This is a genomic window from Streptomyces sp. NPDC111802 (assembly GCF_055634335.1).
In genome coordinates, this window is sequence record NZ_JBVKCZ010000058.1 from 1 (window position 1) to 41,163 (window position 41,163).

A 41,163-nucleotide genomic window follows, 5' to 3' on the forward strand; every position below is an offset into this window, starting at 1 on the left:
ACACCAGCATGGTCCCCACCCATGACCACACCAACGAGCGAACTGGCCAGCAGTCACGGCAAGCACCGTTGCAGTACTAGGGCCTGTTCTGAGTTCCCCGTCGTCCGCGCGGAGCGTGCGCGGGCGGGGAGCTCAGAACAGGCCTGGGGCCGCGCTCAGTCCTCGTCGCGCGTCGGGACCACGACGAGGAAGGCGTCCGACTTCAGGTCCATCACGACGGTCGCCGGCTCACCCTGGGCGCGACACTCGGCCGCGTACTCCTCGGCCGGCCATGATCCGCGCGGAGCTCCCGCAGGAAACCGCTCCAACACCTTCGCGCCCATAGCGGCAGACACCTCCAGAATCGGACTTCGGCTCGCCCGTCGACTACTCGTCTCCTACACTTCGCCTGCCCGCCATCGGCGCGTACATGTTCACGACTTCGTGTTTTCCTCCGGGCGAATCCGTGGACCAGCCGGTTGGTCTCGCCGTCCATGCGCCGCAGCCGCGCCGCACCGCGCAGGAGTACAGGTCGGTCGGCGTCTCGTCCGCGCCGCACACCGCGTTCGTCGTACCCACGCGATCACCCCATGGACCCGTCGTTTCCTCCCGGGAGAGTGGCCGCCTCGCGCACCGCATCCGAAACGCACCCGGGCGGGGAAGTGATCATCAGGGGGTTCCGACACGTGAGGATCGAACCAGATGGAGCAGGACGAGGTGCGTGAGGAACTGCGGTGCCTGGTGACCGGCGCCACGGGATACATCGGCGGGCGCCTGGTGCCCGAGCTGCTGGAGGCGGGGCACCGGGTGCGCTGCCTGGCCCGCTCCCCCGACCGGCTGCGCGACCATTCCTGGGCGGAGGAGGCCGAGGTGGTGCGTGGCGACGTCACCGACGCCGCGTCCGTCCGCCGGGCCCTCGACGGCATCGACGTGGCGTACTACCTGGTGCACGCCCTGGGCTCCGGGAAGGACTTCGAGGAGACCGACCGCAGAGCGGCGCGGACCTTCGCCGATCAGGCGCGGTCCGCGGGGGTGCGCCGGATCGTCTACCTCGGCGGCCTCACCCCCACAGGTGTGCCCGAGCAGGCGCTCTCCCCGCATCTGCGCTCACGCGCCGAGGTCGGCCGGATCCTGCTCGGCTCCGGGGTGCCGACCACCGTCCTGCGGGCGGCCGTCATCATCGGCTCGGGCTCGGCCTCCTTCGAGATGCTGCGCTATCTGACCGAACGGCTGCCCGTGATGGTCACCCCCGGCTGGGTGCACACCCGCATCCAGCCCGTGGCGGTCCGGGACGTGCTGCGCGCCCTCGTCGGCAGCGCCCGTATGCCCGAGGACGTCAACCGGACCTTCGACGTCGGCGGTCCGGACGTGCTGACGTACCGGGAGATGATGGTCCGCTACGCGGCGGTCGCCGGGCTCCCCCGACGGGTCATCCTCGCCGTGCCGGTCCTCACGCCCGGCCTCTCCAGCCTCTGGGTGGGCCTGGTGACACCGGTGCCCTCCTCCATCGCACGGCCGCTCACCGAGTCGCTGCGCCACGAGGTGGTGTGCGGCGAGCACGACATCGCGGGCTACGTGCCCTACCCGCCGGGGCATCCGATCGGCTTCGACGAGGCGGTACGGCTGGCCCTGCGGCGAGTGCGGGAGGCGCGGGTGACGACCCGCTGGTCGTCGGCCTCCGTGCCCGGCGCCCCGAGCGACCCCTTGCCGACCGACCCCGACTGGGCGGGCGGAAGCCTCTACAGCGATCACCGGGAGCGTCGGGTGTACGCCTCGCCGGAGGCGCTGTGGCGGGTGATCGAGGGGATCGGCGGGGAGAACGGCTGGTACTCCTTCCCGCTGGCGTGGGCGGTGCGCGGCCGGCTCGACCGGCTGGTGGGCGGGGTGGGGCTGCGCCGGGGCCGCCGCGACGCAGCCCGGCTGCGGGTCGGCGACTCACTGGACTTCTGGCGGGTCGAGGCGATCGAGCCGGGCCGGCTGCTGCGGCTGCGCGCGGAGATGCGACTGCCGGGGCTGGCCTGGCTGGAGATGCGCGTCCTCACCGACGACGACGGCGGCACCCGGTACCGCCAGCGCGCCCTCTTCCATCCGCACGGTCTGCTCGGCCAGGCCTACTGGTGGAGCGTGTCCCCCTTCCACGCGGTCGTGTTCGGCGGCATGGCCCGCAACATCGCCCTGGCCGCGGCGAGTACGGCCGCCCCCGCACCGGACCGCGACCCCGTTCCCTGACCTTCCCGCCCGCCCGCACCGAGACGCCCCCCGACTTCACGGAGTACACGACATGAGCATCTCGGTCGTCCTGTTCACCTCCGATCTGCGCCTGCACGACCACCCACCGCTGCGAGCGGCCCTCGACGGCACGGAGCGCACGGTCCCGCTGTTCGTGCGGGACCGTGCGGTGGACGACGCCGGGTTCGCCGTACCCAACCGGCTGGCCTTCCTCGCCGACTGCCTGCACGACCTGGACGCCGGTCTGCGCGAGCGGGGCGGCCGGCTGATCGTGCGTGAGGGCGGCCTGGTCGACCAGGTGTGCAAGGTGGTCGTCGAGGCCGACGCCGGCGAGGTGCACATGGCGTCCGACGTCAGCGCCCACGCACAACGGCGCGAGGAACGGCTGCGTCGCGCCCTGGAGGCGGAAGGCGTCCGGCTGCACGTGCACGACGCCGTGACCACCGCCGTCGCTCCCGGCGCGGTGACCCCGACCGGCTCGGACCACTTCGCCGTCTTCACGCCGTATTTCCGCCGCTGGTCCGACGAGCCGCTGCGGGACGCGCTCGCCGCGCCGCGCACGGTGCGGGTCCCGGACGGCGTCGGGTCCGAGCCGCTGCCCTCCCGCGACGAGCTTTCGGGACTGTCGCAGGGGCTGGCCGGCGGAGGCGAGCAGGAGGGCCGTAAACGGCTCACCGCCTGGCTGCGCGGCCGGATGTCCTCCTACGAGGAGCGCCATGACGACCTCGCCGGCGACGCCACCTCCCGTCTCTCACCGCACCTGCACTTCGGCACCCTCTCCCCGGTCGAGCTCGTCCACCGCGCGCGCCGGGCCGGTGGGCCGGGTGCCGAGGCCTTCGTACGGCAGCTCGCCTGGCGCGACTTCCACCGGCAGGTCCTCGCCTCCCGCCCGGACGCGGCAACCGCCGACTACCGCCCCCGGCACGACCGTTGGCGGTCCGAACGGGAGGCGAGGGACGACATCTCGGCCTGGAAGGAGGGCCGCACGGGCTATCCGGTCGTCGACGCCGCGATGCGCCAGCTGCGGCACGAGGGCTGGATGCACAACCGCGGACGCCTGCTGACGGCGAGCTTCCTGGCCAAGACCCTGTACGTCGACTGGCGGGTCGGCGCACGGCACTTCCTGGACCTGCTGGTCGACGGCGACATCGCCAACAACCAGCTCAACTGGCAGTGGGTGGCCGGGACCGGCACCGACACCCGGCCCAACCGTGTACTGAACCCGGTCACCCAGGCCAAGCGCTACGACCCCGACGGCGCCTATGTCCGGCGCTGGGTGCCGGAGTTGGCGGGGGTCGAGGGACGCGCGGTGCACGAACCGTGGCGGCTGCCGGACGACGCCCGAGCCGCGCTCGGCTACCCGGACCCGATCGTCGACCTGTCCGACGGACTGGCCCGCTTCAAGCAGGCCCGCGGACGGTGAGGACCGACCAGTCGGCCGGGGCGGCCCAGCATCACTCCCCCACACCTCCCACCTCTACACATAAGGAAAAAATAAGCGCAGAATGGGCGCAGGCGGCGCTTACCGCACACCGCACCAGCAGCGGTCAGGCCTGCGAGTCAAAGGAGACGAGTCATGGCCAACGTCTCGCCCACCAGAGGTGACATAACCAGCCACCCCGATGTATCCGAAATGCGGGACCGCTACGCCCGCATGCTCGGCGGTCGTGATGTGACGCTCTTGGACGGACCGGTGTTCCTGCTCGGTCTGTACTGCGCCGTATCCCCCTGGATACTCCACTACACGACGAGCCAGCCCCCGCTCGTGACCCACAACCTGATCGTGGGGATCGCGATCGGCCTGCTGGCCCTCGGCTTCACCCGAGCTCCGGAACGCATGTACGGCCTGAGCTGGGCCTTCTGCGCGATGGGCGTGTGGATGATCATCGCGCCCTGGGTGGTCGGGGACAGCCCGGACGCCGGTGTCGTCGTGAACAACATCATCATCGGCGCGCTGGCCGTGATCCTGGGGCTGATGTGCGCCGGCACGGCGGCCAAGAGCACCTCGAGGCCGTAGCGCCCACGGGAGAGGCAGACAGACACGACGGCCGGTCCGCACCTGCGGACCGGCCTTCCCCCGTCCACCGGCGGGTGACACCGTTCAGCGGGTCGGCATCAGCCACGGCTCCTGCGGCAGCACATGACCGGTCTCCAGGAGCGACTTGAGGTTGGACAGCACGGCCGGCCAGCCGGACGACACGTCGGCACGCGCACTCTCGTCCGGCAGGTCCTCGTGGGTCACGGTGAGCCGGACGATCTCCGCGTGCTGCTGGATGTCGAAGGTGACGCGGGAGTACTTGTCCTCCTGCCCCTCCTCCTCCTCCGGCGCCGCCCAGGTGGTGACCAGACGGGTCGGGCGCTCGCTCTCCACGACGGTGCCTACCACGTCGGCGACGCCCGAGCCGTCCGTACGGACGTGTTCCCAGCGGGAACCGGGCCGCCAGTCCGACACGTTGCTGTGGCCCCAGTAGGCGGCGGTGAGGTCGGCGTCGGTGAGTGCGTCCCAGACCTTCTCGGGCGTGCTCTCGATGTAGGTCACGTAGACGAATGTGGGCTTGTCGGTCATGGCTTCCTCGGCTCGTCGTTTCACGGCCCCGAGCACGCGCAGGCGCGGGCGCTCGAACTTGTCGATCCACCGCTCCTGGATCTCGTGGAGCGGGACCGGATTGAGGTAGTGCAGCTTCTCCCGCCCCCGCCGCACCGTGCTGACCAGGTTGGCGGCCTCCAGGACGGCCAGATGCTGGGTCACGGACTGGCGCGTCATGTCGATCCGCGCACACAGCTCCCCCAGCGTCTGCCCGTTGTCCTCGTGCAGCCGGTCCAGGAGCCGTCTGCGGGTCTCGTCGGCCAGCGCCTTGAAGACCTTGTCCATCGCGGGGTCACTGTCTGATCGCACACTCCACGTTATGCAGGCAATCACCTGCATGTCAATCGAGGAACCTGGAGGCCTTTATCCCTTTCGACCGATACAAGCCGAAAGACTGTTACATGACGTATGGGGCTCCTTGATGGACGGTCCGTAGCGTCGAATGCGTCGGAACGAACCCCACCCAAGGAAGCGACTCACTGATGCGTTCCCCCCGCACCCCCCGCACCCTCCGCACCGCCCTCGTGGCCGCCGGCGTCACCACCGCGCTGGGCGTCTCGGCCGCCGGCGCCTTCGCCGCCCACGCGCCCACGACCACGAGCGTCCCGCCCGCGGCCCACCACTCCAAGGCCGAGCGCGTGTACGTCACCACGGTCAAGCTCGCGGACAAGGTCAGCCGGGCGAAGGTCTACAAGACCGGGGAGAACCGCTACGAGGCGGAGATCTGGGCCAAGGGCGCGAGGTACGGGACCCTCTACACCCAGGGCATGCCCACGCACGCCCAGCACAACGGGCTGCAAGTCACCCTCCGACCGAACGGCAAGGTCACGTCCTGGGTCGAGCGGGCCGAGCCGAAGCCCGAGCGGGTCCTGATCGGCACGGCGACGCTGGCGGACGGGTCGACGACGGCCAAGATCTACCGGCTCACCGACGACCGCTACGAGGCCGACGTCTTCGCCGACGGCACCCGGCTCGACACCCTCGCCGCCGACGGCCGCACCGCGTACGGCGAGAACAACGGACTGCAGGTCGCCCTCCACCCGGACGGCCGGTTGATGTCCTGGCTCGACGAAACGCCCTGACGACGAGGGCACTTCGCGCGCTCACTCCCCGTCAAAACCACTCGCCAAGTGCGCCCACGCCCGGGCACGCTGCCCGTATGGATCAGGTGGAGGTACTGCTCATCGGGGGACGGGCCGGGGTCGGGAAGACCACGGTCGGCTGGGAGGTCTCCGCTCGGCTGCGAGGCGCGCGGGTCGCGCACGCGGTGATCGACGGCGACTTCATGGGAGCCGTCCATCCGGCGCCGCCGGGCGACGCGCACCGGGCCGGCATCACCGCGCGGAACCTGGCCGCCGTGTGGGCGAATTACGCCGAGCTCGGATACCGGCGGCTGGTCTACACGAACACCGTGAGCGTGCTCGAAGAGGCCACGCCCATGTTCCGCCGGGCCATGGGCGACGACGTACGGTTCCTACGGGTTCTGCTGACCGCCACCGACGAGACGGCCGAACAGCGGCTGACCGGGCGGGAACCCGGCTCCGAGTTGGAGCACGAGGTCAGGGCAAGTGCGCGCAAGTCACGGCTCCTGGACGAGCGAGCGCCCGCGGACGTGCTGCGCGTGGCAACCGACGGCCGCGCGGTGACCGACATCGCCGCGGAGGTCGTGGCCGCCACCGGGTGGGTCGTGGACGGGGCCGCGATGGCCACCGGCCCGGCGTGGACGGCCGGTTGAAGCGGAACGGACTGTCCTTGCCTCCACGGGGAACTTGGACTACTGCGGGGACAGGAGGAAGAGGGGCGAAATGGAGATCTCGGGCATCATCAGTGCCATCGTGATCGGCATCATCATTGGTGTGCTGGGACGACTCGTGGTTCCGGGTCGTCAGCGCATCGGGATCCTGTGGACGATCCTCGTCGGCATCGTGGCCGCGCTGATCGGCTCGGCGATCGCGGCCGGCCTCGACGTGGCCGACACCGACGGTGTCGACTGGATCGAGTGGCTCATCCAGATCGGCCTCGCCGCACTCGGCGTCGCCGCACTGGACCGGACGAAGGCGCGCCGCTGACACCGCGGCAGGCAACACGGGACGACAGCGCGCCGGTCATATGACTTCCGCGGCGGCCCGCATCGCGGCGAGGCCGTCGCGGACCGTCGCGTGAGCGGGGGTCCAGCCGAGTTCCCGTTCCGCCTTCGCCGTGGACACGCGCAGCGTCGTCGACATCATCGTGTGCGCGTAGGACATGGGCCGCATCAGCCACAGCGGTACAGTCATCGGCTTCGGCAGCCCGAACTCCTTTGCCACGCAACGGACATGGGAGCCGAACCCCGTCGGAGCCCGGTCGGCGATGTTGTACGCCTGGCCGGGCCGCCCCCGTTCGACGGCGGCGAGGACCGACCGTGCCGCGTCGGAGAGTTCGATCCAGGGCAGGACGCGTCCGTGGTCGGCGGGGACGGGCAGTTGCCGCCTGCGCAGCATGGGCAGCAGGGCGTCGGTGCCGCCGGGGCCGTAGAACAGACCGAAGCGGAGCGCGACGCCCTCCAGTCCCGCTGCCCCGAAGGCGAGTTGTTCCTTGGTCCGCATCGCCGCGATGTGCCTTTCCAGTTCTGGGGAGCGGCCGTGTGGCCCGAAGGAGTCCTCCTCGGTGATCACATGATCGCCGTGGTCGCCGTAGCCGTATCCGAAGACCATCGACTCCACCACGAGGCGCCGGGCGCCGACAGCGTGCGCGGCCTCGACGAGATGGGCGGTGCCGTCGGTGCGCAGCGCGTCGGTGGCGTGCATGTCGCGGTGGCGCATGGGCGGCCTGCGCAGTGCGGTCGCGGCGTGGATCACCGTGTCGAAGTGATGGCCGTCGAGGGCGCGCAGCAGGGTGTCGCGGTCCATCAGATCGGCCTGGATGTCGTTGCGCGGGCCGCGGCCGAGGCCGGTGACCTGGTGGCCCGCCTCGGTCAGGGCGCGGGTGATGTGCCGGCCGAGGACACCGCCGGCTCCCGCGAGGAGGATCGTCCGGCCCCGGCCGTTGCCGTCACTGTGGTTCGTCGTCATGAACCTGCGACGAATCGGCCGGGCACGGATGTGACATCCGGGCGGAGGTGAGTCCCGTCAGCGGCCCGCGAGCAGCTGCTCGTACCAGGAGACGGTGGCGTCGACGGTGTCCTCGAGCGGGGTGGGGCTGACGTCGAAGGCCTGCTCGAAGGCGGAGGAGTCCATGATCTGGGGCTCGGTGTGCTGGTAGAACATCTCGGCGTACTCATCCACGAACTGCTCGTCGAACGGTCCGTAGGGCCGCAACTCGGGTAGGACCACGACGTTCAGCGGCTTCCCCACGCGCTTCTCGATCATCCCGTGGATCTCGCGGGTGCTGACGGCCGGCGCGGTCGGCAGATGCCAGACCCGGCCGTCACCCTCCGGACGCTCGCCGAGGGTGGCGAGACCCGCGGCCACGTCCTCGATGTTGGTGTAGCTGTGCGGCAGGTCGATGTCGCCGAGGCCCAGCACGTCCCCGCCGGTGAGCGCGCCCGGGAAGACGGCCCCGCCGAGCGAGGAGTTCAGCACGCCGGGTCCGACGAAGTCGGCGGAGCGGGCGAGGACCACCCGGGCCCGGCCCGCGCGGTGTGCCGCGAGGTACTTCTCGTCCAGCTCGGCACGCATCCGCCCCTTCCGGCTGGTCGCGTTCCACGGGGAATCCTCGGTCATCACCGCTCCCCCGGTCTCGCCGTACGGATAGAGCGTGTCCAGTACGACGAGCCGCGCCCCGGAGGCCTCCACCGCGGCCAGGATCGCCTCCTGAATGCGGGGCATCGCCTCGACCTGGAGGTGATAGGCGACGTTGACCGCGTGGTGGACGACGGCGGCTCCGGCTATGGCGGCCCGCGCCCCCTCCACCGTGCTCACATCGGCGCCGAACCGCTCCACTCCGTCCAGGGCGGAGCCGTCGCCCTTGCGGTCGACGAGACGCACGGGGTGGCCGCGGCGGACGAGCTCCCGGGCCAGGGCGGTTCCCGCGGGACCCGAGCCGAGTACGGCGTGCAGGGAGCGGGTGTGGTCGGCGGTGGCGTTCATGGCGACTCCTTCTCGGTTACTTGCTCTCGCTTGTGTTAGATACCGTAACTTCAGTGCTGCTCCATAGCAAGAGCGGGAGACCCAGACTTTCGTTAAGGTGTGTCGCAAAGCGAGGAGGAGCCGTCGTGACCAGCAGTGCGCAGACCCCGAGAGCGCGGTATCGCGAGCAGACCCGCGCGGAGATCAAGGAGATCGCGCTCCGGCAACTGGCCGAGGGCGGTACGGACGGAGTGGCCCTCACCCGGATCGCCAAGGAGGTCGGGCTCTCGGGTCCGGCCCTCTACCGCTACTTCGACTCCCGTGACGCACTGCTGACGGAGCTCATCCGGGACGCCTACGCCGACCTGGCGGCGGCCGTCACGGCGGCGGCCGGCGCCCTGCCGCCGGACACATCACCGCGAGCGCGACTGCGTTCCCTCGCGGCGGCCTGCCGGGACTGGGCCGTGGAGCAGCCGCACCGCTATCTGCTCATCGAGGGCACACCGGTGCCCGGCTACACCGCGCCTGCGGACACGGTCGACAGCGCACGGGCGGTACTCGAACCGTTCCTGCCGGCGTTCGAGGCGGCCGAGCCGTCGGCGGCGGTGCTGCCGGTGGTGGAGCAGATGACGGCCTGGGCGCAGCGGGACGCGGCGGTGTCGCAATGGGTGCGCGGACAGGTATCCGTGAGGGCGGAGGGCGCCGCGCTGGCCGGTTCCGTGTTCGCCTGGTCGCATATGCACGGGGCGATCGGACTGGAGGTGTCGGGCCAGTTCGAAGGCATGGGCCATGACGGGGGCACCCTGCTCACCGCCCAGATCGACTCGCTGGCGGACGCGTTCGGGCTCGATTGACCGGCGCGCCGGGCGCTTCGGCGTCTAGGGCGTGTACACGTACGGCGTCGTCGTGGTCAGCGGTTCGAAGCCGAGCCGTTCCAGAATGGGGCGGCTCGTGCTCATGGCGTCGACCTGGAGATACCGGTAGCCCCGCGCCACGGCGGCACGGCCGCGATGGGCGACCAGCGCGCGGTAGATGCCCCGGCCCCGCCAGCCCTCGACGGTGCCGCCGCCCCACAGTCCGGCGAAGCGCGTCCCCGGCACGAGTTCCATCCGGGTGGCACTCACCGGGGTGTCCCCGGCCAGGGCGACCACCGCGACCACCGTGTCCGAGTCGGCCGCGAGCTGGCCGAGCAGCTGGTGGCGGAGCCGGGAGCTGTCGGCGCCGAAGGCCCTCTCGTGCACCTGGGCGACGAGGTCGACGCCGGCCCGGTCGGTCACGGGCAGGACGCGGATGCCGTCCGGCGGCTCGGCGTCCAGGTCCAGGTCGGCGGCCTCGCCGATCATCAGGGTCTCCTCGGGCTGGGGCGTGAAGCCCGCGTCCCTGAGCCGCTGCCCGAGGTCCACCGGGAGGTCGTGGCCGTAGAGCTTCCACTCGAAGTCGAGCCCGAGCCCGGAGTAGTGGGTGATCTGTTCGGCTATCGCCGCGTCGGCGCTCGCCTCGTCCAGGTCGGACCACACGACGCCGTTCCAGCCGTGCGCGGACGACACCTGGCGCACGACGCGGCCCGCCCGCTCGACCTGGGCGTCGGGGCCGTCAGGCCGCGCGCCCTCCCGCATGTCCCGGTCGAAGAGGGCGAGCACCCCGGCATGATCCATGGGCTCACTCCAGCACCGCGCCGCTGCCTGCACAAGCCCTTTTCGGCCCACCCGGCCCTCGGGCCGCGCGTCGGCGAAGATGGGGGCGCAGGGAGTTTCGCGCCGCGAGGAAGGCCGTACGCCATGGTCGTGAAGGACACCGAACTGCCGCATCTGCGCCGCTGTGTCGCGCTCGCGGCCGAGGCGCTGGAGGCCGGGGACGAGCCGTTCGGTTCGGTGCTGGTGGGCGCGGACGGCGAGGTGCTCGCCGAGGACCACAACCGGGTGGCCTCGGGCGACCGCACCCGGCACCCCGAGTTCGAGCTGGCACGCTGGTCAGCCGCCCATATGCCGCCCGAGGAGCGGGCCGCCGCGACCGTGTACACCTCCGGCGAGCACTGCCCGATGTGTGCGGCCGCGCACGCCTGGGTGGGCCTAGGACGCATCGTGTACGTCGCTTCGTCGGAGCAACTCGTCGGGTGGCTGGGCGAGTTGGGGGTGCCCGCCGCGCCGGTACGGGCGCTGCCGATCCAGGACGTCGCGCCGGACGTGACCGTGGAGGGCCCGGTGCCCGAGCTGACGGAGGACATCCGGGCGCTGCACTTCCGGTTCCACCGGCGCACGGACTGACGGGCGGCGTTCCGGCGCCGTACCCGGGTACCGGCAAGCCCTGCTAGCCGAGTTCCAGCGTGGTGACGCCGAAGACGCGGTCATGGGCGTACGGCCGTACCGGACCGGTGTACATGCGGGCCGTCTCGAAGGAGGGGGTGAAGCCGGCCTCCTCGGCGAGGGTGACACCGGCCGGGTTGTTCTCGGGCACGTCGATGGCGATCTCGCGGCCGGCCGCGTCCGCGGTCAGGGCGGCGAATACGGCTCGCGCGTCCTCGGCGGTGTCCGCGAAGAGCGGGCCGATGCGCGGGCAGTCCTGGCCGGGGCGGATCACACCGTAACCGGTGACACGGTCGCCGGCGCGACGGACGACGGCGTGGTGCCCGGGGGCGGTCAGCCAGTGCGCGAGGAAGCGGGGGCGGTCGGCCGGCGTGCAGGCGCCGTCGTACGCGGTGATGTCCTCGATGTCCTCGGGCCGCAGCGCGCGGACGTCCGCCGGGGCCTCGACCGCGGGTGCCGTGCCGGTGTACCGGAAGGTGCGGTGGGCGAGTTCGAAGCCGGAGCGGGCGTAGTTGTCCTGCTGGGCGACGACTCCGTCGAGCCCCACCGTGCGGTTCTCCGCGTGCGCCAGCGCGGTCTTCCAGATGGCGAATCCATGGCCGCGGCCGCGTGCGTCCGGGCGGACCAGGTACCAGCCCAGGAACGCGTAGTCGGAGCCGTAGTTGACGACGGAGATCGCCGAGACGGGCTCGCCGTCGATCCGGCCGATGAAGAAACCTTCGGGGTCCTGCGCGAAGAAGGCCGCACTGTCCGCGAGGCCCGGGTTCCAGCCCTCGTCGACGGCCCATCCGCGGACGACCGGCCAGTCGTCGATGCCGGCCTGCGTGATGACGAGGTCCTCGGGGGCCAGAGAGGCCATGGATGCGCTCCGTTCCGTGGGGTGCCGTACGCGCGCGGTGATCGAACGCGCCCGCAGCATCCTCGCGGATCGCCCCGGCGGGCGTCACGGCGTGATCAAGCCGATGACGTGCTCTGCGGGTGAGCTGCCGGACGGATGTTCACAGGTCGCCGTGCGACGTCGACGACGCCGTACGACAAAGGCCCCACCGCTTGTCTGCCCGGTGGGGCCTGCCGTACCGCTTGCGCGACTGGTCAGCGCATCGCCTTCGGGCGGAAGCGGCGGTACAGGATGGCCCCGCCCAGGACGAGGGCCGTGGCGCCCGCGACGGCGGGTACCGTCTGGTCCGCTCCGGTCTGGGCGAGGGCGGCCCCGGGCCCGTGCGGTGCATGCGCGAGCGGCGCCGGTCGCGGATGATGCGCCCGCGGCGCCGTCGGCTTCGGCGCGGGCCGCGTGGTGCGGGGAGGCTGCTTGGCCGGGCCGTTCACCGACTCGTTGCCGATCGTCGCGTTGCCGACGCCGACCACGTTCACGCTGTTGCCGCTGACGTTCACCGGCAGGTGCACCGGGAGCTCCACCACATTGCCGGTCCCGACGCCCGGTGAATCCTTTCCGCTCCCCTTGGCCGATGCCCCGCCGTGCGAGGCGGTGTCCGTCTTGGCCCCGCCGTCCTCGTTGGTGCACTTGTTGCCCACGGCCGGGTTCAGCAGCCCCACCACGTTCACGGTGTTCCCGCACACATTCACCGGGACGTGCAGCGGGACCTGAATGGTGTTGCCGGCCAGCAGCCCGGGCGAGTCGGCCGCGGCACCGTCCGCCGCGGCGGAGGCGTCTGCCGCGAAAGCGGCGGACACCGGCACCGTCACAGCCATCGCGCCCGAGGCGGCGAAGGCGATCACACCGTTTCGGGTAACCCGTCTCATAGGTTCCCTGCCTTCCAGACTTGGTCGCGGGCACTCACCCGCACCGGATAAAACGCAGACGAACCATTAGAGTTATGGCTTATCGGCCTTTCACCCCATCGAGTGGCACGCTTGTCGAACTAGTGGCAAAAACGCCCGATAGGAATGCAAGGGGCGCAAGCTACGGCAGCCCGGACGATCTCGCTCGCCGGGAGGCGTGCCCTCCAGGGCCCGCTTATCGTGATCGGGACGCCGATTCCCGGTCCGCGAGGGGCGCCCTGGAGGCATCGATGCTGGCCAAGCTGTCAACGCGGCTCACGCTGCGGCGCTGCGCGGTCACCGGCGCGATGGGCCTTGCCCTGCTCGGCACGGGCCTGTCGACGGCCACGGACGACCCCGAGCCCGACCTGACCCGCTTCTACGAGCAGAAGGTCGCCTGGGCCAAGTGTCCGGGCGAGGGGCTGCCGAAGGATCTCCAGTGCGGCAAGGTCACCGTCCCCCTCGACTACGGGCACCCCCGCAAGGGCACCCTCGACCTCGCACTCGCCCGCTACCGGGCCACGGGCGAGAAGCGGGGCTCGGTGCTGCTCAACTTCGGCGGGCCGGGCGGCCCCGGCGTCCCCGAATTCATGGCCGGCGGCAAGGACTTCATGGAGCTGACGGACAACTACGACATCGTGACCTTCGATCCACGCGGCGTCGGCAGGTCCTCCCCCGTCAGCTGCGGGGACGGCGAGGAGAACATCGAGATGCCGGACGACGGCAACGAGATCAGCCGCGATCCGCAGTCCGTCCTCGGGCAGTTGAAGAAGGCGGCCGAGGCGTGCGCCCGCCACTCCGGCCCCGTGCTTCCCCACATAGGCACGGTCAACGCCTCGCGCGACATGGACGTGATGCGCGAGTCTCTCGGCGACGACAAGCTCAACTACCTGGGCTTCTCGTACGGAACGCGGCTGGGCGCGGTGTACGCCGCCCAGTTCCCCGACAAGGTCGGCCGATTGGTCCTCGACGGCGTGGACACGCTGACCGAGCCGCTGACCGAGCAGGGTGTCGCGGGCGCCCAGGGGCAGCAGAAGGCGCTGGACGAGTTCATCACCTGGTGCGTGAAGGACATCGCCTGTCCGTTCGGGCAGGACGCGCGCGAGGCGCGCAAGCAGGTGGTGCAGCTCGTCGACTCGCTGGACGAAGACCCGGTCCCGACGGCCTTCGGCGAGCCGTTCACCGGCCAGGACCTGGTCGGCGCCATCGGACAGGCGCTCTACAGCGAGGAGTTGTGGCCCTCCCTGGAGCGGGCCCTGGCCTCGCTGGTGGAGGACGGCGACACACACGCCATCGAGACCTTCGCGGCCGGCGGTGCCGCCCCTTCGCGCCGGGGGAAGACCGACGACCCCGACGGCGGTCTCGTCGACGAGCAGGACGTCCCCTTCGACAACATGCCCGCGGCAATGATGGCGATCAACTGCGCCGACGACCCCGACCGCCCCACCGGAAAGCAGATCGTGAACGACCTCGACCGGCTGCGCGCCGAGTACGACCGGGCCTCGCCCGTCTTCGGGCCGTACCGGCTCAGCGGGGTGCTGATGTGCTACGGCCGCCCCAAGGGCACGGACTTCATACGCGACGAGGTCAAGGACGTGGAGACGCCGAAGATGCTCCTCGTGGGCACCCGGGGCGACCCGGCGACGCCGTACCGCTGGACCGTGGAGACGGCTCGGCGCCTCGGCTCCTCGGCGGTGGTCCTGGACAACAAGGGCGGCGGCCACACCGGCTACGCCTCCTCCAAGTGCGTGCACAGCAAGGTCGACGCCTTCCTGCTGTACGGCACGCTGCCGGCCGACGGCAGTTCCTGCGGGCCGGAGGACGACGAACAGTAGAGCAGGGCAGGGGTGCGGCGATTGCCCCTAATGCCCGATCGGTGAATCGGCCCTATCGTGCTGTTATGGAGCACGCACTCAGTCCCACGACCCTCACCGAGCTGCGGCGCCCGCGCCCCTATCCGGCCGTGTCCGTGCTGACGCCGACGCATCGCCGAGAGCCCTATCGGGCCCAGGACCAGGTCCGGCTGCGCAATGTCGTGGCCGAGGCCAAGAAGCAGCTGGAGGCCGATCCCTCGGTCACCCGCGAGCGACGGGCGGACGTCGAGCGGCAGCTCGACCAGGCCCTCGCCGAGGTCGATCTCACCTACGCCGAGGACGGCTTGGTGATCTTCGCAGCCCCCGGTGAGCACCAGGTGTGGTCGCTCGCCCGCTCCGTGCCCGAGCGCGTGGTGCTCTCGGACACCTTCCTCACCCGCAACCTGGTCTCCGCGCAGGCCGCCGAGCGGCCCTACTGGGTGCTGTCGGTCTCCGCCGACCGCGTCACCCTGTGGAACGGCAGCCTGGACCGGATCACCGAGGCCCGCATGGGCGGCTTCCCGCTGACCCGGCGGGTCGAGAACTTCGACGCCGAGCGCCAGGAGCGGATCGGCGACACGCCGAGCACATTCCGCGACGAGGGCACCCGCCACTTCCTCAAGGACGCCGACTCCGCCCTGAGCGCGATCCTCCGGCGCAATCCGCGGCCGCTGTACGTCACCGGCGAGCAGGCGGCGCTGTCGCTGCTCGACGAGATCGGGGGCGTCGGCAAGCACGCCGTGCACATCCCGCACGGCGGGCTCGCGCACGGCACCCGCGAGGCGGTGTGGCAGGCGATCGAGCCGCGGATCACCGCCGAGAACCGCACGCACGCGGACGCCGTGTCGCGAGAACTCGAATCCGCCCGTGGCCGCAAGGCGTTCGCGGCCGGTGTGGACGAGGTCTGGCGCAGCGCCCGTGAGGGCCGGATCCGGCTGCTGGCGGTCGAGGAGAACTACCGGGCGACGGTGCGCGGCGAGGGCGGCGAGCATCTGATCCCGGCCGGGAGCGACGAACTGGACGCCCGCGAGGACATCGTGGACGAGATCGTCGAGCAGTGCCTGGAGACCGGCGCCGAGGTCCGCTTCGTGCCGGACGGCACACTGAGCGACGCCCGTGGGATCGCGGGAGTGCTGCGGTTCTGACGGGCGGCGAGGAGGCACAGCGGCGGACGGACCCCGCCGGCCTCCTCACACCCCGTCGAAGAGCGCGCTCAGACCACGCTCCACGACTGCCTCCAGATCCTCCTCACCGGCCGCGACGATGGCGTACGTGCGCAGCAGGAAGCGATGGAGGGCGGCGGTGTCGAACTGGAGCAGGGCCATGCCGTACGGCGAGTGCAGCTCCACGACCGTCCGCTCCTCGCCGCACGGCCAGATGTGCACGTCGCCGTCCCCCGCCGGGCCGCGCAGCCCGACCTCCAGCAGACCGCGCGCGAAGGTCCAGGTGGCACCCTGACCGTCGAGAGAGACCTCGCCCGGGAAGTCGAGGTACACCGCCAGCGGGTTCGTGGACGTATACCGCAGCTTCGCGGGAACGGGGACCTCGCGCTCCTCGCCGGTGATCAGACGGGCGCGGGCGGGCTGCTCGAGGGCGATGTCCATGGGCGGTCTCCCCTGCGGGTCGGCGGGCGGACTTATTTGCCGCTCTGCCTTTACGACCCCACAGACGCCGTTTGCATTACACCGAAGGACACATCAATTTTGTGAGCTGCGTCACGCCCACCGAGTGCAACCGACCGACGAACGGCAATTACGTCCTCACACCTCGAACATCCGGCCGTCGAACACGCGAATGAAGGCCGTGTGATCGCCTTAAAAGTCCGCCAAATTCCGTACGTCACCTACGACTTGACCGCATCGACGACGTACGCCAATCGCATGGCACAAGCCCTCCGGGAAGACTCTGGCATATGCCGGACGCACCACCGAATCGGGTGTTGCCAAATCCCTTACAGGGCGTCGCGGGCTGTGCGACAGTCGTAACCGGTCCTTCCGTCAGCCTTGGTCGTACCGTCCCGCATCGGAGTGCGTCATGCCACCCCATCTCTCTGCGGACCGCCCCGCCGCTCAGCCGCCAGGGCGCGGCTCGGTCGACGCGCTCATATCGCAGGCACGGCGGCTCAAGGGCGACGTCGACGCCGTACGGCGGGACACTCCGAGCGACGCATCCGACCCGCAGGAACGATGGCAGCGGGCGCTCTACGACCTCGCGCTGCACCAGCTCGACGACCTCGACACACATCTCGGGCAGCTGCGGGAGGGCCCGCCCCTCGTCTCCCCGGCTCCCGCGGCCGCGCCGCCCGCTCCCCGGTGTGGCTCCCTGCTGAGCCGGGTGGGCAGTGCGGAGTGGAACCTGCTGACGGACGAGGCCAGTTGGTCCGGTGAGCTCTACCAGATCCTGGGCCGCGACCCCGCCACCGCGCCGCTCACCCTCGACGAACTGCCATCCCTGGTGCACGACGAGGACCGGCCGAAGCTGACCGCGATGGTCACCGACTGCCTGATCGACGCCAAACCCATCGACGGGGAGTTCAGGATCGTCCGGCCGGACGGCGAGGCGCGGACCGTGCACATGATGGGCGAACCAGTGCTCGACTCTGGCGGCAGCACCGCCTCGATGTGGGCTGTGCTGCGGGACGTCAGCGAACTGCGCCGATGCCGGAGCGAGGTGAGCGAGACCCGTGACTCGCTCCAGCGCCACCAGCACCAGGCCCAGACCGAGCACCGGATCGCGGTCGAGTTGCAGGAGGCCGTACTGCCGCCGTGGCGCGGCTCCCTGCGACTCCCGCACCAGGGCCCCGTGACGCTTGACCTCGCTGCCCACCAGCTGCCGTCGTCGACGCGCGGGCTGATCGGCGGCGACTGGTACGACGCGCTCGAACTGGCCGACGGACAGACCCTGTTGAGCGTCGGCGACCTGACCGGTCACGGCGTCGCCGTCGCGTCCGGCATGGCGACCCTGCTGGGCGCCGTACGGGGCATGGCGATGGCCGGCACCCAGCCAGGGCAACTGATGTCCTGGCTCAACCAGTTGCTGGACGCCCCCGTCCAGCCGGCCCTGGGCAGCGCCGTCTGCTGCCGCTATCGGCCCGACACCCGCACCCTGACCTGGGCACAGGCCGGACACCCCGCCCCGCTGCTGTTCCGCGACGGGACGGGGCGCAGGCTGAACGCGCCGCACGGTGTCCTGCTCGGTGCCACCTCGGGCGCCGTCTACGCACAGGCCGAGGAGGCCCTTGAGGTGGGCGACCTGCTCGTGCTGCACACCGACGGACTGGTGCAGGAGCGCAGCGCGGCGGACTCCGTGAATGTGTTGTCGGACCTGGGCCCACGCCTCGGTGAGGCGGGCACGGCACAGGACTGCGTACGGTTGATCGTGGACGAGTTCGGTGACAGGGAGCGCGAGGACGACGCCTGTGTGCTCGTGGCCAGGGTGATGTCCTAGAGCTTCATGCCTGTGAGCTTCATGCCTGTGCGCTGTCGCCGCCCGGCTTCCTCGCCTTGGGCAGCGCCAACCGGATCTCCTCCCGCAGTTCGTTGATCTTCGGGTAGCCGGAGTACTCGGCGGTGAGCCGGTACATCTGCCGGAGCCGGTCCCAGGTGCGGCCGGACGAGTTGGAGCCCATCGACATCAGGGCCAGCCGTGCGTAGCGGTCGGCCTGTTCGGGGTCGTCCGCGATGAAGCAGGCGGACGCCATGGACAGATGGTCGAAGATCTTCGAGCGCTCTCGGCCGTCGTTGCGCAGAGCCAGGGCCTTCTCCGCGTAGTGCTGGGCGTGCGCGGCCGCGGTCGGGTCGAACTCGGCCAGCGTGCGGTAGGCCAGGGCCTGCATGCCGTACAGATCCTCGTCCTTGAAGGTCTGCATCCAGCTCGGTGGCGGCACATCGCCCCGGTCGGAGACGAAGAGGTCCTCCGCCCGGCCGAGGGTGCGGCGCATGGCCTGCCCCTTGCCCATCGACGCCTGGGCCCAGGCCTCGATGGTGTGGAACATGGCCCTGGTGCGCGGCAGCACCTCGTCGCCCGAGCCGGACTGGGCGAGTTTCATCAGGTCGAGTGCGTCGTCGGGCCGACCGAGGTGCACCATCTGGCGAGCCGCTCGGGAGAGCGCCTCGCCGGCGCGGGGCCGGTCGCCGCCCTCCCGGGCCGCGTGGGCGGCGATGACGAAGTACTTCTGGGCCGTGGGCTCCAGGCCGACGTCGTGCGACATCCAGCCCGCGAGGACGGCGAGGTTGGCGGCGACGCCCCACAGGCGCCGCTGCAGATGTTCGGGGTGATGGTAGGCGAGCATGCCGCCCACCTCGTTGAGTTGTCCCACCACTGCCTTGCGCTGCAGCCCGCCGCCGCGGGCCGCGTCCCAGGCCCGGAACACCTCGACCGAGCGCTCCAGTTCCTCGATCTCCTGTGATCCGATGGGGGCGGCCTCGTAACGGTCGAACCCAGCGGGGTCGGCGTGCAAGGGGTCGTCGAACTGAGGGGCGTCGGCCCTGAGGGCCGGGTCGGAGCGCAGCCAGTCGTGCATGGCGCTGCTGAGTGCGGATCCCGCGGCGAGCGCGGCACCCGCGCCCACCAAGCCGCGTCGGTTGAGCATGAGGTCCATTCCCGTGAATTCGGTGAGGACCGCAGCAGTCCGCTCGGGCGCCCACGGCACACCGTCGGGATGCTCCACACTCCCGCCGTCCTGCCGTTTCCCCGCACGCCCGTGCCGGACCAGACCGAGGTCCTCGATGGTCACGACACGGCCGAGACGCTCGGTGAACAGGGCCGCCAGCACCCGGGGTACGGGATCGCGCGGGATCTCTCCCATGTCGATCCACCTCCGCACCCGTGAGGTGTCGGTCGCCAGCTGTAGGTGGCCCATGGCCGCCGCCTGCCGGTTGACCAGCCTCGCGAGTTCGCCCTTGGACCAGCCGGCCAGGCCGAACAGGTCCGCCAGGCGGGTGTTGGGTTCTCCGCTCACATCAAGCCCCCAGGTTCTCGGCTGAGTTGACAGTAGCCCGGTGAGAGTTGCCCCGGGACTATTCGCCAGGGTTCGCCAGGGTGCGCCAGATGGTGTGCCACTGGGCATCGGGTGTCAGGTAGGAACGCGCCACCCCGACCCGGTCGCCCTCCAGCTACGGCTGCAGCATTCCCCAGGGTGCACCCGGGCGGCCGGATCGGGCAGCGCTTTGACGTCGTAGGCACACGAAGGGATCTGTCTCTCCCATGTACACAGCATCGTCCTCCGTGTCCGCCCCACCCCGGTCGCTGCGAGCCCGCCCGGCGGGCGGCGGCCCCTACCTCGCCCCCGCGCGGCCGGCGGCAGTCCCCGTGCTCGGCGCGGGCCGGCCGCTGCGTACCGCGGGGCTCGGCACCCAACCGCTCAGCGGGAGACTCGACTTGTCCGGCCCCCAGGGCGCCCAGCTGCGTACCGCGATCGCGTCGGTGCACCGGATCTGCCCGGAGTTCGCCCCGGTCCAGGTACTGCGCAGCAGCGGGCGGTCCGTGCTCCTGGTCGGCACGACCGGGCGCAGCACGGCCGTCGCCAAGTGTTTACTGGACCACTCGCCGTCCTGGGCCGAGCGGATCCGGCACGAGATAGCGGCATACCGCTCGTTCGTCCGGCACCGCCCTCCAGTGCGCGTGCCGAGACTGATCGCGGCGGATCCGGACAACTGCACCCTCGTCATCGAGCGGATGCCGGGCCGGGTGGCGGCCCTTCAGCGGCACCCCATGGAGGCGCCGCCGCGAGCGGACATCAGGGCGGCACTCGGCGCCATCTGCCGGCTCAACGCATGGCGGCCGCCGGCGGGCACGTTCGACGCCCCGCTGGAGTACGCCGCCCGGATCTCCCGGTACCACGAGCTGGGGCTGCTCACCGACCGGGACATGGGCGATCTGCAGAAGCTGCTGCACGGCATCGCGGCGACCGCGGGCCGCCATGGCATGGGCCAGTTCTGCCACGGCGACGCTCTGCTGTCGAACATCCTGCTCTCACCGGCCGGTCCAGTGCTGGTGGACTGGGAGCACGCGGGCTGGTACCTGCCGGGCTACGACCTGGCGACGCTGTGGTCGGTGCTCGGGGACGCACCGGTGGCCCGGCGGCAGATCAGCCAGATCGCCCAGTCGGCGGGCCCCGCCTCGCGGGACGCCTTCCTGGTGAACCTGATGCTCGTGCTGACCCGCGAGATCCGTACCTACGAGACGGCCGTGCAGCGTTCGATGCACGACGCGACCCCGGCGGCACCGGGAATGGCCCACCCGGGTGCTGCGCCGTCCGGCGAGGAACAGCGGCTGTTGCTGAGGCGGCTGCACGACGACTGCCAGTTGGCCCGGCGGGCCGTTCGTGCGGCGGTCGGCACTCGCTGACGGGGACGGTGGTCCGCGGTACGCCAAGTGGCGTACCGCGGGCTTTCGTGTGCGCGGCCCATGCGAGTGGGTCGCCGAACTGCGCATTGGGATACGCCATTGACGCCCCGCAGACCGGACGGGCACCACCACGAAACTCCCGGGAATCCCGCGTGACAAGGGAATTCGTCAGCCCCTTGGCATGATTGACGGATCGTCGGACAGCCGGTACCACAGACCCACGCCCGGCCCCGCACGGCCCATCGCGCCCGACCGTCCCAGGAGGCTGCATTGCGTGGATCCGTCACCGCCATGGCCGCTGCGACACTGCTGTTGCCGTTGCTCGGCGCGGCCCCGTCCGATACCCGCAGCACGGAGAGCGGCCTGCAGTCGGCCTTCACCTCCGCCGCCGCCGAGTACCACGTGCCGCAGAGCGTCCTGCTCGGCGTCTCCTACCTCCAGTCCCGCTGGGACACGCACGGCGGGGCGCCCAGTGTGACCGGCGGCTACGGCCCGATGCACCTCACCGACGCCCGCACCGCGCTCGCCGGGGCCACCCCGCACCACAGCGACGGCTCGGAGGACGCGCGGGGCGACAGCGCCCGCGCGGCGCTGCTTCCGAAGACGAAGCTGCCGAAGCCCACGCGGCTCCCGGCCCGCCTCAGGACGCTGCCGAAGGCGGCCGAACTGACCGGGCTGAGCCCCCAGCAGTTGCGTACGGACCCGGCCGCCAACGTGGCAGGGGGCGCCGCGCTGCTCGCCGCCGCCCAGAAGGAACTGGGCGAGCCCCTGAGTTCCGACCCGGCGCAGTGGTACGGCGCGGTGGCCCGCTTCTCGGGCGCCGACGACACCGCCACGGCGACGGCGTACGCGAACGACGTCTACGCCGTGCTGCGCACCGGCCAGGAGCGCGAGACGGACGGTGGCCAGCTGGTGGCCCTGGCCGCCCAGCCGGGCCTGACCCCCGACACCCGGCAGCTGCGGCGGACGGGGTTGCGCACGCTCGACGCGGCGGAGACCGAGTGCCCGCCCACGGTGTCCTGCGAGTGGGTCCCGGCGCCGTACGAGGAGTTCGGGGAGGGTGACTACGGCAATCACGACCTGGGCGAGCGTCCTACCGGCCAGGGCATCGACTACATCGTCATCCATGACACGGAAGGCGCCTGGGACGGGGTTCTCACCATGGTGCAGGACCCGACCTATGTGTCGTGGCAATACACCCTGCGCTCCACGGACGGCCACATCGCCCAGCATGTGAAGGCCAAGGATGTGGCGTGGCACGCGGGCAACTGGTACGTCAACGCCAAGTCGGTCGGTCTGGAGCACGAGGGCTTCCTGGCGCGGCCGGACGCCTGGTACACGGAGGCGATGTACCGGTCCTCGGCACGCCTGGTGACGTATCTCGCGAAGAAGTACGACATCCCGCTGGACCGGCAGCACATCCTGGGCCACGACAATGTGCCGGGTCCGACCGCGTCGACGGTCCGCGGTATGCACACCGACCCGGGCCCGTACTGGGACTGGCGGCACTACTTCGAGCTGCTCGGGCGCCCCTTCGAGCCCTCGGCGGGCCCCGACGGCGGCATGGTGACGATCCGCCCCGACTACGCGACCAACCGGCCCGAGTACACGGGCTGTGTCTCGGCGGGCGAGCCCTGCGCGGACCACGGTTCGAGCGCGGTGCGGCTGTACTCCGGGCCCGGCGAGTCGTATCCGCTGATCAAGGACGTCGGTCTGGGCACGACACCGTCCAAGGGCGTCAACGACCTGTCCTCGCGGGTCTCGACCGGGCAGCAGTACGCGGTCGCGGGCCAGGAGGGCGACTGGACGGCGATCTGGTACCTGGGACAGAAGGCGTGGTTCAAGAACACCAAGCAGAACCCGGCCGCGGTGAACTCGGCCGGCCAGGTGGTGACGCCGAAGGACGGCGTGCAGAGCGTCCCGGTGTACGGCCGCGCCTATCCCGAGGCCTCCGCCTATCCGGCGGACATTCCCGCACAGACCGTGTCGCCACTGCCGTACACCTTGCCGGCCGGCCAGCGCTATGTGGTGGGCGACCAGGTGCCGGGCGAGTACTACTACGCGGTGACCTTCGACGAGGGGTCGCACCGGGTGGTGGCCGGCAAGGACCTCTACTACGAGATCCAGTTCGGCCACCGGGTGGGGTTCGTGCGGGCGGCGGACGTGCAGGTGATGCCCTCGGGGCCCGAGGCCACAGTGAGCCCGCCTGTCCCTCCGGCCGCTGCCTTCAGGTCGCCCTCCGGGTGATCCCGTACGGCTCGGCTCATACGGCATGACCCCTGACGCTGGAGATCCGATGACTCTGCGACAAGGATCATGACAAGACGAGAAGGTGGCTGAGCAGCCGGGGCCGTGCGGGGACGATTCAGCCCTGTTGGAAGAGTTCCGCCGGGAGCGGCTTCAGGAGGGCGTACAGATCGTCGGTGATGGGGCGGTCCCAGGCGGCGATGGTGACCAGGACGTTGTCGCTGCGGTCGAACTGCACGCAGGAGATCCGGCTCTCGGAGAGCTTCAGGCGGCGCACGATCAGGAGGTTGTCGCCCTGCATGACGGGCACGTCCTCGCTGCCGACGACGGTGACCTCCTCGTCGTTCTCCAGGGCCAGCAGCAGCTGCGCCACCTCGAAGGGGATCTCGCCCTCCTCGACCTCACGGGCCGGGGAGCCCTCGGGCAGATTGCCGATGATCATCGCCGGGCCGCGGCCGCCGAAGAGGTCGTAGCGCAGGAAGACACCCTGGCAGCTGCCGTCGGGGGCGGGCAGCAGCCCGGCGCCCAGATTTCCGGGCCAGTCACCCGGGTCCATGGCCAGTACGTCGAAGTCGGGCCCGGCGGGCGTGGCGCTGCGGCGGCGGAGGAACGACATGTCGCCATGGTACGTGGCCGGGCCTGTCACGTGACGTGAGGGCAGGCGTTCGACGACTGCTCCCTCGCGCTTCGGCTGGGGCTCCGGTGACCCGCGGCGGGTCACCGGGCGCCGCGAGTTTCCGCCGACAGCACGCCGCCGGCGTCGGGCCCGCGCCTGGTTCGGCGTCGGCTGACCGGGCGCGGGGGCGACCGAGCCGGCGGTGGCCGTCGGCTCGGCTCCGTTCGCCTCGTCAGGTCAGGTCAGGTCGAACTCGCCTTCCCGCGCACCCGACACGAACGCACCCCACTCGGCGGGTGTGAAGATCAGGGAAGGGCTCTCCGGGCTGCCGCTGTTGCGCATCGCGATGAATCCCTCGACAAAGGCGATCTGGACATCGCCCAGGCCGCGGCTGCTCGAGTGCCAATCGGCGTTGCTGAGGTCCAGCTCCGGCTTGTCCCAGCCCGCGAGCCGCGGCTGCTGCTGGATGGTGCTCTCGGCCACGTCCGTGCTCCTCCCGATTTCGTAGTCCGCGGCCAGCCTAGCGATCGGTTCCGGGTGCCAACAGGCCACGTGAGGGGGACCTTTGCCAAGGCCCCTCCAACGCCGTCCGGGAGCGCTCTCAGGCGTCCGGGGGCTCGGAGCCCACGAGCCACATCGAGAAGAACTGCGATCCGCCGCCGTAGGCGTGTCCGAGCGCCTTGCGGGCGCCCTCCACCTGGTGTTCCCCGGCCTGTCCGCGCACCTGGAGAGCCGCTTCGGCGAAGCGGATCATGCCGGAGGCCCCGATGGGGTTGGTGGACAGGACGCCGCCCGACATGTTGACGGGCAGGTCGCCGTCCAGTTCGGTCACCCCGGACTCGGTGAGCTTCCAGCCCTCGCCCTCGGCGGCGAAGCCGAGGTTCTCCAGCCACATGGGCTCGTACCAGGAGAACGGCACGTACATCTCGACGGCGTCGATGTCGCGGCGCGGATCGGCGATGCCCGCCTGCCGGTACACATCGGCCGCGCAGTCCTTGCCGGCCTGCGGCGACACGAAGTCCTTGCCCGCGAACATGGTCGGCTCGCTGCGCATGGCGCCGCCGAGCATCCAGGCGGGCGGGCGGGGCGCACGGGCGGCTCCGGCGCGGTCGGTGAGGATCATCGCGCAGGCGCCGTCGGAGGAGGGGCAGGTCTCCGAGTAGCGGATGGGGTCCCACAGCATGGGCGAGGACTGGACCTTCTCCAGGGTGATGTCGTGCTCGTGGAGGTGTGCGTAGGGGTTCTTCAGGGCGTTGCGGCGGTCCTTGTACGCCACCAGCGAGCCGACCGTGTCGGGCGCGCCGCTGCGTCGCATGTACGCGCGCACGTGCGGGGCGAAGAAGCCGCCCGCCCCCGCCAGCAGTGGCTGCTGGAAGGGGATCGGCAGGGACAGACCCCACATGGCGTTCGACTCGGACTGTTTCTCGAAGGCGAGCGTCAGCACGGTGCCGTGCACGCGGGCCGCGACCAGGTTGGCGGCGACGAGGGCCGTGGAGCCGCCGACCGACCCGGCCGTGTGCACCCGGAGCATGGGCTTGCCCACCGCGCCGAGGGCGTCGGCGAGATACAGCTCCGGCATCATCACGCCCTCGAAGAAGTCGGGCGCCTTGCCGATGACCACGGCGTCGATGTCCGCCCAGGTCAGCTCGCCGTCGTCGAGGGCGGCGCGGGCGGCCTCCCGGACGAGCCCGGCGATCGACACGTCCCGGCGCGCCGCGACGTGCTTGGTCTGACCGATGCCTACGACGGCCACGGGCTCCTTGCTCATCGCGGATCCCCTTCGAGTACGGCGACCAGGTTCTGTTGCAGACAGGGACCGGACGTGGCGTGTGCGAGCGCCCGGTCGGACTCGCCCCGGTGGATGCGGGCGGCGGCCTCTCCGACGCGGATGAGCCCGGCGGCCATGACGGGGTTGGCGGCGAGTGCGCCGCCCGACGGGTTCACGCGCACGCCGTCATCCAGCTTGAGCGCCTTGCGCAGGACGACCTCCTGCGAGCTGAAGGGCGCGTGCAACTCGGCCGTGTCGACGGGCCGTTCGAAGGCGCCGGCCTGCTCGGCGGCCAGGCGGGTCGAGGGCGAGTCGGTCAGGTCGCGGACGCCGAGACCGTGTGCCTCGATGCGGTGGTCGATGCCGCGGATCCAGGCGGGTCGTTCGCACAGCTCGCGGGCCTGTTCCCCCGCCGCGAGGATCACCGCGACGGCCCCGTCGCCGATGGGCGGGCAGTCGCCGGTACGCAGCGGTCGTACGACGTAGTCCCCGTGCGGCACCGAACCCCGCAGCTGGGCGTGGGAGTTGGCGGTGGCGTCCGATCGGCTGCGGGCGGCGACCGCGGCGAGCGCGGGTTCGTCCGTGTCGCCGGCGTCGATGAGGGCCTGGGCCTGGAGGGCGGCCAGGGCGACGGCGTCGGGCCAGAGGGGGGCGACGTAGTAGGGGTCGAGCTGGCGGGTGAGGACGTCGCGCAGGGGGCCGGGTGAGGACTTGCCGTAGGAGTAGACGAGTGCGGTGTCGGCGTCCCCGGTCAGCAGCTTGGTCCACGCCTCGTACAGGGCCCACGCGCCGTCCATCTCGACGTGCGACTCGGAGATCGGCGGCCAGGCGCCGACGCCGTCGAGGGCGAGGGTGAAGGAGAAGGCGCGGCCGGCGAGGTAGTCGCTGGAGCCGGAGCAGGTGAAGCCGATGTCGGCGGTCTTCAGGGCGGTCTGCGCGAGCACCTCGTGCAGAACCGGCATGAGCATCTCCACCTCGGAGAGCTCCGCGCTGGTGCGCCGGTGGTCGGTCTGTGCGAAGGCGACTACGGCGATCTCGCGGTTCACAGCAGCTCCCGGTAGGTGTCGTAGTCCGCGTCGGGCTCGCCCGTGGGCCGGTAGTGGTCGGGGTAGCGGGCGCCTTCCGTCCAGACCGGTTCGACGCGCAGGCCCATGCGCACCTGGTCGTAGGGGATGCCGCCGATCCGGCCGTGCAGGGCGAGGTCGGCGCCGTCGAGGGCGATGTGGGCGTAGACGTACGGCACCTCGATGTCGAGGTTCTTGGCCTTGATGTTGACGATGCAGAAGGTGGTGACTGTGCCGCCGGGACCTACCTCGACCTGTTCCCGTGTGGCCAGCCCACATGTGGGGCACGCACCCCTCGGCGGGACGTACACCTTGCGGCAGGACGGGCAGCGTTCGCCGACGTTGCGCTGTTCGGCGAGCGCGTTGATGTAGGCGGTCTGGGCGCGGCCGGGTGAGTAGGTGTAGTCGAGGCGGGCGGCGGCGACGATACCGGTGACCGGTTCCTCGAACTCGCCGGTGTGTTCCGCGGGTGCGGCCGACCCGCTGCCGTCCGGGTCGCCGTCGTACGGCTCGAAGCAGGCGATGTCCGTGATGGCGCCGGTGCGTTCCTCGGCCCAGCGCACGCGGACGCGCATGCCGGTGTGCACGGCGTCGGGCCCGGGGGCGTCGAGGGCGTGCAGGAGGGCGGTGTCGGCGCCGTCGAGTCGGACCAGGACCCAGGCGAAGGGCGTGTCGAGGGGCTGGTCGCGGCGGGGGGCGTGGTTCCAGGCCCAGGTGGTGACCGTGCCGGTGGGGGCGACCTCGACCAGCTCGCGGAGCTCCTCGGCGGTGACGGGGTCGTACTCGACGGGTGGGACGAGCGTACGCCCGTCACCGGTGCGCACCCCGAGCACGACGCGTTCGCGCAGTCCGGTGAGGAAGGCGCTCTGGACGGGGCCGAGGGAGCGAGTGAAGGGGAACTCGACGACGAGCGGCGCTTTGAGGACTTCGGGCATCCCGCTGATCTCCTTTGGAGGTTGGGCACACGGGCCGGCCACGGCGGTCAGGCTCGCTTGTAGACGGGCGGGCGCTTCTCCGTGAAGGCGCGGGCGCCCTCTTTGGCGTCCGCGGTGTCGAAGATCGGCCAGCCGCGCTTGAGTTCGGCGGCGAGGCCGTCGGTCTCGGTCATCTCGGCGGTGTCGTAGACGGACGCCTTCACGGCCTCGACGGCCAGCGGGCCACAGGCGTTGATCTGTTCGGCGATCTCCAGCGCCTTGGCCAGTGCCGTGCCGTCGGGGACCACGTGCCCGATCAGGCCCACGTCGGCGGCCTCGCGGGCGCTGTACGGGCGGCCGGTGAGCAGCATCTCCAGGGCGTGGGTGCGCGGAATCTGGCGCTGGAGGCGGACCGTTGAGCCTCCGATGGGGAACAGGCCCCGCTTGACCTCGAAGAGGCCGAAGGTGGCCGACTCGCCCGCGACGCGGATGTCGGTGCCCTGGAGCATCTCGGTGCCGCCCGCGACGCAGTACCCCTCGACAGCGGCGATCACCGGCTTGCGGGGCCGGTGGTGGCGCAGCATCGCCTTCCAGTGCAGGTCCGGGTCGGCCTTGAGCCGGTCGCGGTACTGCTCCCCCGCCATGCCCTGGCCGGCCAGTGCCTTGAGGTCCATGCCCGCGCAGAACGAACCGCCCGCGCCGGTGAACACGATCGAGCGCACCGTGTCGTCGGCGTCAGCCTCGAGCCAGCCGTCGTACAGGCCGACGAGCATCGGCAACGAGAGCGCGTTCTTGGCCTCCGGCCTGTTGAGCGTGAGCACCAGTGTGGCGCCCTCGCGCCGCACCGTGAGGTGTTCGGTCCCACCCATGGCCCATCTCCCCTCTGAAAGAACGAGAACAGGTTGCAGGAGGCACCGGGGCACTTCAAGGGTTTTCTGACAGGCAGTCAGATTTCTTGTGCGCGGACCCTTCCCAGTTGTGCCGCCCTTTGCTCTGATGACCGGCAGCCGGTGGAGCGCGAGGGCAGGAGGAACGGTGGAGTACAACCTTGCCGACCTGTTCGAGTCGGTCGTCGACGCGGTTCCCGACCGCGAGGCGCTCGTGTACGTCGACCATCCGGGTACGGGGGCGGAGCGCCGACTGACGTACGCCGAGCTGGACGCGGCGGCCAACCGGATCGGGCACCATCTGCTCGACAGCGGGATACGCCCCGGCGAGCATCTCGGGCTGCACCTCTACAACGGCGTCGAATACCTGCAGACGGTGCTGGGCTGCCTCAAGGCGCGGATCGTCCCGGTCAACGTCAATTACCGGTACGTCGAAGAGGAGTTGGTGTACCTGTACCGGGACGCCGATCTGGTGGCCCTGGTCTTCGAGGCGGAGTTCACGCAGCGGGTGGCGGCGGCGCTGCCACGGGTGGACGGGCTGCGGCACTTGGTGCGGGTGGGCGGTGTGGCACCGGGTGCGGCCGACGCGCCGGTCGTGCCGGCCGTGTCCTTCGCGGACGCCGAGGCCGCCGGGTCGCCCGAGCGGGGGTTCCCGGCGCGGTCGGGGGAGGACCAGTTCATCATCTACACCGGCGGCACCACCGGGATGCCCAAGGGTGTGATGTGGCGTCAGGAGGACCTGTTCTTCTCGGGGCTGGGCGGCGGCGCGCCGACCGGTGAGCCGGTGCACAAGCCGGAGGAGCTCGCCGAGCGCGTGGCGGCGGGCGGCGCCGGGATCACCTTCTTCCCCACCGCTCCCCTGATGCACGGAACATCCACGCTGACCGCGTTCATCGGCTTCAACTTCGGCCAACGCGTCGTGATCCACCGCAAGTTCGCACCCGAGGAAGTCCTGCGGACGATCGAGAAGGAGAAGGTCACCAGCGTGTCATTGGTGGGCGACGCGATGCTGCGGCCGCTGGTCGACACGCTGAACGGCCCCATGAAGGGCACGGACTGCTCGTCGATGTTCAGCGTGTCGTCGTCCGGGGCGATCATGTCGGACACCGTGCGCCGGCAGTTCCAGGAACTCGTCCCGAACGTGATGCTGCTGAACAACTTCGGCTCCTCGGAATCCGGCTTCAACGGTACGGCGACCGAGGACTCCGGCCCCGAGCGCGGCTTCCGCATCCGCGTCAACTCCCGTACACAGGTGGTCGATCCGGCCACCCACGAGCAGGTCGCGGTGGGCGAGGTGGGCCGGGTCGCCCAGTGCGGCCATGTGCCGCTCGGCTACTACAACGACCCGGGGAAGACCGCCGAGACCTTCTTCGAGCGGGACGGCAAGCGGTGGGTGCTGCTCGGCGACATGGCCACGGTCGACGAGGAGGGTGTCGTCACCGTGCTGGGACGCGGCTCGCAGTGCATCAACACCGGGGGCGAGAAGGTGTACCCCGAGGAGGTCGAGCAGGCGCTCAAGTCCCACCCCGATGTCTACGACGCACTCGTGGCCGGGGTACCGGACACGAAGTGGGGGCATCACGTGGCGGCGGTGGTGCAGCTGCGCGCCGGTGCGGTACGCCCGTCGCTGGCGGACATCCAGACGCACTGCCGCTCCCACCTGGCGGGCTACAAGATCCCTCGCCAGCTGGTGATCACGGACTCGATCCGCCGCTCGCCCAGCGGCAAGGCCGACTACCGGTGGGCACGCGAAGTCGCGGTGGCTGCGGACGGGTGAATCCCCGGCAGTTCTGGTTGAACACGAGGTGACGTACGGTCGTACTGATGGTGGCAGGCCAGGTCATCGGCCGCTGTTTGCCATGCCATCGCACGACCGCACGGAAGGACCGCCGGGTGTCGCTCTTCACTCGCTCTCGTCAGCCCCAGGACACCGCTGAGAGCGGGGAGGAAACCGAGGAGAGCGGCGCCGCGAAACCCTCCTCCGACGGCCCGTCCCCCGGCAGGTTCGGCTGGTTCCGCAGGTTCAGCAGGTCCGGCTCGTACGGCTGGTTCGACTGGCGGCGCCGCTACCCCCGTACCGCACGCGGGGTCACCGTGGGCACGACCGTCCTGGCCGGCGCGCTGCTGCTCTTCGCGCTTCTCGTGCCGAACCGGCTCGAACGGCTCGGCCCGGAGGCCTTCTTCCGCCTCCCGGCCGAGGGAATCCTGCTCGCCGGCCTGCTGCTGGCGGTGCCACCGCGCTCCCGGCGGCTGCTGGCGGTGGCCTCGGGCGCGCTTCTCGGACTGCTCACCGTGCTGAAGTTCGTCGACATGGGCTTCTACTCGGTGCTGGCCCGCCCCTTCGACCTGGTCCTGGACTGGATACTGCTGGACGACGCGGCGGAGTTCGTCCGGGAGTCCTTCGGCCGTACCGGACAGGTGCTCGCCATCGCCGGGGTCATCGTGCTGTTCCTCGCGGTGCTCGTCCTGATGACGCTGGCGATGGTCCGCGTGACGAACCTGATGGTCGGCCATCGCCAGGTCGCCACCCGTACGACGCTGATCCTCGGCACCGCATGGATCACGTCCATGACCCTGGGCATCCAGGTCGCCGGCGTACCGCTGGCCACCAAGGGCAACGCCGAGTTCGTCGACAACCGGGTCGAGCAGGTGCGGGCGGGCCTGAAGGACGGGCGGATCTTCGAGAAGCAGGCGGCCGTCGACGCCTTCGCGAAGACACCGCCGGACCAGCTGCTGACGGGGTTGCGCGGCAAGGACGTGCTGTTCACCTTCATCGAGAGCTACGGGCGGGTCGCGATCGACGACCCCGCGATGGCGCCGCAGATCGACGCGGCGCTCAAGGAGGGGACGAGTTCGCTCAAGGCGGCCGGTTTCGAGTCGCGCAGCGCCTGGCTGAAGTCACCGGTGACGGGTGCGGGCAGCTGGCTCGCCCACTCCACCTTCCTCTCCGGCCTCTGGATCAAGAACCAGCAGCGGTACCGGAGTCTGACGACCAGCGACCGCGCCACGCTGAACAGCTACTTCCGAAAGACGGGCGCATGGCGCACGGTCGGCATCGTGCCGGGGGTGCGGCGGGCCTGGCCGGAGGGCAGGTTCTTCGCGCTCGACCACATCTACGACTCCGAGCACTTGGGCTACCAAGGCCCGTACTTCAGCTGGACGCCCGTGCCCGACCAGTTCAGCCTGGAGGCGTTCCAGCGCCTTGAGCACGGCGAGAAGGACCGCAAGCCGATCATGGCGGAGATCATCCTGGCCTCCAGCCACAACCCGTGGTCCCCCATCGCCCGCATGATCGACTGGGACGACCTCGGCGACGGCTCGGTCTTCCACGGGATCAAGAAGGAGGGCACCGACCCCAAGGAGGTCTGGCAGGACCCGGAGCGCGTGCGCACGGAGTACCGCCGCGCCATCGAGTACACCCTGCACAGCCTCACCGAGTGGGTCGAGCGCTACGGCACCGACGACACGGTCCTGGTCTTCCTCGGCGACCACCAGCCCGTCCCCACCGTCACCGCCGGCAGCACCAGCAAGGACGTCCCCGTCACCGTCGTCGCCCGGGACCCGAAGGTCCTCGACCGGATCGCCGACTGGCACTGGACGGACGGCCTCAAGCCCGCCGAGAACGCCCCCACCTGGGGCATGGACCGCTTCCGGGACCGCTTCATGACGGCGTACGGGCCGCGGGGGAACTGAACCGGTCGGCGGTTGGGCCGTTCGGGTGTTGCGAAGACGGCGAGGCCCGTCCGGCGTAGCAGCACGCGACGGCACGCGGGTGGGCTATCTACGGTCGCAACGAGGGGCCCCAGAGATCTCAGGACCGAAAGGCGCACCCGTGAACAGACGCGTCCATGCGATATGCGCGACCGCGATCACCGTTCTCGTCCTCACCGGCCCGGCGGCCCATGCGGCATACGCCGGGGACGACCTGGACTGCCACGACTTCCACTTCCAGGAAGACGCACAGGCGGAGCTCAACCGTGACCTCAGCGACCCCAACCGTCTGGACCAGGACCGCGGGGCGGACGACGGTGTCGCCTGTGAAGTCCTGCCCCACCGCGGCGGCTTCGTCTCGCCGATCCCCACACCGTCGCCCACCCCCACGCTGTCACCCCTTCCCACACGCTCGGTCCTCCCCACCCAGGGGGTCAGGGGCGGAATGGGCGGCACCTCGGGTCCGGCGGACTTCGAAGTGGCACTGGGAGCCGGCCTCGCCGTCGGCGCGCTGGCGCTGACCGCCGGTTTCGTGGTGTACCGGCGCCGACTCAACCGCTGAAGCACACCTGCTGTCGTTCCGCCTCGGGTCCGGCCCCGGTCCGCAGTGCCGGGGTCCGCCCGCCCGTAGGCCACTCCCGTCCAGGAGGGCGAGGACACGCCGTACGAACCGTTCCGCGTCGTCGAGCCATGGGAAGTGCCCGGCGTCGGGCTGCACGGCGACCTCGGCGTTCGGGAAGACGTCGGCGGCGCGGCGGGCGAGTTCGGGGCTGGGGCCGGCGGCCGTCAAGGACGGCATCGGCGTGTTGGGCGCCGTGGAGATCGTCGAACCGGAGTCACTGGAGCGCTCCGTGGGCAAGGTCCGGCGGATCCGGGATCTGCGGCCCCGCTGGCCTTCCGCGCGGACCGGCCTCGCCTAGACGTCGGCGAACCGGTCCCGCAGCTCCCGCTTGAGGATCTTCCCGCTCGCGTTGCGCGGAAGCTCGTCCACGAACACCACCCGCTTCGGCGCCTTGAAGTGGGCGAGCTTCTCGCGCGCGTGGTCGATCAGTTCGGCCTCGCGCACCTCGCCGCGCGGCACGACGACCGCCGTGACGGCCTCGATCCACCGTTCGTCGGGCAGGCCGATCACGGCGACCTCGGCGACGCCGTCATGCGTGTACAGCGCGTCCTCGACCTCACGTGAGGCGATCAGTACGCCACCGGAGTTGATGACGTCCTTCACCCGGTCGACGATCGTGAAGTAGCCGTGGGCATCCCGCACCGCGAGGTCGCCGGAGCGGAACCACCCGTCGCGGAAGGCCTCGGCGGTCTCCTCTGGCTTGTCCCAGTAGCCCTCGCACAGCTGCGGGGAGCGGTAGACGATCTCGCCGGAGGTGCCGTCGGGCACGTCCTCGCCGTTCTCGTCGACGACACGGGCGTCGACGAAGAGGACGGTCCGGCCGCAGGAGTCCATGCGGCCCTTGTGCTCGTCCGGGGCCAGCACCGTGGCCAGCGGGCCGATCTCGCTCTGGCCGAAGCAGTTGTAGAAGGCCAGCTCGGGCAACCGCTCACGCAGCCGCTCCAGTACCGGCACCGGCACCGGCATGATCGAGGCGCCGTAGTACGCCTTGCGCAGTCCGTCGAGGTCGCGGGTGGCGAAGTCGGGCCGGTTGGCCAGGCCGATCCACACCGTGGGCGGGGCGAACAGGCTGTCCGCGCGGCCCGTCTCGATCAGCTCGAAGAGCCGGTCGCCGTCGGGCGACTCCAGGATGACGTTGGTGGCGCCGACCGCCAGGTACGGCATGAGGAACACATGCATCTGCGCCGAGTGGTACAGCGGCAGCGAGTGGACGGGGCGGTCGCCCGCGCTCAGATCCAGGGCGGTGATCGCGCTCAGGTACTCGTGGACCAGGGCGCGGTGGGTCATCATCGCGCCCTTCGGCAGAGCCGTCGTACCCGAGGTGTAGAGCAGTTGCACCAGGTCCTCGCCGCGCGGCTCCGGGCCGTCGTAGGCCGGTGCGCCGGCCTGGAGCGCCAGCAGTGAGTCGTCGGCGTCGCGCAGCGGCAGCGTACGGACGCCGTCGGGGAGCCGGTCGGCCAGGGGCGGGTCGGTGAGGACCAGGGAGCTGCCGGACTGGCCGACGATGTAGGCGAGGTCGTCGCCGGTGAGGTTCTGGTTGACGGGCACGTGCACCAGGCCCGCGCGGGCGCAGGCCAGGAACGCGATCAGATACGCCCCCGAGTTGTGTCCGTAGGCGGCGACGCGGTCGCCCCGGCCGAGGCCCTGGTCGAGCAGGACGCTCGCCGCGCGGGAGACCGCTTCGTCGAGTTCCTCGTACGTCCACACCTGTGCGCGGTCCTCGATCGCGATGCGCGTGGGGGTGCGGCGGGCGCTGCGGCGCAGTACTCCGTCAACCGTACTGCCGTGTCCTGGCGTCATGACACATGATCCTCGGTGCCTCGCGAAGACGGGTCAAGGCACGGGGCCGGACACCCGACCGGGGACACATACCCGTTGGTACGTTCAGCGGTTCCTTCCCTCAATGACGTTGGGAGGCACGATGCGCACCCGCCCCAGACGACTCGTCGTCGCGGCCGTCGCCCTGTTCGCCACCGTGGCCGGGTTACCCGCGGCCGCGGCCGACCGCCACGAGTCGCAGGACCCACGGAAGCAGCCCGCCCACGGCGGCCTGTCCGCCACGATCCGCTACACCGAGTACGGCATCCCGCACATTGTCGCCAAGGACTACAAGTCCCTTGGTTTCGGCACCGGTTGGGCGCAGGCCGCCGACCAGGTGTGCACGCTCGCCGACGGCTTCGTGACCGTACGCGGCGAGCGTTCGCGTTTCTTCGGACCGAAGGCGCCGACCGACTCCGCGCTGTCCTCGGCGACCAGCAATCTCTCCAGCGACCTGTACTTCCGCGGCGTCCGTCAGGCCCGCACGGTGCAGAAGCTGCTCGCCGAACCGGCACCGCGTGGCCCCAGCCGTCAGGTCGAGGACCTCATGAGGGGCTTCGCGGCCGGGTACAACACCTGGCTGAAGCAGAACCGGATCGACGACCCCGTGTGCAAGGGCGCCGCCTGGGTGCGTCCTGTCACCTCGCTGGACGTGGCGAGCCGCTTCTACGCCCTCGCGGTGCTCGGCGGCCAGGGCGACGCCGTGGACGAGATCACCTCCGCCCAGCCGCCCACCGGATCCGCCGCCCTCACCGAGAGCGGCGAGGCCGACGCCGACGCCCTGATACGGGCCGTGCGCGAGCGCACCGCCGACGCGGACATGGGCTCCAACGCGGTCGCCTTCAACGGCGACACCACGGCGAACGGCCGCGGTCTGCTGCTGGGCAACCCGCACTACCCCTGGCACGGCGGACGACGCTTCTGGCAGGCGCAGCAGACGATTCCCGGCGAGCTGAATGTGGCGGGCGCGTCGCTGCTCGGCTCGCCGACGATCTCCATCGGTTACAACTCCCATGTGGCGTGGAGCCACACAGTGTCGACCGGGGTGCCGTTCAATCTGCACCGGCTGACCCTGGACCCGGCCGACCCCACCGTCTACCTCGTGGACGGCACACGCGAGCGGATGAGGAAGCGGACCGTGACCGTCGCCGTCAAGGACGGCACACCGGTGACCCGCACCCAGTGGTGGACCCGGTACGGCCCGGTCGTCGCCGCCACCGAGGCCGGCGCCGACCTCCCGCTGACCTGGACCGCGACGACGGCGTACGCGTTCAACGACCCCAACGCGGCCAATCTGCGGTTCGCCGACACCTCGCTCGGCTTCAGCAAGGCGCGCGGTACGGCCGACGTCCAGCGCTCCCTCGGCCGGTATCAGGGCCTGCCGTGGGTGAACACGATCGCCGCGGACTCCGCGGGCCACTCGCTCTACACCCAGTCGCAGGTACTGCCCCGGATCACCGACGACCTCGTGTCACGGTGTTCCACGGAGCTGGGCAGGACCACCTACCCGGCGGCGGGCCTCGCGGTCCTCGACGGCTCCCGCGGCGACTGCGCGCTCGGCAGCGACCCCGACGCCGTCCAGCGCGGGACGTTCGGGCCCGCGCGCATGCCATCGCTCAAGGACGCGCCGTACGTGGAGAACTCCAACGACAGCGCGTGGCTCGCCAATGCCGACCGGCCGCTGACCGGCTATGAGCGGGTCTTCGGCAACATCGGGACACAGCGCTCGCTGCGTACCCGCGGCGCGATCGAGGACGTGGCGGCGATGGCGGAGCGGGGCGGTCTGACCGTCCGCGACCTGGAGCGCCGGCAGTTCGCGAACCGGGTGCCGGCGGCCGACCTGGCGGTGGCCGACTCGGCCAGGGCATGTGCCGCACTGCCGGGCGGAGCGGCAACCGGCAGTGACGGCAAGACCGTTGACGTGTCCGAGGCGTGCTCGGTGCTGGCAGCCTGGGACCGCACCATGGACACCGACAGCCGGGGCGCCCTGCTGTTCGACCGGTTCTGGCGGAAACTGACGGTGAAGGTACCGGCCGCCCAGCGGTGGAAGGTGCCGTTCTCGGCGGCGGACCCGGTCCGTACCCCGAACACGCTCAACACCGGCGCTCCCCGTTTCGCCACGGCCCTCGCGGACACGGTCGCCGAGCTCCGGGCGGCGGGCATCGCGCTCGACTCCCGCCTCGGCGAGCACCAGTTCGTCATACGGAACGGTCAGCGCATCCCCGTGCCCGGCGGCACCGAGGGGATGGGCGTGTGGAACAAGATCGAGCCGGTGTGGGACCAGGCGCGGGGCGGCTACACGGAGGTGACGACCGGCTCCAGCCACATCCAGGCGGTGGGCTGGGACGGCGGCCGCTGCCCGGTGGCCCGCACACTGCTGACGTACTCGCAGTCCTCGAACCCGAACTCGCCCCACTTCAGCGACCAGAGCAGGCTGTTCTCCGGTGAGAAGTGGGTGACCTCGCGGTTCTGCGAGAAGGACATCCTGTCGTCGCCGGCACTGAAGACGGTCCGCGTACGCGAACGCTGAGCCAGTGTGGTCCCGTTCCACATGGGGCGGGACCACATACGCGTGACACATGGGATGCGCTGTGAATGCGCCACGCGTCAACAGCCATTCACCGAATGCTTCTTTTGCTTCCGTGTGCTTCCGTGCGCCCCTTTGGAGAAAGGTTTCGGGAAACCAAGGGCCACTTGGACTGGGCAGGACATGTCTCAAGTGTTCAAGTCCGTGGAACGTTCACCATTTTCGCGTGCCTCGTATGGCAGGAGGTTTTCATGAGCCGTGCTGTGCCTGAACCAAAACGAGCTTGGCGGAACGGAACTGCTCCAGGCATATTCCCCATCCTCGGTCACGGTATCGCGTTCTACCGACAACCGCTGGCGTTTCTCAATTCTTTGCCCGCGTACGGCGATCTGGTCGAGATACGGCTGGGCCCCCAGCGCGCCTGGATGGTGTGCCACCCCGAGCTGACCCATGAGGTGCTCATGGATCCGCACACCTTCGACAAGGGGGGCCCGCTGTACGACAGGCTCGGGAAGCTGATGGGCGACGGCATCGTCACCTGCCGGCAGCCGACGCATCGGGACAAGCGCAGGCTGTTACAGCCCGCCTTCCGCCCTTCTCATGTCGCCGACTACACGGACCTGGTCACCGAGGAGGCCGAGGCGGTGTGCCGCGCGTGGCCGAAGGGCGAGACCGTTCCGGTCACCGAGGCGATGATGGCGCTCACGACACGGGTGACCAGCCGTGTCCTCCTCTCCGATTCACTGGACGACCGCACGACCGCCGAGGTGCGGGACTGTCTCAGCGCGGTCGTCCGAGGCCTGTTCGTCCGCACGGTCGTACCGATCGACGCCCTGTTCCGCCTCCCCACCCCCGCCAACCGCCGCTACCGGCGCGCGCTCTCCCGCCTGCACGAGATCATCGACACGGCCATCGCGCAACGGCGCCGGGGCGCCGAGCGCGACGACGTGCTGGGCAGTCTGCTGAGGGCCGCGAACGGCGAATGCACGGCGGCTGCGATCACCGACCAGGAGGTCCACGATCACCTGATCACGCTGCTGCTGACGGGCGTCGAGACCCAGGCACTGGCTCTGACCAGCGCCTTCAGCCTGCTGGCCCGTCATCCGGAGGTGGAGCGGCGTCTGCACGCCGAGCTCGACTCCGTCCTCGCCGACGGCCGGCTGCCCGGTCCCGACGATCTGCCGCACCTCGTCTACACCCGGTGCGTCGTCTCCGAAACGCTGCGCCACTCCTCACCCGGCTGGCTCTTCACCCGCGTCGCCACAAAGGAGACGGAACTCGCCGGATGCCGTCTGCCCAAGGGAGCCGCCGTCCTGTACAGCCCCCACCTCCTGCACCACGATCCCGCGTCGTTCCCCGACCCCGAGCGTTTCGACCCCGACCGCTGGTTGCCGGGACAGCCCACCGCCGAACAGCGTCGCGCGATGATGCCGTTCTCCGCGGGCAACCGCAAATGCCTCGGTGACGAGTTCGCGATGGTGGAGGCCACCCTCGCGCTCGCGACCATCGCCGGTCGCCGCCGCCTGCGTCATCTGCCGGGGTACGTCGATCAGAAGCCGCGCCCCGGGATCACGATGGGACCGCGTTCACTGGTCATGACCTGCGAACCCCGTTCCCGTATGCCCTCAGCCGCCTCGCGCACGCCCCGAGCGACAGCCGCCCCGCGCACATCGGACAGCCGAACGGCAGGTGACCACGTTGTCGACAACGCATGAGGAAATCACGCTCGGCGTACCGGCCGGAATGCCGGTCTCCAACCTCTGGGACCTGATCGACACCAACCTCCACATGCCTTTCCCGTTCCAGCGGAACCCTCATGAATCCGAAGCCGCGACCGGCGTCGACGCGTGGCTGAGGGCGTGGGGGCTGACCGACGAACCGGATGTGGCGGCGATGATCGCCCGCACTCGCCCCGCCGAACTCGCCTCCTACACCAGCCCCACAGTGGACTCCGGTGTCCTTCAGATCGTGGCCCGCCAGATCGCCTATCAGTTCGTCTTCGACGACCTCGCGGAGGACGTCGGCCGACGCTCTCCCGGCATGCTGCTGCCCATGCTGTGCGAAAGTGTCGCGGTTCTGCGGGACGACCGGCCCCCCAGCACTCCCCTCGGAGCCGCCCTGGCCGATCTCCACCGGCAGGTCCGGGAACAGTGCACACCCGCGCAGGCCGCGCGATGGGCCTGGCAGAGCTGCGAATACGTGCACGGCCTGTTGTACGAGGCCGTGGCCCAGCACCAGCCCCTCCCCCTGCGCACCGGCGACTGCACCTCCATACGGTCGCTGACCGCGGGCGTCGAGCCGTTCTACCCGCTGTACGAGGGCGCCAGGGCACACGAAGTGGCCACCGTCGAGGTACATCATCCCGTCGTGCGGCGACTGAGCCGGCTGTCGGCCGACGCGGCGGTGTGGACAGCCGACCTGTTCTCCGCGGTGAAAGAACAGCGCGCGGGCGAAATGATCAACCTTGCCCTGGCCCACCAGCGCGAACAGCGGTGCTCCCTGCAGGCCGCCGTGCTCCTGGCCATCGAGGACATCAACAGCACGATCGAGCAGTTCCAAAGGCTCTACGACGGGATCAAACCGGCGTTGAGCCCCGCGGGCATCAGCTATGTGGAGGGCATGATCGGCTGGATCCGCGGGTGCTACGACTGGGCCCGCTCCGTGCCTCGCTACGGGGATGTGACGTCGGTGCCCGCGGTGCCGTAGACCTCCTGGCGCGCTCCGGCCTCAGCGCCACCCGGGAGACGTCCATCCGTGTCCCCTACCCAACGGACGGGCGTTTCTCCCACCTACCGTTCACGATTCACCCTATGGTGCCCAATCCGGGCCTGCCGCACCTCGCTGAGGCGTACGCTCGGCTCCTCCGAGCCGAACGACAGAAGGCGGTACGGCACATGGCGATGGAGCCGCGGCACCCGGTCACGGAACAACCGACGTTGATCGAGCGCCGACGGGAACTTCAGGCCCTTGACGCCGCGTTCAAGGAACTGCGACGCGCCACGGACGGTGTGCCGCAAGCGAGGCGCAGGGGACTGCTCGCCTTCAGCGGACCGGCCGGACTGGGCAAGACGGCACTCATGACGGAAGCACGTGACCGGGCCAGGGCATCGGGATTCACCGTGCTGTCGGGGAGAGGCGGGGAGAAGGAACAGGGGTCGGCGTTCCGCGTGGTGCGCCAGGTCATGCAGCCCTGGCTGGCGAGGATGGAGGCGGCGGAACTCCGCTCCTTCCTGGGAAGCTGGTACGACGTCATGGCCGCCGTGCTCGGTCTCGAAGCGAAGGGCACCGCCCCCGCACCCGACCCGACCGGGGTCCGCGAAGGTCTCGACTGGGTCATGACGTGCCTCACCATAAAGAAGGCGCCCGTTGTCCTGCTCCTGGACGACCTGCACTGGGCCGACGCCGAATCCTTGAGCTGGCTCGATTCCTTCGCGTCACGGGTCGACGACCTCCCCCTGCTGATCGTGGTCGCCTACCGGCCCGACGAACTGCCGTCCGAGGCGGGCGAACTCCGTACGCTCGTCGGACATCACGGAGACCGCCCCCACGACCTCGCATGCCTCACCGCCGACGGCGTGGCGCAGATCATCAGAAACGAAGTCGGCGGAGCAGCCGAGGACGTGTTCTGCAAGGAATGCTGGTCGGCCACCGGTGGGAGCCCCTTCGAGACGGTGGAGCTCGCCATCGGACTCGCCGAGCGGAAACTGAGCGGCAGCGAGGACGACCTGCCCGCGATGCGTGAACTCGCCGCGGCGATCAAGGGCCCGGGACTGATCGAACGTCTGGAGGACCTCGACACCGCGACCATCCGCTTCGCGCATTCGGCCGCCGTGCTGGGTTCGCCCTTCTCACCCCAGCTCGCCGC

At 70.6% G+C, this 41,163-nt stretch carries 36 protein-coding genes and 1 pseudogene; 21 read left to right on the top strand and 16 right to left on the bottom strand.

What is annotated here, in order from left to right; genetic code table 11:
* Nucleotides 1-155: 155 nt before the first annotated feature.
* A complete protein-coding gene (locus tag ACZ7NC_RS39385; protein ID WP_471495995.1) occupies nt 156-323 on the bottom strand; it encodes a hypothetical protein in 168 nt (55 codons plus the stop codon).
* A gap of 358 nt (nt 324-681) precedes the next feature.
* Between ACZ7NC_RS39385 and ACZ7NC_RS39390 the strand changes: the two genes are divergently transcribed.
* The 3 genes from ACZ7NC_RS39390 to ACZ7NC_RS39400 all read left to right on the top strand — a co-directional run bounded on the left by ACZ7NC_RS39390 (nt 682) and on the right by ACZ7NC_RS39400 (nt 4,225).
* Nucleotides 682-2,208: an SDR family oxidoreductase gene (locus ACZ7NC_RS39390; protein ID WP_471495997.1), complete on the top strand. Its 1,527-nt coding sequence runs from the start codon at nt 682-684 to the stop codon at nt 2,206-2,208.
* A 52-nt stretch (nt 2,209-2,260) separates the two neighbouring features.
* Complete coding sequence (locus tag ACZ7NC_RS39395) at nt 2,261-3,631, top strand: cryptochrome/photolyase family protein (RefSeq protein WP_471495999.1); 1,371 nt, start codon at nt 2,261-2,263, stop codon at nt 3,629-3,631.
* Between the two features lie 153 nt (nt 3,632-3,784).
* The gene (locus ACZ7NC_RS39400; protein ID WP_471496001.1) at nt 3,785-4,225 is read left to right on the top strand and encodes an SPW repeat protein; all 441 of its coding nucleotides are present in this window, start codon (nt 3,785-3,787) and stop codon (nt 4,223-4,225) included.
* An 84-nt stretch (nt 4,226-4,309) separates the two neighbouring features.
* On the opposite strand, the gene ACZ7NC_RS39405 is transcribed toward ACZ7NC_RS39400, so the two are convergent.
* Nucleotides 4,310-5,080 (bottom strand): ArsR/SmtB family transcription factor, encoded by a 771-nt coding sequence (locus ACZ7NC_RS39405; RefSeq protein ID WP_471496066.1) that lies wholly within the window; start codon nt 5,078-5,080, stop codon nt 4,310-4,312.
* Between the two features lie 197 nt (nt 5,081-5,277).
* Between ACZ7NC_RS39405 and ACZ7NC_RS39410 the strand changes: the two genes are divergently transcribed.
* The 3 genes from ACZ7NC_RS39410 (at nt 5,278) to ACZ7NC_RS39420 (ending at nt 6,864) form a co-directional block, all read left to right on the top strand.
* Nucleotides 5,278-5,877, top strand: coding sequence for a hypothetical protein (locus ACZ7NC_RS39410; protein WP_471496004.1), 600 nt, complete (start codon nt 5,278-5,280; stop codon nt 5,875-5,877).
* Nucleotides 5,878-5,954: 77 nt separating this feature from the next.
* Nucleotides 5,955-6,530, top strand: a complete 576-nt coding sequence (locus ACZ7NC_RS39415; RefSeq protein WP_471496006.1) for a nucleoside/nucleotide kinase family protein — start codon at nt 5,955-5,957, stop codon at nt 6,528-6,530.
* Between the two features lie 70 nt (nt 6,531-6,600).
* A complete protein-coding gene (locus ACZ7NC_RS39420) occupies nt 6,601-6,864 on the top strand; it encodes a GlsB/YeaQ/YmgE family stress response membrane protein (protein ID WP_471496008.1) in 264 nt (87 codons plus the stop codon).
* Between the two features lie 36 nt (nt 6,865-6,900).
* On the opposite strand, the gene ACZ7NC_RS39425 is transcribed toward ACZ7NC_RS39420, so the two are convergent.
* Both ACZ7NC_RS39425 and ACZ7NC_RS39430 read right to left on the bottom strand, forming a co-directional pair.
* Nucleotides 6,901-7,845 carry an NAD-dependent epimerase/dehydratase family protein gene (locus ACZ7NC_RS39425; RefSeq protein WP_471496010.1) on the bottom strand — a complete coding sequence of 315 codons (945 nt, stop codon included), beginning with the start codon at nt 7,843-7,845 and terminating at the stop codon, nt 6,901-6,903.
* Between the two features lie 57 nt (nt 7,846-7,902).
* Nucleotides 7,903-8,862, bottom strand: a complete 960-nt coding sequence (locus ACZ7NC_RS39430; protein WP_471496012.1) for an NAD-dependent epimerase/dehydratase family protein — start codon at nt 8,860-8,862, stop codon at nt 7,903-7,905.
* A gap of 125 nt (nt 8,863-8,987) precedes the next feature.
* On the opposite strand from ACZ7NC_RS39430, the gene ACZ7NC_RS39435 reads away from it, so the two are divergent.
* The gene (locus ACZ7NC_RS39435) at nt 8,988-9,695 is read left to right on the top strand and encodes a TetR/AcrR family transcriptional regulator (RefSeq protein WP_471496014.1); all 708 of its coding nucleotides are present in this window, start codon (nt 8,988-8,990) and stop codon (nt 9,693-9,695) included.
* Between the two features lie 24 nt (nt 9,696-9,719).
* Here the strand turns inward: ACZ7NC_RS39435 and ACZ7NC_RS39440 are convergent, their stop codons facing one another.
* Nucleotides 9,720-10,496, bottom strand: coding sequence for a GNAT family N-acetyltransferase (locus tag ACZ7NC_RS39440; RefSeq protein WP_471496017.1), 777 nt, complete (start codon nt 10,494-10,496; stop codon nt 9,720-9,722).
* Nucleotides 10,497-10,619: 123 nt separating this feature from the next.
* Here ACZ7NC_RS39440 and ACZ7NC_RS39445 point away from each other — a divergent pair, with 123 nt between their 5' ends.
* Nucleotides 10,620-11,105 (top strand): nucleoside deaminase, encoded by a 486-nt coding sequence (locus ACZ7NC_RS39445; protein ID WP_471496020.1) that lies wholly within the window; start codon nt 10,620-10,622, stop codon nt 11,103-11,105.
* A gap of 43 nt (nt 11,106-11,148) precedes the next feature.
* Here ACZ7NC_RS39445 and ACZ7NC_RS39450 read toward each other — a convergent pair whose 3' ends face one another.
* Together ACZ7NC_RS39450 and ACZ7NC_RS39455 are read right to left on the bottom strand one after the other, a co-directional pair.
* Nucleotides 11,149-12,003 carry a GNAT family N-acetyltransferase gene (locus tag ACZ7NC_RS39450; RefSeq protein ID WP_471496022.1) on the bottom strand — a complete coding sequence of 285 codons (855 nt, stop codon included), beginning with the start codon at nt 12,001-12,003 and terminating at the stop codon, nt 11,149-11,151.
* A 233-nt stretch (nt 12,004-12,236) separates the two neighbouring features.
* Nucleotides 12,237-12,905 carry a chaplin gene (locus ACZ7NC_RS39455; protein WP_471496024.1) on the bottom strand — a complete coding sequence of 223 codons (669 nt, stop codon included), beginning with the start codon at nt 12,903-12,905 and terminating at the stop codon, nt 12,237-12,239.
* 269 nt (nt 12,906-13,174) lie between these two features.
* Between ACZ7NC_RS39455 and ACZ7NC_RS39460 the strand changes: the two genes are divergently transcribed.
* Together ACZ7NC_RS39460 and ACZ7NC_RS39465 are read left to right on the top strand one after the other, a co-directional pair.
* Entirely contained in the window at nt 13,175-14,758 is a 1,584-nt protein-coding gene (locus ACZ7NC_RS39460; protein ID WP_471496026.1) for an alpha/beta hydrolase, read from the top strand.
* Between the two features lie 65 nt (nt 14,759-14,823).
* Complete coding sequence (locus tag ACZ7NC_RS39465; RefSeq protein WP_471496028.1) at nt 14,824-15,921, top strand: baeRF3 domain-containing protein; 1,098 nt, start codon at nt 14,824-14,826, stop codon at nt 15,919-15,921.
* 45 nt (nt 15,922-15,966) lie between these two features.
* On the opposite strand, the gene ACZ7NC_RS39470 is transcribed toward ACZ7NC_RS39465, so the two are convergent.
* On the bottom strand, nt 15,967-16,380 hold the full coding sequence (locus ACZ7NC_RS39470; RefSeq protein WP_471496030.1) for an SsgA family sporulation/cell division regulator: 414 nt from the start codon (nt 16,378-16,380) through the stop codon (nt 15,967-15,969).
* 430 nt (nt 16,381-16,810) lie between these two features.
* On the opposite strand from ACZ7NC_RS39470, the gene ACZ7NC_RS39475 reads away from it, so the two are divergent.
* Nucleotides 16,811-18,223, top strand: coding sequence for a PP2C family protein-serine/threonine phosphatase (locus ACZ7NC_RS39475; protein WP_471496032.1), 1,413 nt, complete (start codon nt 16,811-16,813; stop codon nt 18,221-18,223).
* 19 nt (nt 18,224-18,242) lie between these two features.
* Here ACZ7NC_RS39475 and ACZ7NC_RS39480 read toward each other — a convergent pair whose 3' ends face one another.
* A complete protein-coding gene (locus ACZ7NC_RS39480) occupies nt 18,243-19,736 on the bottom strand; it encodes a DNA-binding protein NsdB (RefSeq protein ID WP_471496034.1) in 1,494 nt (497 codons plus the stop codon).
* 245 nt (nt 19,737-19,981) lie between these two features.
* On the opposite strand from ACZ7NC_RS39480, the gene ACZ7NC_RS39485 reads away from it, so the two are divergent.
* Nucleotides 19,982-21,124 (top strand): aminoglycoside phosphotransferase family protein, encoded by a 1,143-nt coding sequence (locus ACZ7NC_RS39485; RefSeq protein ID WP_471496036.1) that lies wholly within the window; start codon nt 19,982-19,984, stop codon nt 21,122-21,124.
* Nucleotides 21,125-21,415: 291 nt separating this feature from the next.
* Nucleotides 21,416-23,371, top strand: a complete 1,956-nt coding sequence (locus ACZ7NC_RS39490) for an N-acetylmuramoyl-L-alanine amidase (protein WP_471496038.1) — start codon at nt 21,416-21,418, stop codon at nt 23,369-23,371.
* 118 nt (nt 23,372-23,489) lie between these two features.
* Here ACZ7NC_RS39490 and ACZ7NC_RS39495 read toward each other — a convergent pair whose 3' ends face one another.
* The 6 genes from ACZ7NC_RS39495 to ACZ7NC_RS39520 form a co-directional block, all read right to left on the bottom strand.
* Nucleotides 23,490-23,987, bottom strand: a complete 498-nt coding sequence (locus ACZ7NC_RS39495) for a hypothetical protein (protein WP_471496040.1) — start codon at nt 23,985-23,987, stop codon at nt 23,490-23,492.
* A 237-nt stretch (nt 23,988-24,224) separates the two neighbouring features.
* Nucleotides 24,225-24,470, bottom strand: a complete 246-nt coding sequence (locus ACZ7NC_RS39500; RefSeq protein ID WP_383405462.1) for a DUF397 domain-containing protein — start codon at nt 24,468-24,470, stop codon at nt 24,225-24,227.
* Between the two features lie 118 nt (nt 24,471-24,588).
* Complete coding sequence (locus ACZ7NC_RS39505; protein WP_471496042.1) at nt 24,589-25,755, bottom strand: thiolase domain-containing protein; 1,167 nt, start codon at nt 25,753-25,755, stop codon at nt 24,589-24,591.
* Nucleotides 25,752-26,801 (bottom strand): thiolase domain-containing protein, encoded by a 1,050-nt coding sequence (locus ACZ7NC_RS39510; protein ID WP_471496044.1) that lies wholly within the window; start codon nt 26,799-26,801, stop codon nt 25,752-25,754. The genes ACZ7NC_RS39505 and ACZ7NC_RS39510 overlap by 4 nt, the downstream gene beginning before the upstream one ends.
* Nucleotides 26,798-27,754 (bottom strand): Zn-ribbon domain-containing OB-fold protein, encoded by a 957-nt coding sequence (locus ACZ7NC_RS39515; protein ID WP_471496046.1) that lies wholly within the window; start codon nt 27,752-27,754, stop codon nt 26,798-26,800. The genes ACZ7NC_RS39510 and ACZ7NC_RS39515 overlap by 4 nt, the downstream gene beginning before the upstream one ends.
* Before the next feature lie 47 nt (nt 27,755-27,801).
* Nucleotides 27,802-28,602 carry a crotonase/enoyl-CoA hydratase family protein gene (locus tag ACZ7NC_RS39520; protein ID WP_471496048.1) on the bottom strand — a complete coding sequence of 267 codons (801 nt, stop codon included), beginning with the start codon at nt 28,600-28,602 and terminating at the stop codon, nt 27,802-27,804.
* A 166-nt stretch (nt 28,603-28,768) separates the two neighbouring features.
* Here ACZ7NC_RS39520 and ACZ7NC_RS39525 point away from each other — a divergent pair, with 166 nt between their 5' ends.
* From ACZ7NC_RS39525 to ACZ7NC_RS39540, 4 genes and pseudogenes are all read left to right on the top strand, one after another.
* A complete protein-coding gene (locus ACZ7NC_RS39525; RefSeq protein WP_471496050.1) occupies nt 28,769-30,397 on the top strand; it encodes an acyl-CoA synthetase in 1,629 nt (542 codons plus the stop codon).
* 116 nt (nt 30,398-30,513) lie between these two features.
* Nucleotides 30,514-32,313, top strand: a complete 1,800-nt coding sequence (locus ACZ7NC_RS39530; RefSeq protein ID WP_471496052.1) for an alkaline phosphatase family protein — start codon at nt 30,514-30,516, stop codon at nt 32,311-32,313.
* 139 nt (nt 32,314-32,452) lie between these two features.
* The gene (locus ACZ7NC_RS39535) at nt 32,453-32,893 is read left to right on the top strand and encodes a hypothetical protein (RefSeq protein ID WP_471496054.1); all 441 of its coding nucleotides are present in this window, start codon (nt 32,453-32,455) and stop codon (nt 32,891-32,893) included.
* A gap of 214 nt (nt 32,894-33,107) precedes the next feature.
* Nucleotides 33,108-33,251: pseudogene (locus ACZ7NC_RS39540) on the top strand (phenylacetate--CoA ligase); the annotation flags it as partial.
* Here ACZ7NC_RS39540 and ACZ7NC_RS39545 read toward each other — a convergent pair.
* The gene (locus ACZ7NC_RS39545) at nt 33,248-34,753 is read right to left on the bottom strand and encodes an acyl-CoA synthetase (RefSeq protein WP_471496056.1); all 1,506 of its coding nucleotides are present in this window, start codon (nt 34,751-34,753) and stop codon (nt 33,248-33,250) included. The pseudogene ACZ7NC_RS39540 and the gene ACZ7NC_RS39545 sit on opposite strands and share 4 nt — an antisense overlap.
* Nucleotides 34,754-34,874: 121 nt before the next feature.
* Between ACZ7NC_RS39545 and ACZ7NC_RS39550 the strand changes: the two genes are divergently transcribed.
* From ACZ7NC_RS39550 to ACZ7NC_RS39565, 4 genes are all read left to right on the top strand, one after another.
* A complete protein-coding gene (locus ACZ7NC_RS39550; RefSeq protein WP_471496058.1) occupies nt 34,875-37,301 on the top strand; it encodes an acylase in 2,427 nt (808 codons plus the stop codon).
* Nucleotides 37,302-37,549: 248 nt separating this feature from the next.
* Nucleotides 37,550-39,013, top strand: coding sequence for a cytochrome P450 (locus tag ACZ7NC_RS39555; RefSeq protein ID WP_471496060.1), 1,464 nt, complete (start codon nt 37,550-37,552; stop codon nt 39,011-39,013).
* Complete coding sequence (locus ACZ7NC_RS39560) at nt 38,988-40,004, top strand: (-)-alpha-amorphene synthase (protein ID WP_471496062.1); 1,017 nt, start codon at nt 38,988-38,990, stop codon at nt 40,002-40,004. Before ACZ7NC_RS39555 ends, ACZ7NC_RS39560 begins: the two co-directional genes overlap by 26 nt.
* 104 nt (nt 40,005-40,108) lie before the next feature.
* Nucleotides 40,109-41,163, top strand: a 1,055-nt coding sequence (locus ACZ7NC_RS39565) for an AAA family ATPase (RefSeq protein ID WP_471496064.1), incomplete at its 3' end; no start/stop codon positions are given.

What these genes read in the sequence shown, in the direction of transcription:
- ACZ7NC_RS39555 (WP_471496060.1), top strand. Translation starts at nt 37,550, where the DNA reads ATGAGCCGTGCTGTGCCTGAACCAAAACGAGCTTGGCGGAACGGAACT.
- ACZ7NC_RS39505 (WP_471496042.1), bottom strand. Translation starts at nt 25,755, where the DNA reads ATGAGCAAGGAGCCCGTGGCCGTCGTAGGCATCGGTCAGACCAAGCAC.
- ACZ7NC_RS39515 (WP_471496046.1), bottom strand. Translation starts at nt 27,754, where the DNA reads ATGCCCGAAGTCCTCAAAGCGCCGCTCGTCGTCGAGTTCCCCTTCACT.
- ACZ7NC_RS39445 (WP_471496020.1), top strand. Translation starts at nt 10,620, where the DNA reads ATGGTCGTGAAGGACACCGAACTGCCGCATCTGCGCCGCTGTGTCGCG.
- ACZ7NC_RS39490 (WP_471496038.1), top strand. Translation starts at nt 21,416, where the DNA reads ATGGCCGCTGCGACACTGCTGTTGCCGTTGCTCGGCGCGGCCCCGTCC.
- ACZ7NC_RS39455 (WP_471496024.1), bottom strand. Translation starts at nt 12,905, where the DNA reads ATGAGACGGGTTACCCGAAACGGTGTGATCGCCTTCGCCGCCTCGGGC.
- ACZ7NC_RS39415 (WP_471496006.1), top strand. Translation starts at nt 5,955, where the DNA reads ATGGATCAGGTGGAGGTACTGCTCATCGGGGGACGGGCCGGGGTCGGG.
- ACZ7NC_RS39410 (WP_471496004.1), top strand. Translation starts at nt 5,278, where the DNA reads ATGCGTTCCCCCCGCACCCCCCGCACCCTCCGCACCGCCCTCGTGGCC.
- ACZ7NC_RS39390 (WP_471495997.1), top strand. Translation starts at nt 682, where the DNA reads ATGGAGCAGGACGAGGTGCGTGAGGAACTGCGGTGCCTGGTGACCGGC.
- ACZ7NC_RS39405 (WP_471496066.1), bottom strand. Translation starts at nt 5,080, where the DNA reads ATGGACAAGGTCTTCAAGGCGCTGGCCGACGAGACCCGCAGACGGCTC.
- ACZ7NC_RS39545 (WP_471496056.1), bottom strand. Translation starts at nt 34,753, where the DNA reads ATGACGCCAGGACACGGCAGTACGGTTGACGGAGTACTGCGCCGCAGC.
- ACZ7NC_RS39475 (WP_471496032.1), top strand. Translation starts at nt 16,811, where the DNA reads ATGCCACCCCATCTCTCTGCGGACCGCCCCGCCGCTCAGCCGCCAGGG.
- ACZ7NC_RS39495 (WP_471496040.1), bottom strand. Translation starts at nt 23,987, where the DNA reads ATGTCGTTCCTCCGCCGCCGCAGCGCCACGCCCGCCGGGCCCGACTTC.
- ACZ7NC_RS39450 (WP_471496022.1), bottom strand. Translation starts at nt 12,003, where the DNA reads ATGGCCTCTCTGGCCCCCGAGGACCTCGTCATCACGCAGGCCGGCATC.
- ACZ7NC_RS39485 (WP_471496036.1), top strand. Translation starts at nt 19,982, where the DNA reads ATGTACACAGCATCGTCCTCCGTGTCCGCCCCACCCCGGTCGCTGCGA.
- ACZ7NC_RS39460 (WP_471496026.1), top strand. Translation starts at nt 13,175, where the DNA reads ATGCTGGCCAAGCTGTCAACGCGGCTCACGCTGCGGCGCTGCGCGGTC.
- ACZ7NC_RS39440 (WP_471496017.1), bottom strand. Translation starts at nt 10,496, where the DNA reads ATGGATCATGCCGGGGTGCTCGCCCTCTTCGACCGGGACATGCGGGAG.
- ACZ7NC_RS39425 (WP_471496010.1), bottom strand. Translation starts at nt 7,845, where the DNA reads ATGACGACGAACCACAGTGACGGCAACGGCCGGGGCCGGACGATCCTC.
- ACZ7NC_RS39420 (WP_471496008.1), top strand. Translation starts at nt 6,601, where the DNA reads ATGGAGATCTCGGGCATCATCAGTGCCATCGTGATCGGCATCATCATT.
- ACZ7NC_RS39385 (WP_471495995.1), bottom strand. Translation starts at nt 323, where the DNA reads ATGGGCGCGAAGGTGTTGGAGCGGTTTCCTGCGGGAGCTCCGCGCGGA.
- ACZ7NC_RS39470 (WP_471496030.1), bottom strand. Translation starts at nt 16,380, where the DNA reads ATGGACATCGCCCTCGAGCAGCCCGCCCGCGCCCGTCTGATCACCGGC.
- ACZ7NC_RS39395 (WP_471495999.1), top strand. Translation starts at nt 2,261, where the DNA reads ATGAGCATCTCGGTCGTCCTGTTCACCTCCGATCTGCGCCTGCACGAC.
- ACZ7NC_RS39400 (WP_471496001.1), top strand. Translation starts at nt 3,785, where the DNA reads ATGGCCAACGTCTCGCCCACCAGAGGTGACATAACCAGCCACCCCGAT.
- ACZ7NC_RS39550 (WP_471496058.1), top strand. Translation starts at nt 34,875, where the DNA reads ATGCGCACCCGCCCCAGACGACTCGTCGTCGCGGCCGTCGCCCTGTTC.
- ACZ7NC_RS39430 (WP_471496012.1), bottom strand. Translation starts at nt 8,862, where the DNA reads ATGAACGCCACCGCCGACCACACCCGCTCCCTGCACGCCGTACTCGGC.
- ACZ7NC_RS39520 (WP_471496048.1), bottom strand. Translation starts at nt 28,602, where the DNA reads ATGGGTGGGACCGAACACCTCACGGTGCGGCGCGAGGGCGCCACACTG.
- ACZ7NC_RS39465 (WP_471496028.1), top strand. Translation starts at nt 14,824, where the DNA reads ATGGAGCACGCACTCAGTCCCACGACCCTCACCGAGCTGCGGCGCCCG.